Genomic DNA, 57,671 nt, shown 5'->3' with positions numbered 1-57,671 from the left:
TTCGCAAGCTTTGCAGCGCAAGCCGCTCCACGCACCGTTTTTGTGCAGATGTTCGAGTGGCCGTGGAAAGATATCGCGCGTGAGTGTGAATTGTATCTGGGCCCTGCTGGTTTTTCTGCCGTTCAAGTTTCGCCACCACATGAACACATCGTTTGGGAAAAACATCCGTGGTGGGAACGCTATCAAGTCGCAAGTTATAAAATCGAATCACGCAGCGGTAACGAAGCCGAATTCGCCGACATGGTAAAACGCTGCCGCAGAGCGGGCGTTGATATTTACGCTGATGCTGTCATCAATCACATGACAGGCATTCCTGGTGGCACTGCTGTTGGTGGTACAAGCTTCACTCACTATGACTATCCTGGCATTTATGACTTCAATGATTTCCATCACTGCGGTCGCAATGGCAATGATGACATCGTGAACTACAAAGACCTTTACGAATTACAAAACTGTGAATTGGTCGATCTTGCTGATCTTGCAACTGAAACTTCAAAAGTTCAAAACACCATCGCTGCTTACTTAAATCACCTTTTGGATTTGGGTGTTGCGGGTTTCCGCATCGATGCTGCGAAACACATTCCTGCTAAAGACTTAAAAGCGATCATGAGCCAGCTGAAACGCTCTGCTTACGTTTATCAGGAAGTGATCTATGATCCCGCAGGACCGATCTCTTACGCTGATTACACGCCGATTGGTGACGTGACAGCGTACGACTATGCTCACCGTTTGGGTGCTGCCATCAAAGATAAAAAAATGGACGGTCTTCTACACATCGGAGAAAACTTTCCGGCTTCGAATGACTCGATTGTCTTTGTGACGAATCACGATCTTGAACGCACAGGTGATCCGTACATCCTGAAGTACTCAAGCGAAGATCAAAAGCTGTATCGCCTGGCACAGATCTTCATGTTGGCGTGGCCGTTTGGTTACCCACAAGTTTATACGGGTTATGATTTTACGAATTATGACGACGGCCCCCCACTGAATGAACAACTGCGCACTTTGCCAGTATTAAGTTCACAGAATCAATGTACAGCTCCGTTTACATGTGAACATCGTTTGCCTGAAGTGGCAGCGATGGTTGATTTCAGAAATCAAACAGACGGTTCATTCGTTGTAAATAATTTCTGGAGCAACAATACGGATCAGCTTGCTTTCAGTCGTGGGCAAAAAGGTTTTGTTGCAATTAATTTTTCAGGCAATCAATTGCCAAAGGAATTCCAAACCGGTCTTCCTGCTGGCAAGTACTGCAATATCGTTGGCGCTTCATACAACCCGAACACTCATTCATGTCCTAATATGATTGAAGTGAATGCTCAGGGTAAGGCCAACGTTGTTATCCAAGCTTACTCAGCAATGGTTCTTTTAAACCGCACGACTGCATCACAGAAGAAAAAAGCACTATGAAAAAACAAACTTATACGATCGGTTTTGACTTAGGTGGAACGAAACTGGCAGCAGCGCTTTTAACAGATAAAGGCGAAATGCTGGACTTCGTAAAAGTTCCTGTCGACATGAAACGCGAAAACTCTGCAGCTAAAACGCAGAAGCGCGTGATTCAATTGATGGCCGACATCGCTTTGGATTTTAAAAAACGTTTTCCTAAAGAAACGTCTGCTTCTGTTTTTAAAGGTATTGGCCTTGCGAGCGCCGGTCCATTGAATGCGGCTGAAGGTAAATTGATCAATCCTGTGAACTATCCAGGCTGGAAGATCGTTCCAATTCGCGATCTAGTAGAAAAAGAAATCAACAAACAAGGCTTCAAAACCAAAGTGTTCTTCCAGCATGATGCGACGGCTGCAGCTTTAGCTGAAGGCTGGGTTGGTGGTGCTAAGGGTATGGCTTCCTTCGCGGTTGTTAGCATCGGCACTGGTATCGGTTCTGGCATCATCTTCAATCACTTCCCGTGCCAATCTCAAGGCATGGGTTCTGAATGTGGTCACTTGATTGCCGACTTCAATAAACTAAAAAACAATCCAGACAAACTTCACCACTGCACTGTCGAAGGCATCGCTTCAGGAACGGGACTTTTACGTCGCGCTCGTGAAATGGGTTTCACTGGCAATTCGGTTGAAGAGTTGGTTGAATCTAAAGATCCAAAGTACAACGTTTTGTATGCGGATATGGCGTGGGCATTGGCGACTCTTTGTTACGATCTGTCTTTGACGTTTAATTTAGAAAAGATCTTCATCAGCGGTGGCTTGATTAAAATCAAGCACTTGTATCTGAAAGAACTAAAAGCGAACTATTCAAAAATGATTCGCCAATTGAATCCAATGTTCGAATGTAAGATCGAAATTGCGAAGTCAAAAAATCACGCGGGTGTTTTAGGTGCCGGATATCTTCCGCATCTTTATTCGCAAAAGAAATCCTAGTCAGAAAAATATCTTTGATGACCATAAAAAAGGGAGCCTCACGCTCCCTTTTTTATCTCATTTTCAGAGACCACTTCAATTACTCAAACTGTCTTAGTGCTGTTTCAATTTTGCTTTCGCAAGGACTTTACCAAGTTCCACACCTGGTTGATTGAAGGCATCGATCTTTAGGTATTCGCCCATTCCTGCAACGACAAGCTGCCAGAACATGAACAAGTAACCCAAAGTTTCTTCGTCCAAGGCCTTCATTTTCAAAGTCATTGTGGCAACGCCATTTTGATTTAATGCCTCTTGCGTTGCTAGAGCTTCGGCGCGCAGCAACTCACCCATTGTGCGACCGTGAAGATCGGCTGTTTCTTTGAAATGTGTTTTATGGATTTTTTGTGATCCGCCTTCTGATTCTTCAGAGCGCATGAACATCACAAACTTATCTTTCGTACCTTCCATCACCTGCTGCAAGATCGAGTGCTGATCAGAAGCACCGATTGCAGCCATTGGTGTGCTTACACGTGGAGCTGCTCCACCGGCGCGAGTTTGGTTTTTACCTAGTGATTCAGCCCATAACTGTGCATACCAACCGCCGAAGTTTTTAAGGCGTGAATTGTACGACCACAACAAAGTGATCCATTCTTCACGTTGGTAGCTCATGATCACTTGGGCCATCGTTTGTGTCACAGTTGCTGTATCCAACAACGCGCGCTTCGCACCGACACGGATTTTTTCAAGATCCAGGCCTAAGAACGCTGCCGGGAACATACCGACTGGAGAAAGAACAGAAAATCGACCACCAACATCCAGCGGAATTTCACACTCTGGAACTTGATGTTTACGCGCCCATTGAGTCAACGAGCTTTCCTTTGTTTCAGAGATCACGATGCTGTGCTTAGAAAGATCTAATTTTTCTTCTTCGTAGATTTGCAAAAGAAGTTCAAGGGCACACAATGATTCGATCGTTGTCCCGCTTTTAGAGATGAAAGCCCAAGCAACATCTTTCAGACTGCCAAGCTCTTCAATCAAAGTTTCAAATTCCAAAGCGTCAACGTTATCAACGAAGAACATGTTTTTAGAATTGAACACTTCCGCGATAACACGAGTCCCTAGCGAACTACCACCAAGACCGACGACGACAAGTTTTTTGAATTTGGCTGCGAAGTCAGCACCGTGCTTGTGCGATTGTTGCCACAACTGAATGCGCTCAACCAATTGCGGAAAGCCAATCTCTTTTCTTTCCATGAAAAGCTTCAAAGATGATTGGCAGGCTTGCAAAAGTTCGTTTGGAATTTGGTGACTGGATTGAGTGATTTCTAACATCGTGATATCTCCATGTGTCTACACTCTCGCAAAAGCGAGAATCGCAAATCACGAGATAGCGACGTCTTCCTCAATACGGTGATACCCTTTCCACTCTTTCAAACGACCGCGCGGGCGTCCGCCGTCTTCAGGGTATTCGATTAAACAGTACGTAAGCTTCGTGATTTTTCCTAGGGACACAATATCCAAAGAAGTCAGCTCCGTCCATGTTCCTGTATTAAAATATTCTTTGTTCTCGTTCCATTGACGATACTGGTAAACGTGCGTGTGGCCAAAGACCACCGTGTGAACGCGCTCATCGTTAAGAATCTTACGCGCTGATTCACTTAAATCAGGGAAAATCGCGCTTTCCAGGATGACTTGGATGATTCGTTTGATCGGCCAATGACGACGCGGGTCCTTAACAAAAGCACTTCTAAGGAAGTAACCAAGTGCCATAAAGAACGCACGCACCATCGTCATGGTTTCATTAACCAGCGCCCAACGCACCATTTTGCCGAAAGGTCGAATCTTATCGACGTGTGGATATGTCTGTTTGATTTTCAATACGACTTCCAAGAAGAAGTGCGAACCGAAAGGCAGATTCAAAATGGGCTCAACCAGATTCTTTTTTAAGAAGAATTTTTTGGGATCCATACGATTCGCGGCTTCGTGCATGTGACCGTGCTCGATGTGCACGCCATCAAAGAAATACACGATGTTTTTAAAGCGCACGGGCGCGCCAATAACTTGATTCAAGTACGCGCGGCACGCAGGCCACAACATGCCTTGATCGTGATTGCCGACGATATAAGTAATATTATTACCAGGCTTTGCCGCGAATTCGGCCAGAGCTTTGAAAACGTTTTCGTGACCTTTCACGATGTCCTTCAAGATCTCCAGTGTCACAGCTTCCGTGATAACTGAAAGGAAGTGACCTTTGTAATCGCACTGCAAGAAGTTAAAGAAGTCACCATTGATGATCATCTCAACTTCATAGTCTCTGTAAATACCTGTGGAGTAATAGTGAATGAATTCCACCAGCTTTTCGCCGTAATAGAATTCTTCTAAGGAGTTCAAACCACCTTGAGGTAATAAACGACCTTTGCCCAAATGCAAATCGCTGACGACGACTTTGATTTTTTTAATTGGCGCGGGTTTGGCGACGACCGCTGAGCCGTCGCTGGACTCTACTGCGACAGTGGACTCCATACGTTTCTACTCTGCTTTCTTAAGTGGCGTGAGGTTCTCCTCTTTGACCTCTAAGTTCGTCAGAGCTAAACGTAAGGCACGTTCAGTACGTTTGAACTGGTCTTGGTTCGCCTCAAGGGTCTTGTTAAGTTCAAGACACTTCTTGCGATAATTATCCAGTTCTTGGGATAGCTGATCAATCTTTCTTTTTTGGTCGAGGATATACTCGTCCTTCGATCGAACCAACGCGGCTTTTTCAGCACGCAAAAGCTCTAATCGATTTTCAAGTTCTCTCTCGCGAACGCGAATCTTTTTAAAGTCAGATTTAAGTCGAGTTTCAAGCTCTTCAACTTTGATACGAGCTTTGGCAACTTCGTTCTCTTTGTATTGCAAATTGCCTTTTAAGATTAGAATTTCACTTTGTGCAGATTCTTGCACTTCAGCTTTTTCTTTCTCGATAGCAGAGATGCGGATACCTAATTCATCTGTACGTGTACGAATGATTTCACCTGCAGATGCAAGCTCTTCATTTTCTGCACGAAGATGTTCGACTTCTCTTTCAAGTTCAAGGATGCGTTGTTGGGCAAGCTTTAAGTTTTCGGCTTGCGCAAGGCTTGCATCAACGGACGTCAATACGTTTGCAGCACCAGTACGGCTGCTACCACGGAAGTTGCCGACGCTGACTTTGACGTCAACATCAGAAGACTTACGTGCGCCTCCGACTCGGGCATTGGCAAAACCATCAACAGCCACTGTTTTGTCAGCGTCTGATCCAGAAGTGCTTGCTGCTACGGAAGAAGTCAGATTTAAATCTTGTTGGATAGAAATAGTTTTATCTTCACCACCTGATGAAGGCGCAGAAGTAAATGCCACAGGACGAGTTGCTTCGTCATCTGCTGCTTCTTCTGGTTGTGGTGGCGAAAACAATTCGTCAGAAGATTGATACCCGCCATCTGAAGATGGACCTTGATACTTTTCTTCTTCTGCTGAATTCATCATGAAGCGTTCTGAAGGAGGAAGCTCACCAAAGCCTTCTGGCATTTCGAACTCTTCGATTTTGCCAGCGCCAGAGTCACTGCCTTCATAGCCATCATTGTCTGAGCCATCGTATTCAGAGTGCGCACCACCCGTGAATTCTGAAGCGACGATGTCCTTTTCAATTTGGACACCCAAATCTTTTTCAAGATTGTCCCAAAGACCGCCCGCTACATTCGTGCTATCAACACGGTTTTCATCCGTGTCCATTGGCAGACCTTCGAAGTCGTTTTTCTCGGCATCAACATGAGCATTGTGATAAGACGAATCCGCTTGGATGTCTTTTAAATCATCCATCAAGGATTCAATCAGGTTTTCTGCTGCTGAAGATGTCTTTTTCTTTTTGCTCATGGCTATACGAAATATCGGTATTTTTCTCTGGTCTCTTGAGGACAAAGCAGATCCAGGTCGAGATCAGGATGAAGGTCCTGCTATTCCTCTGAAAATCCCAAAATGAAACACTCCGTCGCGCCATAAGTACCTGATCTGTGGTGTAGATTTTATATTTTACACAATTATGTTGTGTGCAATATAAATTCGCGATAAGTTGGCTTTATGAACAAGAAGCTCAAATTAGAAAATCAGCTTTGTTTCCCGATCTACGCAGCTTCGCGTTTGATTACGCAAATGTATGCGCCACACTTTAAAGAGCTGGACCTGACTTATCCGCAGTACTTGGTCTTTTTAGTGTTGTGGGAAAAAGCTCCACAAAAAGTGACGGAGATCGCAAATCTGCTGTTGCTTGATACAGGCACGGTCACTCCCCTGATCAAACGCATGGAGCAAAAAGGTTGGGTCACGCGTAAGCGCAGTAAAACTGACGAACGCGCGGTCGAAGTTCATCTGACTGCGGAAGGTCGCAAGCTTGAAGAAAAATTTGCGAGCATTCCCGATCAGCTTTTGTGTGACGTGAATTGCAAAAAAGAAGAATTAAATAGTTTAAGAACTCAACTCAACAAATTCGTTGTGGAAATGAATAAAACCCTTAAAGGAGGTTTGCATGAGTAGCTTATATACTGCATCTGCTACAGCAGTTGGCGGCCGTAATGGTACAGTCAAAAGTTCTGATGGCGTATTGAATCTTGAAGTAAGAATCCCAAAAGAAATGGGTGGCCCCGGTGGCGCCTACACAAATCCTGAACAACTTTTTGCGGCTGGATATGCAGCATGCTTCGATAGCGCTTTAGCCTTCGTAGCTCGCAGTCAAAAAGTGACGTTAACAAGCACTTCAGTAAATGCCGAAGTCGGAATCGGTCCAAATAAAACGGGTGGATTTCTTCTTACCGCGCGCTTGAAAGTGAAAATTGAAGGACCCGATCGTGAAACAGCACAAAAACTTTTGGAAGCTGCTCACCAAGTATGTCCTTACTCGAATGCGACTCGTGGAAATATCGAAGTTTCATTGGAGCTCATCTAGTCCCCTCCCCTCCCCTTCCCTGAACGCAAAAGACGAACGGGCGGCCATTGGCTGCCCCTCCTCTGAAATCTGTCTAGCAACTTCCGTCACCGCTCTTTAATTCTATCTGAAATTTAATAAAACTCTATCCTGCCCCTGTTTAGCTGGCAAAGCTCTTGCTCTTAAAAACTGTTCTAAGTTTTGACACCTTATCCAAGGAGTTTGTTATGAAGGCAGTCTTCATAGCCCTGGGCGTACTTTTGGCCTCGACAGTCAGTTTTGCGAATAGCTATTCAGCGACTCGCAAAGTGGTCGTCTCCGTAGGCGATCTTAAAGAAAACAAATCGACTCTGTGGAAAAAAGAGATCTGTGCACAGGTGTACATGATCGCCAACGACATCGCTGAACAAGGTGTCGATATCACGTGTCGTTCATTCGACACGGACAATTTCTTGGATAAAGATCTACCGGCTTTGCAAAAAAATAATTCCTATCACCTAAGAATTATTCGTGATCGCAATGGTGAAATCGGCATGGACATCACCAACTGGAGCCGTCGTTTTCAATCGGATTTCACAAATCTTGGATGGGACTTCAAAAATGCAGCTCAAGGCAAAGTCACTAAAGAACAAGCCTTCGCTAAAACTGTCGCTAACGTGTTTTACTATATCGCTAATGAAGATGCTTTCCGCGCCGCTTTGCTAGTCAATGGTGTCGAAGAATCTGAACGCGTGAAATACGATCAAGATCACGGTTTGTTCCTTGATAAATCCACGGGCACGCCGTTAACCATCGATCAAGCTTATAGCTCATTCGAGGACGAAAGCCCGCGTAAGAAAAACTATCTGCGCGCAGGTATCGAGCTGGGCGTGGTTTTCTCTTCTGGTATCGCTTGGTATTATAAAAATCTGGTCTATAATGCTCAAGACTTCGACTATGGTTTCCGCGAAGGTATCCGTAAAAAATTAAGCGGCGAAGCTGTGTTATTCGACGATAACGATAAGTTTGCAAACTACGGTCACGTCTATGCCGGCGTATTGTATTACAACGTCGCTCGTACAAATGGCGCTGGTGCGCTTGAATCCTTCCTTGTGACATTCGCATCTTCTGCGGCTTGGGAAATGTTTGAGTATCACGAAGTTTTCTCCATCAATGACCAGATCATGACTCCGGTTGGTGGTTATGTGATGGGTGAAGCGACTTATCAGTTGTCATGTGCTTTGTTACAAAAGGATTCAAAAGTTGCGAAGGCATTAGGTTACACAGTAAATCCTGTGGGTGCTTTGAACTATTCAATGAATAAATGGAAAACGGGCGACAAGTTTTCATCACAACCCGATTGCGCGAAAGAACGCTGGTCAGATGTTTCTGTTTATTTGGGGGTCGAAAAAGGCAGCAAACCTTTCGTACCAAACGAAAAGAACACCTACATCGTTGGCTTAAATGCACAAGTGGTGACGATTCCAAATTACAATAAAACCGGCGAAGACCAAGGTTTGATCTTTGATACTTCACTTGTGAACCTGAAGGCTGAAAACAATGGCGGCGAAGGCATGGGTGACTTAAAAATCATCGCTCAAATCGTCAGCGCCGCTTATCACAAGAAATCGATAGATAAAGATGGTCGCGGCGATCTTCGTGGTTATGATTTGATCGTTGGTTTAGGGACAGCTTCAACATGGAATGATCGTGGCACCGATAAAAAAGGTGGCAATGAAGACTACTACGGCACAATCAACATCCTTGGCGCCTCTGCTCATGCGACGATCTTTTATGGCGGCTACAAAATCAAAGCTGAGTTCGGCTTCTATGGCGACTTCGCGATGGTGAAGTCTTATGCGCTAAGCCCGATCGAAGACACAAAAAACAATCCTGCACTGGCCACTCAAGCCAGCACGGTTCGCAAACGTGGTTATTATTGGGGTGTCGGCCATTCGACTTTGGCTTCGATCTCTGTAGAAAAAGGGCGTTGGACTGTGGGCTATGAAGGTCAGGTTTCTTCGGCGACGAATATCAACGGTCGCGATAGAAAATACGATGAAGTGCAAGATCCTTTGGACTTCTCTGATTCGTTTATGTCTCACCGAGTGTACGTGATGTTTAAGATCACTCGCAACTTAAGCATCCAGTTGGCGCATGAGTTGTCGATCCGCGAAGGATCTGTCAGTGGCTTTGAAACCCGCCGCGGCGTCGAACATCGCACGTTCGGGGTTTTGGTTTATAAGTTCTAATCTTTAGAAACGAATGATTCAGAAAATAAAAAAGGCATCGATTGAAGTCGACGCCTTTTTATTTTTTGTCTTCGCGTCAGCGAACTACAAAGTGATAACTTTTTTGTATTCAGCGAGGCGTTTTTCAAGATCGCCCAAAGTCACTTTTGCCAAAGCTTTCACAGAGAAATCTTGGATCGTGTGGCTAGCCATCATAGAACCCATGATGCACGCTTGTTTCAAGTTGTTCACAGTTGGAACTTCTTTTTGTGCTGCCAAGTAACCGAAGAAGCCACCAGCGAATGTATCGCCAGCACCTGTTGGATCGATCACTGAAGGAATCGGCATCGCTGGAAGGATAAAGTAACCTTCCGCTTTCGTGTACATCGCAAAGCCGTATTCGCCACGTTTGATAACAACTGCTGAAGGACCCATTGCTGTAATCATTGGAGCTGCCGCAATTGCATTACCAGCGCCCGTCAACATTTTCGCTTCACCTTCATTGATCAATACAAGGTCTACTTTTTTAACAACATCAAGAAGAACGTCTTTTTTGATATTGATCCAAAGATTCATTGTATCAAGACCTACAAACTTCGGAGCTTTCACTTGCGACAATACTTGCAATTGAAGTTCTGGAGCGATGTTTGCCAAGAATACGAAAGAAGAATCTTTGTAGTGTTCTGGCAATTGTGGATTGAAATGTTCAAAAACGTTCAACTCTGTATTCAAAGTTTTCGCTTCGTTCATATCGCCTTCGTATGAACCCGCCCAGTGGAATGTTTTACCTGGAACTTTAGAAAGACCTGTCAAATCAACGCCACGGCCATTCAACAATTCGTAATCTTTTTGTTCGTAGTCTTCACCAACAACACCAACAACGCGTACTTTTGAAAACAATGAAGCTGCCAAAGAGAAATAGTTCGCTGATCCACCAAGAGCGCGATCCACTTTTCCTGAAGGTGTTGAAATAGAATCGTAAGCTAAACTTCCTACTACTAGAATTTCTGACATGTAAATCTCCCTAAAAATTAAAACAGTTTAAGCTTCTTCGTCGCCTTCGTAGCTCATGGCAGTGAATGTCGCATTTAGTGCGGCATTTTCCAAGGCTTGCGCGGCAAGTAATTCTCTTTTTGATTTCGGCATACCTGCCAATTTCGAATTCGAGATGTCCATTTTCGCATCGTTTTCTTTATGCGTGCTGTTCAACTGACCACAAGCTGCGAAGATATCGCGGCCCATAGAACGTCTAAGCAGAACGTGAACACCCAAACGGTTCAATTCAGAGTGGAATGCCTCAATCGTTTCATCAGCAGGACGTTGATAGTCTGTGCCTGGATGTTCGTTGAATGGAATGATGTTGATCTTGCACGGAATGTTACGAGTCAACTTCGCCACTTGGCGTGCGTTTTCAATTGAATCCGTCACACCTTTCAAAAGAACGTACTCGAATGTCACTTTATCGCCAGTCTTGTCAGTATAGTCCTTACAAGCAGCAAGCAACTTTTCAGTGTTCCATTTTTTATTGATCGGCATAACTTGCGTACGGATCTCATCAGTTGGTGCATTCAAGCTTACTGCCAAACGAACTTTGGCATCAGCAATACGCCACATTTCTGGAACGATACCAGAAGTCGATACTGTGATTTTCTTACGAGATAAATTAATACCCCATGGCGAGTGCACAACGTCGATTGTTTTAAAGACCGCTTCAGGATTATCAAGCGGCTCGCCCATACCCATGAATACGATATTCGTGATGCGTTGACCTTCTTCGAGCAAATCATGAACGTGCATGAATTGACCAACGATGTCTTCAGTGCGCAAACGACGTTTCAATTTTTGTTTACCAGTGAAGCAGAACTTGCAACCGATGTTGCAACCAACCTCTGAAGAGATACACAAAGTTTGACGGCCTTCAGATGGAATCAACACAGATTCAACCGTCATGTTGTCACCAACGTCGAACAGGAATTTTTGTGTTCCATCGACAGACTTTAAGTGACTGACCACTTTTGGAAGTTCGAAAGAAAGAAGTTTTGGAAGCTCGGCACGGAAGTCTTTCGACAAATTGGTCATTTGTTCAACGTCAGTGATACGTTGTTCGTAAACCCATTTGAAAATCTGTTGCGCACGGAATTGCTCTTTGCCTTTTCCTTTAAGGAAAGCTTTTAGATCTTCAAGTGTCAGAGAATAAAAATTTGTCGGTTTGTTTTCTAGAGGCTTCGCGACGTTATCGTCAGCGTAATTCACAGGGGCTAGTGGCTGAACGCCAGTGCCTTCATTGAGTTCCATGTTTGCTCCTTGGCTTGCGACAGCCATGCTTATTACAGCTGGGATCTTTAAACGATCCCGTTAGTTAAGGATATGTGTGCAGGGTTTGTAGCATAGAGGGCCCAGATAGCCTAGTGATTCCGTTCATTTGGGCTCAAAATAGGAAAAGGCCCGGTCCGACCGAGCCTTTTCATGGAAAAATTGCCTGAAATCTGAAAGGAGCTTACATCAGCGCTTTCTCGCAGCGAACCAGACGGCCTTTATTAAAGGCAATATTGCGGAATGCTGAAAGGACGTTGTCCTTCACTAAGCTCAACGCCGGTAAAGTGGCTTTAAGGCCCTCTAAGCGGAACAGATAAAATCTTGTCGCGTGATCTTGGTAAACCAAGAAGGCACCGATCGCTGGTGGGAATGACAAGCCTGTTGAAGCAGCCCACCCAAATTGATGAGGTCCCTGACGAAATACGCCCGTTGCGCCACCATACATCGTCGTGTTCTTTTGAGTCATGAATGGACCTTCACGCTTTTCAAACACCAAGCCGTAAGTTCCTGCAGCAGAAACTTCAACGATACCTGTTAGAGTGTTTTTAAGTTTTTCGACATCCATGAAAATTTCGAATACGAATTTTGACTTATTGTTCGAATCAACTTGGCGAGTGAAACCCGCACCTAAACCCAACATGTAATAGAAACCACCCGAGTCTGGGATAAAGTTGCCAATGCTTTTCTTGCGCAGAAACTCCATCGCTTTACGTGGCAACGCTAAACCACCCGACACTGAAAACATCATCGATCCGCCCTTCACGTTACTACGTGAAACGACATGCGAGCTTTCGTAAAAGCGACCATTCAATTCATTCAATGCTTTATTAATTTTGCCCGGGCCCACACGGAAGAAGGACAACACTTTTGCGAACTTTCCAAGGAAGGCTTTCTTTTTACCAAGGAACGACGCGATCTCTGTATCGCTCAGTTGCAATAACTTATCGAGTTCCGCTTGCGTGCGCGGAGTTTCAAAATCAAAAAGCTGATCTTTAGGAATCTCTTCAGTGAACTTGGCTTGGGCTTTTTGAATGAAAGCTTCGCGATTAAATCCCTTTTCAGGTTCCGTGACTTCGGAAGGATCGAATTTCACTTGAACATCGTCAGTCATTTCCGCTTTTGGCGAAGACTCAGTAATTTGCTCTGGATTTTCGATAATCAAAAGATTCGTGTCATCATCCGCAGCGTGTGCCGCAAAGCCCGACAAGATCATCGTCAAGACCACCAAATTCATACGAACAAGTGAACGCAATTTCATAAGAAACTCCCTCAATGACTGAAAAGGAGCAACGAATGAACCAGTCTCAGTGTGAGACACATGCCTTTATTTACTTATGAGTACGAAGATATCACTTTAGAGAAAAGAATTACGAAGCCCAGCGATCAAGAGCCGAACACAGAGCGAAAAAGGTCATACACCTATTTTTTGAAAACGTCGTATTTAAGAGGCACCTGAGGCCCCAACCACATTGCGGCTTGAGTATGGTCATACAAGTCATCGCCCGTAAGTTCATGAACTAGCACAGACAAGTTTCCACGCTCTTTCATTAACCACAAGACAACGTCAGTGAATTTTTCTTTTGGAAAATTGATTTCAAACATCGGAATTGGATGAGGCCCAATCCCATGAGGTGACAACATACCCGTAAACACGTTGTCGCCACCAAAATCGCGCAATGCTTTTTCATGCATGGATTCAGCAAAAGCACGCGAAGACTCATCGAAGTAAATGTGCGCATCAAACTCGCGGGGAAAATCCGCAGGCATTAATTTCGAGTTCACTTGATAAGTCTTCGGATCATTCATAATTAGTGAGCCGTATTGATGTATTCGATCAATTCAGGAATTTCACAAGGCACGCAACCGACTTTACCGACAACCACACCCGCAGCGTAGTTCGCAAGCATACAGCTGTGAACCAATGACAATCCCGACACAAGACCCAAGGCCAAGGCTGCGATTACCGTATCACCAGCACCTGTCACATCGTAAACTTTACGCGCGTAAGTTGGAACTTCCGTGATGTGATCGTCAGAAAAAATTGTCATACCGTCTTTACTACGAGTCATAACAACTTCTTTAGCGCCCGTTACTTTTTGTAGAGCACGACCGACCTCAACAACTTTATTTGGGTTGCCTTTAAGATCATCGAAATCCATACCCGCTAAAGCTACAGATTCATCGTAGTTTGGCTTGATTAAATCGACACCTTTGTAGAACGTGCCTGGGTTGTTTCTGTTTGGATCGACAAGAAGCTTTTTATTGGCTTTTTTGCAGATCGCAGAAACTTTTTCGACCACGTTTTTAGAGATCACACCTTTTGCGTAATCTTCAATCACGATGCAATCCGCAGTCGTCACATTTTTTTCAACCGTTGCGATCAAACGGGCTTCTGCTTCTTCAGACAAATATCTTTTCAATTCATAATCGACACGCACAAGGTGATGTTGTTTTGCCATCACACGAGTTTTACGTGTTGTTGGGCGCGCTTTATCTACGATCATGTAATCCCAAGCGACACCGTTTTTAATGCACAAGTCTTTCAACAACTCGGCACCTGTGTCTTCACCCACAACGGAAACAAGCATCGGAACACCGCCAAGGCTTGCTACGTTTTGCGCCACGTTTGCGGCAAGGCCCAAACGCATATCTTCTTCTTCAACTTCCAAAACTGGAACTGGAGCTTCAGGGCTGATGCGACGGACTTGGCCCATCACATATTCATCCAAACCCACATCACCAATGATGAGGATTTTTTTGCCTTTCAAAGCAGGGATTTGATTAATCAAAAGCTGTTTTTCGCTAGGACCAACTTGGGCCTGGACCGGTGTTGTCATTTTTTCATCTCCAGGCCTTCTTTTTAGCGGAACCGCAGCCCCCTGTCACCCCCTAACATCGCGGGCTTGGCGAGGTGGGCGGCTCTATGATAGAACCTCGGCCTATGTTTAAATCCAAAGCGCCAAATAAAAATTCCGGCAAGCCGCAGGGCAAACCACGTGGACCGCAGAACGCAGGTCGTCCATTGTCGTCTCGCGCACAAGAGGATCGCTCGGCCCCGAACGCTTTGATTTACAAAGAAAACTACATTTCTAAGCGCGAAAAAGAAGAGATTCTGACTTACCTTTCGACGCTCTACCCGATTTGGGAAATGCGTTATTCTAAAAATAATCCGCCGCCAGAAAATCAAAAACAACGTCCGTTGTTACGCCCGGTTTACTGGTTGGGAAATTGGCAATTCGCATGCTTGAATTATTACCATCCACCCAAGGGTATCTATAACCGTTGTGTGACGGCAGAAGGCTTCCCACCGATCTTGGAATATTTGATTCAAAAAATCGAAACCTTAGTGAAAGAGCACTACAATCCCCGCGACATTCCTCGCGGCTGGCACTTGAACACGTGCTTGATTAATTACTATGGCGATCAAATTCTTCCCGATGGCAAGCGTTTGGACTGCGCGCGCGTGGGTGAGCACAAAGACTTCGAACCAGGTCCCGTGGCTTCCATTTCATTCGGCGAAAGAGCTTTGTTCCAGTTCGTGCAAAGTCACAGCACGGAAAGCAAATCCAACGTCGTTGTACAACAGTGGCTGGAAGATTCGTCCTTGCAAATTTTTGGTGGCGATAAATTTAAAAAGCATCTGTTCCACCGCGTGCAACGCGTGGACACGAAAGAAGATGCACATTTTAAATTGAATGAGATTTCAAATTTCGACACTCGTCGTATTAACTTTACGTTCCGCTATGTTCCCGACGAACACATCGTTCCGTTTCATCGTCTTCCCGACGAAGCAAAAGAAGATGTACAAGCGTACGTGCAAAAACTCGGCGAACGTTCCGAGTTTTTCAAAGAGGCTTTAACGAAGTAATTTTACAAAGCAACAGGCCACGAAACTTTCAACGTCGGCTTGTTGTTATTCTGAAGCAAAGTCACACGTAAATTCTGATTCAACCAACGCACGATCATTTGTTTTTCACTGACACTCAGATCTTTGTTCAAGAAGCGGAAATCAAACTCTGACAGCGGCAAACTTAGATTCATATCTTTGTTGTCTTGCTTGGCGTTTGTCAGCTTCACATCAAGACGAACAAACTTATGATCTTTCGCGGGCTCTTGCACCGTGAACTTCGTGACAACCGGACCGTTGAAAAAACCTTTCCATTCGTCATCCGTTAATTCCACATTCAGATCACGTTGTTTCAGACGGAAACTTGGCGAATGCGATAAGATGTAAGATTGAAACACGGTCGACATCGCTTTCCAGTCATAGGCGATTGGAAACGTGCAGTGATTGCCTTGCGGAAATGCGACAACTTTGATGTTCTTACTGGCCACTTTCATGGTCTTATTCATCACTGAATAAGCGTTCATATCGTAAGGCACAAGGGCGTCGCGTTCCGTCGCCATAACCATCACCGGCTCTTGCACATCTTGATAGTATTTCCAGAAATCATTCAAGCCCCAAAAGTCACTGCCATCTTTCATTCCCGGCGGCAGCTTCACAGTGGACACGTAAGACAAACCACCTTGATAGTTGCGCACAACTTCTGACACTGCTTTGGATAAAAATCGAAACGAATCGTGGCCATCAACAGCGGGAAGTTTTTTATCAAGACCGGTTAAACGTTTTCGGCTCCACATATCGACAAAGGCCGTTTTCAATCCTGGCGTTTCCGCTAAGTTGTGCATCGTATTCTGCAAGTTCACAACCGGACAGAATGCCAAAGAGCTTTGAATCAACGGATAACCCGCAGGCGAATTGTACTTGTTCAACAATGAAGAGAACAGCACACCATGGCCGCCCAAGCTAATTCCAAAAACATGCACACTATCGATCAAACGTGATAGCGGCTCGTTCGGGTCACGCAACATTTTTGCGATCAGGATATTTTGAATCCCTTCATCGTAACCACCGAAAGAAAACTGATTGTTGTCTGCGACAAAGTCAGCGCTCGACATGTTCTCTAGAACAAGAACGTTGAATGGGGATTGTTCAAACAACATCATCAACCATGCGCGTTCGGGTCTGAACGTTTCAACACTCGAAAAAATTCCCAAGCGCATGATCACAAGAGGACGACGTTTGAAGTCTCCTTTAAGTCCCAAAAGACCTTTTAAACGCACGTTGCCCGGAAGATTTATGACGACTCTTCGTAAAAAGGGATGAGCTTGCGGCTTGAAACTCATACTCATCATCTTGCGACCGTTTTCAAGATCGCCCGTAACGCCCGTTTCTAGCTCCGCACGGCAATCGCCGAGGTATTTTTGTACGAGTGCACCCTGGATTTGCGGCGAGGTTCTAACCCGTGGGTCCAGCATGCGTTCCTGCCAAACATCGGGATTACATCCGGCAGACATTGTCTTGCCTATGCCGGTGGGTGCCCAACCCAGTACACTTTCGAAGAGAAAGTTCATCAGTGAAGGATAACGCCCCGGGCTGTCTTTCAAAATCGCTGAGTCTTCCGAAGGAAACTGGATGCGGGAGCTTTGGAATTGCTCCATGAAAGCTTGTTGCGGATTCTGACTTGGCGAAGCGTAAACCGGAATTGTCAGAAAAATGAGTGTGATAGAAGCAAAGCAAGACCGAAGCATAGGTCTTGATTGTGGACGAAAAGAACCACCGAGTCATCACCCTTTTTCCTGAGTGACACTGAGTATTTACTTAATTAAAATTCGATCGTGTATTTTTAAGGAGACACATATCATGGAAAACAAAATCGAGCCACTTTACGATGGCCCGTTGTTTAGAAACGCCATTCAGACTCTCGATGAAGCAGCTAAAATTATTAACTGCGACCCTAACGTACTAGAACGTCTTAAACGCCCTCGTCGTAGCATCACGGTTTCAGTACCTGTGCGTATGGACGACTACTCTGTGAAAGTATTCACAGGTTACCGCGTTCAATACTCTCCAACATTGGGCCCTTACAAGGGTGGTATTCGTTATCACCAAAACGTAGACCTTCAAGAAGTTGTCGGCCTTGCCGCTTTGATGACTTTCAAAAACTCTGTTCTAGGTCTTCCATTGGGTGGCGCGAAAGGTGGTATCACTGTTGATCCAACTAAACTTTCTCGCACTGAAAAACAAAATCTAACTCGTCGTTATGCATCTGAAATTGGCCCATTTGTTGGACCAACTAAAGATATCCCAGCTCCAGACGTGGGTACTGATCCACAAACAATGGCTTGGTTCATGGACACTTACTCACAAGAGCAAGGTGGCTTTGCGCAACCGGGTGTTGTCACTGGTAAACCAGTTGAAATCGGCGGTTCCTTGGGTCGTAACCACGCTACAGGTTTGGGCGTTGTTTACGTAGCTGAAAAAGCGTTCGAAGTTTGCAACATGAGCATGAAGGGCGCGACTATCGCGATCCAAGGTTTCGGTAACGTAGGTTCATTCGCAGCGAAATTCGCACACGATCGTGGTGCGCGTATCGTAGCAGTGTCTGACGTTTCTGGTGGTATCTTCAACGGTGACGGTCTTGATATCCCTGAAGTTCTTGAATACGTGAAAGCTCACAAATTCTTGAAGGGTTATCCAAAAGCACAACCAATCAGCAATGAAGAATTGCTTGAAGTAAAATGTGATGCTTTGTTCCCGTGCGCTCTTGAAAACCAAATCGACACTCACAACGCTGAAAAAATCCAAGCGAAAATCATCGTTGAAGGTGCGAACGGTCCTATCACAAATGCAGGAACTAAAATTCTTGTTAAACGTGGTGTGTTCATCGCTCCAGACGTTATCGCCAACGGCGGTGGCGTAATCGTATCTTACTTTGAATGGGTTCAAGACACGATGGCGTTGTTCTGGGACGAAGAAGAAGTAAACGGTAAATTGAAAACGATCATCACAAAAGCTTTCGATAAAGGTTTTGCGATGTCGAAAGAGAAAAACGTCGATATGAGATCTGCTGCTATGGCGGTTTCTGTTCAACGTCTTGAAAAAGCAATGCTTCTAAGAGGCTTGTACCCAAGATAGTTTTCTTAAAAGAGGCGACGCAAGTCGCCTCTTTAGTTTTTGGACTTTGGAGTTTAGTCGCATGCGCCCTTGGCTTTTGTTACCACCGCAACTCGCTCATGATCTGATTCCCTTCACACTTCCTTTTATTTCAATGGCCTATGGAAAGAAAACTCCCGAGTGGAATAGCTTCACTTGGAAGGATATGACGTTTGCAAATCCATTGGGTATTGCGGGCGGTGTTGATAAGAATGCAGAACACTTGAACGACTGGTGGAGACTTGGTGCAGGCTTCGTCGAAATCGGTACGGTCACTCCCCTGCCACAAAATGCGAATCCTGGCAAAATCATGGATCGCGATAAAAGACTGCAAGCGATGTGGAACAAGATGGGTTTCCCAAGCCATGGTGCTGACGAAGTCTTTTATAATCTTGCCTCTTATGCACCGAAATTTCGTACTCCGATTTTCATCAATATTGGAAAGAACCGATCAACTCCAAACAATGAGGCCGTGAGCGACTATTTAAGTTTGGTCGATACATTCCGTCCTTTTGCGGATGCTTTTGTTGTGAACGTTTCAAGTCCCAACACCAAAGGACTTCGTGACCTTCAGAACAAAGACAACCTTCGCAACCTCTTGTGTCCAATCATCGACAAAGTTTCACATTTTGAACCCACTCCGGTGTTAGTAAAACTGAGTCCTGACATGGGCGAAGATGCCTTGGCAGAGGCCATCACTCATTGCAACGATATCGGAATTGATGGATTCGTTTTGACGAACACCACACTTTCTCGCCCTCAAGGTTGCCATTTTCCAGAGGAAGGCGGCCTTTCAGGGGCTCCATTAAAGGACCTCTCGCTACGCGCCTTGCAAATTGCTGTGCAAATTTTAGGCAAAAATCGCGAGGATAAGCTTCTGGTAAGCGCTGGAGGTGTTATGACCCCAGACGATGTCTTTGAAAGATTGCAAATGGGCGCTAATCTTGTTCAAATTTATTCTGCACTCGTGTTTCAAGGTCCTGGTTTTTTCCACGAGGTTGCAAGAAGGTACAATGAGCGAAGATAGCAGCACTGCAGTTAAACCTAGAAAATCTAAGATCCGTAAGGGTCATTGGATTCCTGTGGTTGCGGGCTTCTTGCGCAAAGACGGCAAAATTCTTGTCGGTCAACGTCCTGAAAACAACTCTCTTGCAGGTCAATGGGAATTTCCTGGTGGCAAAATCGAAAATGGCGAGACTCCAGAACAAGCCCTTGCTCGTGAACTCAATGAAGAGCTCGGTATTGAAGCTGAAGTCGGCGAATTGAAGCTGGCGTGCAGCCATTCGTATGGGGATGTAGGGATTCTCATTTTGTTCTATGAGATCCTGTATTGGAAGGGCGAGCCTCGTGCCAAACACCATATGATGCTTGAGTGGATTCACCCTGAAGAACTAAAGCACCGAAACATTCCGGAAGCGAACCGTAAAATCCTGGACAGGATTTACAAAGCCCTAGGGATTGAATGGCGAAAATAATTCTTGTTAGCAAAAAAATCACAGCGACTTCGTGGCAACTAGCGCAAGCTTTGCGCAGTCAACAACACGAAGTGGTGATGCTAACAAGTTATGGCGAAGAACCTTTGGGTGAGCTTCGCAATATCGAGTTCATGGCTTACTTCAAAAAGTGGAGTTTCCTTGAAGGGATTAAAATCATCCCGGGCCTGTTCGGACTGCAACCGCAAATTCTGCATCTTGTTTTAGAAGAAGATAAAATGTCGCCAGCACAAATCGTGCTTTCGACTTTTGCGAAATCACATCCTTCATGCGTGTTAACGACTTCTTTGCTAAACATTCGTTTTGGTTTGCGCAGAACAAATCCCGTCAGATACTTGGTTGAAGAAAGTGACATCATCACATGCCCAACTGTTGAAACTTTGGGGCAACTTCGTGGTTTGAATGTGAAAGCCAATCAACAAGGTCGCGGCATTTTGCCGCCCGCTTTGGATTTCAGCAAATCAGCGATGAGTGAAACGTATGCCGATGGCAGCGAAGCTCGTTTGATCGCGGATTTGGCTGATGAAGAATATTTCGTTGTTCCTTTCCGCGAATCGCGTTTTAGACCCGATTCAGCTTCATTTGTTCGTCTTCGTACACTGGCGCAGAAACACAAAGTCGCATTGTGGGGATCTTATTCTCACTGGCCGCTTCGTGATCGCAAACAGTTTGCGGCGTGGATGGAAAAATACGACTGCGGCAACCGTTGGGTTGTAACCGGATCGCTCGCTCCCCACCTGACAAAGATTTTATTGGAACGTGCGACGGCTTTTGTTTTAGCTGGGCAACGTTTTACTCCTGTCGAAATGACCGAGTACTATTTGCGCGCCATTCAATCGCAAGCAATCATGGTCTTGGATTCAAAACAGACCAGCGTGCACGCCGATCTTTGGAAGAATACGGTGAATTGCTGGGTTCTAAACCACGAACACATTCAAAGAGACTTGGTGAAATTGCTATCGCGTCCTCACCTGCGCTTGCCAGAAGTCCTGTCTGAACAGCGTGCTCAAAACAGTCATCTGATCGATTCTTCTTTAAATGAACTCAATCGTCTGTACAACAAGGCTTTATCTCATCTAAGATAAAGGCATGTGGTCTTCGAAGCAGAAACTTCCTGAAAATTTAAATATCTGCCTAACGTCAGCACGCTTTCCTATTTTAAGTCGTGCGACTGATCACGGATTTTTATGGCCGATTGCTCGTGGTCTTGCGCGCGAAGGTCATAAGGTCACAGTCATCTCGACAACTTCATTCTTAAAAAAGCCAGAAGTCACTCGCGATGGCGTGCGCGTATTTTATCTTCATGAAGGTGCAAAAAATCTTTCGCACATGAACTTCCAATTGGCGGCACGCCAGAAGTTCGCACAACTTCACCGCGAAGAACCTTTTCACTTAGTTCACAGTATCGACACTTCAGGCTACCGTATTGGCACTCGCAAAAAAGATTTCAATATTGCGATGGCCTATGACGTAGAAGCGACACAAATGTCACAGTTGTTCGCGATCCTTGCGATGAAACGCGAAACGTTGGGCAGTATGCTGACGACGGCGATCGCAACAGCCTATAAGTTTTTGACGACTTATTATGGTGGCGATCGTCAGTTGTTATCAACAGCGGACGGTATCTTCGTCACGAATCCGCAGCAAAGAATCATTCTTGAAAGATATTATCTTTATCCCGACTTTCACACGTATACGGTTCCTTATGGGATTGAATTAGGTGACTTGTCTCCGAAAGAAAAGTCGCTGGAGCTACGTAAAAAGTTAGGTCTTCCTGAAAATTCGCATGTCGCAGTTACAATCAGCGACATGACTGAAGTTCAAGAGATGATTCCGCTCCTAAAAGCTTTTGAAAAAGTCGCGATTAAAAAACCGAACAGCTATTTGATCATCGTGGGTAACGGTCCAAAATTTAGAAACATCGAATACGAAGTTCTAAATTTAGCCTTGGGCAATCGCGTGATTTTGACAGGCGCGGTGCCTGCCCCGGAAGTGGAAGATTATATCGTTTTGGGTGATGTTTTCGTGAACATGAGTTCGCGTACGACGGGTTTTGAGCCATCGACTTTAGAAGCCATGGCGCAAAAAAAGGTCGTTATGGGTTCGGAAGTTTCCCCAATTGCCAATATTATCGAAGACGGTCGCGATGGCTTTTTGCTTCGCCCCGCCGACGTCGATTCGATGAGTAACCTGCTGGTTGAGATCTTTTCGGGCACTATGCCTGCGGACGAAATCGGCGAAAGGGCCCGTCAGCGGGTTGTAGACCTGTTTGATACCCCAAAACTGGTCCAATCGGTGCTTGATGCCTACCGTAATATCCTCATTAATAGCGGAATGTATAAGAAGCATTGAGTTAAACTATTGAAAAGTGGTAGTCAGCCCTGATCCCTTCTGTATAATCGGGAGTGTTATCAATACTTTATCGATCAGCGGCAGATGAAATTGCCTAAGTGAGTTCTGAAGGAACCTGGAAGATGACGAAAGCGGATTTGATTAATTTGATCTCTGAAAAAGCAGGCATCACTCGCGTAAAAGCAGAGACTGTCGTTAACACTATTTTCGACTCTATGGTTGAGGCGTTAATGCGTGACGACCGCATTGAAATCCGTGGTTTCGGTTCATTTGTGAACCGTCAATACGGCGCTTACAAAGGCCGCAACCCGCGTACTGGCGAAATCATCAATGTCGAAGAAAAGAAACTTCCATTCTTTAAAGTGGGTAAAGAACTTAAAGAAGACATCAATACAGGCAAAGGCGGCTAGTCCGTTTTCCCTCGTAAAATTGCATAAAAAAAGGGACCACATGGTCCCTTTTTTATTTTGTCTTCTGTCGTCTTCAGATTATTTGCATTGAAGATCTGAACTTTGAATTTCGTAATTCCAACCAGAATCATCTTCAGAATAAAGTGCTGAAGCCTCGTTACCTGCGATAGTCAGTTTCAAATAAAGCTCACCACGATCACCCGAACCTGCGATAGCTGTCAGGCTGCCATCGATATTTTGTTTCAGTGTGATAGGGTCTTCTGACACGAAATATTTTGAATACTCAGAAGTTTTAACTTTTACGAATGGATTTGCAGAGTCGTCTAAGTTCACAGTCAAAGTAACTTTGTCTGTTCCGCCCTGTTCAGTTTCATAAGAGCCAACACATTTCAAAGTTTGCGCGAAGCCCGCCGAAGTCGTAAGTAAAGTCGCTAACAAAGTGATTACCGCTTTATTCATACATGATCCTTTTTATTAAGTTCCATGACGTTATAGCGAATGATCTTTTAGAGCGCTTGGGTAAAGTACTTCGAGTATAAAAATGGAAAGACTATCTAAACTTTAGACGCTTTGGAAAATAGTGGAACACTTCGAATGAGGCTTGAAAAGCCCCTGCTTTGGTTATGGGCTATTTTTGAGGTTTTGTCTTACAGAAAGCGGCGGAAGAGTCCTTCTTACACATGAACTCTTTGATGGCTTGGATCTCTTGATCCTTCTCTGCCAATGTCGATTTTAAAGAGGCGATTTCGCGTTTTTGTGTTTCGAGCTCTTTATGATCATCGATCCATCTTGCGTAAAGCTCTTTGATGGCATTAATGATCGGGCCGACCAAGAACGAATAGTTCACGGCTTTGATGCCTTGTTTATCTGTCTTAACAACTTCAGGATAAACTTTTTCCACCTCTTGCGCGATCAAACCAATTTGCAAATCAGGATCACGTTTTGGATCTTTCCAATTATAACTTACACCGCGCATAGAGTTGATGTGCTCCAGTGAGTTTTCCAAAGTCTTCACATCTTTTTTCAAACGAATATCTGACGGAGTGACGTTGGTACCACGGATGTATCCATTCACATCCAATAAATAAGATGGATTGCTCATGCCGATGCCAACGCTGCCGCCACCGCCTTGAAGCACAAGAGTTTTCGTTGTTCCGCCCCAACTACCCGCTTGCAAATATCCGAAGCCAGACGTCGACCACCCCATGCCCATGACTTCATTTGCTGTGCCGGAACGCGCTTGCACTAACGAGTCCGTTCCAGTTTGCGTGTTGACGATGGCACCACCTACAACTTCAAGCTTCGCTGTCGGATTTGAGGTCCCGATGCCCACGTTACTTCCGCTGTAACTGCCGCCAGGATTTAATAATAGTGGGGCTCCAACATTTTCGGCAACGTTCGTTGAATCAATCACAGTACCACTTAAACGAATTTTATTGGTGCCGTTGGAAAATACCGCTGTCATAACACCAGCAGTGCTTGCGACATCGAGCGGATGTGCTGGGCCCGTGTTTCCGATTCCGACATAGCCGTTGTGATCAATCGTCATTCGTGTTTGCAATGACGTCGTTGTATTTGCCGTTGTATTAAAGTCAATACGAGTGCCTTTTGCGGAAGCCGTATGTGTTTCTGCTGCCGTAAAATACATTCCAGCTTGCGGCGGCCAGATGTTTGAAGAGGCCGCAGAGTTTTCCGAAACGTATGCTACACCGCTGACAACCGACCCTGACGTGGGATACGTCGTCGAACGAGCCACCAAAAACGGGGTCAAACCATCAAGCAATATATCAGAATCACCACCAATATGAAGAGTTGCAAGCGGTGAGGCTTGCAACAAACCTAAACGGCCCGCATTTGTTAGACGCATTTTTTCCGCATTCGACACAGTTCCTGCTTTTGTCGTTTGGAAAATCATATCGGTACCAGCCGTTGTCGAAGAAAAATCCTCGACAGTTGCTGCCCAAATACTTGCACCCGTTTTGTAGTTACCATTCGTTGCACTACTACCGTTGAATGCCACGGACCCTAACGACTCGCCTGATTTCATCACCGCTGAAACGCCAGAAGTACCGCGCATATTAATCAAATTGATCGAAGGATTTCCTGCAGCGCCCACTGCCGGTGAACCCGCATAATTCACAACGCTGACAGTTGGATAGCGTGCTGTTGTCGTAGAGGTATTTTCTGACACGACCGCCGCAATCGCATCGGCGTTCGCTTTGTAAACCGAGAAGTCATACCAGTTCAAACCTTGTGAACCCACTCCCACGCTACCGTTTTTATCAATCGTCATGCGAGTGGTGTTGTTTGATTTGAAAGTGACGTTGTAGTTATCATTCGAACCCAATGACGGAGCCGAACCAAAACTATTCCCACCGTTTTTAAAATAAGTCGTATCGTAACCGCCCGATGGCAAGTCTGCGGATGCAATCGTTCTGAATGTTGGTGCCCCCGCAGAACCATTCGGTGCCGCTAAAAATGTATTCGCTGTTTTAGATGCATACGTGATCGCGGCATCACTAATCGCGATGCCTGTACAAACAAAACCACCGACTGGTGAAACGAATGTCAAAGTTTGCGCCGAAGTACAAATCGGGAACTGCGTGAAATCTGGCTTACCACTTAAAGAAGTTGCAAGACCTGTGACATCAGCGATCGCAATCGCACTATTCACCCAGTTTGTGCCGTCGTATTTTAAATAATTTCCTGAAGCCAACGAACTGATCGACAAGGCTGTACCACTTAATTTTGCAACGGAAGGATTTGGATAAGTACCAGATAAATCTCCACCTGCGGAACCCGTAGGAGCTGAACCTGTGGAAGAAATCGTAATTGTACCGTTGCCATTCGTGATATTTACGCCCGAACCCGCAGTTAACGTCGCTTTCGTCAAAGTGTTGCCTGACGAATTACCAATCAACAACTGACCGTCCGTATAAGTCGTTTGGCCCGTACCACCTTTTGCCACTGGTAAAGTGCCTGTCGTATCAGTCGAAAGATTTACGGTGCCATTCGCAGCGGAAGTCAAACGACCTTGAGCATCCACAGTAATAGAAGCATGCGTATACGAACCTGCTGCCACCGCTGTGTTCGCCAAATTCAAAGTCACTGTTCCTGTTGTGCCACCACCAGATAAACCGGTACCGGCTGTCACACCTGTGATTGTGCCGCCAGAACCCGTCGCAGAAGCAATCACAACCCATGCGCCCGAGTTATATTGATAAATAACTTTTGAATCTGTTGCGAAATAAATCGCACCAGCACTTGGCGACGCAGGTTTAGAAGCGTCCGTGCCTGTTTGAATCGATGGTGTACCACCTGCATTCAAAATCGCATCAGTAATACCATAGCCGCTTAAGTTAATTGGTTTACCTGTCGTGATTTTAGACCAATCAAGTGATGGAATATTTGAAGCTGCCAGAGTTCCCGTTAGATCGGCTGCAGCCAGTGGCGAATTCACAAACGCTGTACCATTGAATTTTAAATAATCTTTATTCGCGGGAGTCGTGATCGTTAACGTCGATCCTTGAAGTTTTGCGACCGTTGCAGCTGCAGAACCAGGACCACTGGCAGTCACATCACCCGTTAGTGCAGTGATATAATTTCCAGCTGCTTGCTTCCCATTAAATGTATTCCAATCCGTCGAAGATAAATAACCACTTGTCGAAGTAGTCGCTTGCGAAATCGAAAGTGACGGAGTCGTCGTACCATTCGTGACAGACAATGGTGCAGAGGCAGAAACAGAAGTAACTGTCCCACCACCATTGTTATCGCTGCCAGCAACCCATTTTGTACCGTTATATTTTAACACCTGGCCATTTGTTGGCGCTGAAGAAAAATCAAGGTCATAGCCTTTGATTTTATCAACGGAAGCAGCACCGATTGTGCCGCTAACATCACCTGCTAACGAAACGTTGATAGCCTGACACAAAAACTTACCCGACACCGAACTCCAATACGGAGTTTCATAGGATGTACAATTTGCCGAACCAACGGCCGTATTGAAAGCCGACGTCGTTTGATAACCAGTCAATGTCGAAGATAAATTCGTGACATCTGCAATAGCAATCGCAGAAGGACTCCATTTCGTACCATCGAACTTAAAAACTTGGCCCGTTGTCGGAGTCGTATTCGCAACACTCACTCCTTGCACTGCAACCACAGAAGGGCCGGGATAAGTTCCGCTTAAGTCACCACTTGCACCGGCACCAGACTGAATAGCATTCACTAAACGTGGATCATTGCCTGCTGCGACTGTGTTAGCACCAGTACCGACATTCAAAGTTAATGTTGGTGACGTCGTATTATTGACAATCGTGATATAGGAATTTCCCGAAGCGACATTCGTAACCGTACCACCGCTTGCACCACTCACACCACCGCAAGTTAATGCCGATCCATTCCACGTTAAGAAAGTGCTTGCTGGACATGTCGGTAAACCTGTCTTCTGCAAGAAGTCAGCAGCGGGATTACCACCCAACTTCGCTGCATTATAAGCATGACCCGCATAAGGAACCGAACGCACCGTCGAATCAGGAGAGATCGTCTGCCAACCTACTCCGTCATGAAATTTCACACGTAATTTTCTGCCATCATCAAATTGCGGAGTGAAAGTTACACCACCATCACAAGTTAACGGTGATGAATTGTCGAAAGCGTCTAATAAAATGAAGGTTCCAGAAGCGGGATAACTTTTTGTGCCGGCACCAATCGGAACATCGAACACACCGCCCGAGTTCACCATGTTCACACCGTTCACTTGTTCACGATAAACAACGCAAAGACCGTCAGGACTAGTGACCTCAAATTGAAAGCTCACGTTGCTGTACTCTAAGGGAGTTCCATCTGACTTCAAGATACGACCTTGATAGGTCAAAGACGAAGGCGCAGCACTGGCGACGAAGCACGCAAATAGTGTTATCAGAACGATGTAAGGACGTACCAGATTCTGCATACAATACTTATCGGATACCTTAACAACATTTTTTAACCAATATTTGGACCAGTTTGAGACAGCTTAAACCTATTGCAGCTAAACAATGACATTTCGCGAATCATTCCCTATCTCATATAAATCTCCCGTCATTTCTCAGGACTAACAGACTAGTTCCTGCCCCCGAACACATTACTGGTTTATCAATTGCGCAACTCAATCTTGGTGAGAAAATCGCCTCAAAGTTCTAAATCCCCAAAAGGAGTCTTTATGAAAAAGAAATGGATTATGTCATTCGTCGCAGTCATCTGCGCAGGTTCATCAGCTCATGCAGCGTGCGGAGATTTATCATCTCGTACATTCAATGGTGATGAAGCCGTCACGCTGACCTACATCTTTAAGAATTCAACCGTTGCTACAAAATCCACTTCCGGAAATACAACGACGTGGTCGCTTTCAAAACTACAATGCGGGCAAACGAATCGTGGCGTCACTGCTGACTTGATGCCTGCTTACAGTTGCTCGTCACCAAGTGGTGTGGGACCGATTACGGCAAAAGCATTATGGGATGCAATGTCTGAAATGGGTGTGATGCCAGACGGAGCCACAGGTCACGTCTATGAATATGCAAAATCAATTAAATGCAAAGTGAATAAAGATGGCTCTGGCGGTGAAGCTATCAATCCACGCTGCACATTTACGGCAGCATGGGGTGATGAATGTGGTGGCTAACTATTTTTGCTGAGCTTTTTCTAAACGTTCTAGGCGTTTTAAGATCTCTGCGTTAACAGCATCAGATTGCGCCGCCTTTTTCTTAAGCGCAGTGTTTTCTTCCTGTAGGGAGGAAACACTGCCTTTGTTTTTTACAACTCGCTATCCCTGTGGAAACAATCGCAACTCAGAAATACTTTTCACGTCATAAAGACACATAAAAAGTCTTTCTACTCCAAGAGCAATTCCACCTGATGGCGGCATACCTGCATCAAGACTTGCGAAGAATTCTTCGTCCAACGGCACAGCTTCTTTGTGCATTTCAGCTTTTTTCTGCAGATCTTCTTGCGAACGCAGACGTTGCACCGACGGATCGTTCAATTCGTGGAAGGCATTCGCAAGCTCCAGACCTTTCCAATAAAATTCGAAACGATCTCCCCACCCGTCTTCTGTCAAACGCGCAAGTGCTGCTTGATACGGCGGATACTTTTCAACAAAGATCAAATCTTCTGGTGGCAGTTGCGATTCAATTTTATCCATGAAGATCAAAAAGAAATAATCATCAATGCTTTCAGCACTGCGCACATCGACGTTCAACTTTTCTGCTAAAGCTTTCAGTTCAGCAGCAGATGTTTGTGGCGTCAGATTGAAGCCACAGTAAATCTTAAACAATTCCGCAACCGTGTAGCTAATCACTTGGCGCGGACCCGGTACTCGCAAAGATTTCGAAAGATATGTTACTAAATCAATCGCATCTTTTTTAATCGCAGCCAAGGTATCGTAAGCGCGATACCATTCCAGCATCAAAAATTCCGGCTGATGACGTTCCGTCACTTCACCATTTCTAAAACACGGAGTGATTTCATAAATTTTATCAGCACCCAAAGCCAAAGCTTTTTTCAAATGCAATTCAGGACTTGTCGGCAAATAAAGTTTTTCGCGACGAGAACCCACTTTCAATTCCGTTGCAAAAACATCTAGTGCTGGTTCAGTGCCGGGACACACAACAAGGCCTGGAGTGCGCAATGAAACGAAGTTATTGAATTTAAAAAAACCACGGACGTGATCAAGATAGTTATTCCATTTTATGAATAATTCTTTGTCGTAAAATCTGCGCGGTAACGATGTCGTTTGTGGGGCTAGTAGAATCAATTCTTTTTCAGAAAGGACGGCAACGATGTCGCCGAAATCAAGGAACTCTGAAAATTCAGGAGCGTTATCAAATTTAACTTTATGAGTCAGTGAATCGCGTTGCAAAGTCAGTTCAAGAGCACCGTCTTCGCGAACAAGGTTGTAAATGCGTCCGGCCACAATCGCGCCCGCAGGCATGGCAGGATATTTCTTCCAGATTTTTGCTAAATACTCAATACGATCCAAGGTTCCCCCGAAGGGGTCACCTTAGTTGCAAAGACCGCGTGCGCGCAAGGAATCAAGTTGAGAAAAGATCGACTCCATCGTGTTTGAGCCATACAGGACTTCTTCACCAGAAACGATACGGTGCTTCACCCATTGGCCGTTAAAGATGCCTTCGCTTGTCATAGAGCAAGCTGGATGTTGAGACGCTTCCGCCGCTGATCCAGTTTGTACGAAAAGGACGATTAAGAAAGTTGTTAGTGCTGCAAGTACGACTCTCATGTTTCACTCCCGTCCTGGTGATGGTTCGGTTTGGCACCAGGAACATCCTGCGCTTTTACTAAAGCAATCACCTTGCCAAGAATAAACGGACTCAATTTGTCCCTGTTACACTTGAGGTACTAACTCATGGAACTTTCCACAAAAATGGCTGTCGAAAGTTGTCTTTTCCTCTCTGATCCGATAGAGAAATAGCGAATTTCTTTGAAGAAAGGTCGAACTGTGAATTTGAATATCGGTTTGCACAAAACTCTCTCGCAACTTCAGGGGTCGGTTGACTGGGCCCAATTGCGTCACGTGACAGAAAAAACTACTTACCGCACGGTTCGTGATGAAAAACCAGATCGTAACAGCATCTCGTTCGATCACGGTTTGATGGCCGAGGTTTTGGTCAATGGTCATTTCGGTTATGCCGGCACAAGCGACCTTTCGGAAGAGGGCATTAAACGAGCTTTTGCCAAAGCAACCCTGATGGCGCGCCAAGCTTCGGCGTTCAAAGTTCATGACTTTTCTATTTTGCAGCGTCCCAAAGCTATGGGCCATTATCATTCACCCGTCACGCGTGCGATGGATTCCATTTCTGCGAAGGAAATCTCGGATATTTTCGTCGATGCTACTCGCGCGATGAAAGTTTCAGACAAAATCGTCAGCCGTTCAGCAACAGCGATGATCGTCGAATCAGAATTCTTCACGGTCAGCACTTCGGGATCTGACGTTCACCAAAAATTCTCTATCGTCAGCACAGATTTTTCAGCGACAGCTTCAGATGGTACTGAAACACAAACTCGTTCTGACCAAGGCGGTCTTGCGCGTTGTTTGCAAATCGGTGCTGAAGTTTTTGATCGTGCTTCTATTTTGGAACGTTCAAAAAGAATTGCTACTGAAGCGGTAGAATTAGTTCACGCAGAAAATTGTCCTGACACAGTGATGGACTTGTTAATCGCTCCGGATCAAATGACTTTGCAAGTGCATGAATCTATCGGCCATCCGCTTGAGTACGATCGCATCTTGGGTGACGAGCGCAACTATGCTGGCTGGAGCTTCGTGAAACCACAAGACTTCGGCCACTTGCAATACGGTTCAAAATTGATGAACGTGACTTTCGATCCAACGATCCCTGATGCTTTGGCTTCATATTCATTCGACGATTCTGGCAATCCAGCGACGAAAGAATTCTTGATCAAAGACGGTTTGCTAGTACGTGGCTTAGGCGGTCTTGAATCGCAAGCTCGTTTAACTTTACCAGGAGTTGCGAACACACGTTCGTCTTCTTGGAATCGTGCACCGATTGATCGTATGGCGAATATCAACTTGGAAGCTGGTAACAGCAAACTTGCTGACATGATCGCATCGACAGAGCGTGGTGTGTTCATGCATGCGAATAAATCTTGGTCGATCGATGACTACCGCAACAAATTCCAATTCGGTTGCGAGTACGGACAGCTTATCGAAAACGGCAAATTAACGAAGACGGTGAAAAATCCAAACTATCGCGGCACGACTGTGAAATTCTGGAACAGCTTAAAAGCTGTCAGCGAAAATCGCGAAACTTACGGTTCTCCGTATTGTGGTAAGGGCGAACCGAACCAAGTGATTCGTGTGGGCCATACGACTCCTTATTGCTTGTTCTCTAACGTTGAAGTTTTCGGCGCTTAATTGCAGGAAGGACGCAAAATGAATTTCACAGAATCGACAAAAAAATCCTTCAACGAAGTAGCGGATTATCTTCTTGGTCAATTGACTGCTGATGAAGCAGCTACTTTGAATTTGCATGCAGAAGAAACAACCTTCGTAAGATTTAATAACAACAAAGTTCGCCAAAACACTTTCGTTGAACAACGCACTTTGGGTTTAAGTCTACAAAGCAAAGGCAAATCCGCAAATTTAAGTTTTTCAATCACGGGTGTGACTGCTGAAGATAAAAAACGCGCCGATCATTGGTTGGCAGAAGCTCGCAAAGAGTGTGATTTACTTCCGGAAGATCCATACATTGTGCCAATCCAAAACAATGGCAGCAGTGATAAGACAGTGAAAGGTTATTTGTTGAATGACGAAGACCTTTTCGTTTCGATCACGCGTGCTGCACAAGGCAGTGACCTTGCTGGTCTTTACTGCGGTGGTGCTTTGATTTCTGCAAACAGAAACTCGAAAGGCCAAAGCCACTGGTTCGCGAATGAGTCATTCTTTATGGATTACTCTTTGTATATGGGCGAAAAAGCCGTGAAAGGTTCTTACGCCGGCAGAAGTTGGGATCAACAAGCTTTCGAAGCCAAACTTGCGCAGTCGAAAAACTTATTGGGCTTGATGGACCGCCCGAAAAAAGTTCTGGCTCCGGGTGCGTATCGTACTTACTTGGCTCCTGGTGCAGTTGCTGAACTTTCGACAATGTTCTATTGGGGCTCACTCAGCTTCAATGGCTACAAACAAGGCAATAGCTCTTTGACAAAATTGGCGAATAAAGAAAAACACCTATCGCCATTGTTGTCGCTTCGTGAAAACTACACGATGGGATTAACTCATCAATACAACTCTTTGGGTGAAGTTGCGCCAGAGACTTTGGAACTTATTACCAAAGGTGAGCTGAAGAACTATCTGATCTCGAGTCGTTCTGCAAAAGAGTACGATGTGAAAGGCAACAATGCGGCCGAGGGTGAGTACCCACGCGCATTGGAAATCTTGCCTGGCACTTTGAAAGAACAAGACATTTTGAAAGAACTAGGTACGGGACTCTATTTATCGAATCTGCATTACTTGAATTGGTCCGATAGAATGAATGCTCGAATCACGGGAATGACTCGTTATGCGTGTTTCTGGGTGGAAAACGGCGAAATCGTTGCACCCATCGCGGATTTGCGTTTTGACGAAAGCCTTTATGATTGCCTAGGAGCAAACTTGTTAGCCGTGACTGAGTTCCAAGAGGTGGACCCCGAAGTTTCCACTTACGAGAACCGCTCTTTCGGTGGCAAAAAGATTCCTGGCATGCTAATCAAAGACTTCAAATTTACTCTATAAGGGAAAACCATGGTTACTTATCTTGTGCACGTCACAGTTCAACACGAATTTTATGACAACTACGTTGAATGGCTTAAAACCGAGCACATCCCTGAATTCCTTCAGGTTCCTGGCTTTTTGAACGCAGAACTTTGCTTGCGCAAAGGCGGCTCTATGGTCGCTTCAAGCAAAGAAGTCCGCATCGTCTTTCACGTCAAAGATGAGGAGCTTTTGAAAGCTTACATGTCTGAGCACGCGATGAAACTTCGCGAGAAAGCTATGGATAAATTCCCAGGTCAGTTCTCTACCCACCGTGAGGTCTGGTTGGAGACAATTAATTTTACGTCAAAATAAGTCTTAGCCCCTTTAAATTCACCCTTGTTGGGTGTATGGTGGGCCTAGCAGACTAAAGGAGACTTTTATGGCATCTACAGCGTTCCAAAAAATCTTGAACAATCTTTCTTCAAACAAAAACGTTCAAAGCCTTCTTGAGAGCTTCCAAACGTTGAGCGACGAAATTAAAAAACGCGAAGCTGAACTTAAAGGCGCTTTCGATCAAAAGAAAGACGAGAAGTTGGAACAAGCTTGGCAGAAATACCAAGAGATCGTAAAAGTTCTTAGCGTCTCTGAAGAGAAACTTGAAAAAGAAGTAAACAGCACTTTGAGCAAAATCAAAAAGTCTGCTGACTCTTTAGAAAAGAACATCGTTGTTGCTAAGAAAAGAGCATTGGCGAAAAAAGCTGAACTAGAGAAAAAAATCTTCAGCAAGCAAGCGAAGAAAAAAACAACGAAGAAAGCCGCTAAAAAAGCGCCTGCAAAAACGACGAAAAAAGCAGTAACTAAAAAAGCTGCTACGACTCGCAAAAAGACTTCTAAAAAAGCGTAAGTCTTTTACAGCAAAAATTTGAGCAAACTGTCTAAGAAGCCTCTGCAACCCAGAGGCTTCTTTTTTTGTCTTGCTTACCAAAGAAGAATATCAGCGCATAGCACATCTATGCTTGAAGGCCTCCAGCCAAACCTTGCAAAGACTTACTAGTGGCGCATCTGCCGCGAATTCACTATTTATATAGATAACGATTTCTCCTCTGAAGATGTCGAATTATTCGACGAAAAAAACGACATTTAAAAGATCCAAAAAAGTGTAAAAGTCTTAGTTGGTGATACAACTCACCTTGATTCGTATCCGGTTTTTTTATTGTGACTTTCGAACTTGGTTGCAAACATTAAAGCATGCAAGCAAGGAGTGGCCGATGAACTACGGAAGAGTCTTACTGCCCCTGAGTTTTGTTCTGTTCGCTGGATGCCAAAAAACCGCTACGACGGAAAGCGCTGATGCTGTTCAAGCCGCTGCTGTAGAGTGTGTGAATGGCACTTCTTCAGATAGCGATCAAGCTTTGAAGATCATTGGTACTGAAGCCGCTGCCAGCGGTAGCGCAGTTAAATATTCATTGAGTGACTCTGGTACTTGCGTGAACGGTCAAAAGGTCGCATGGAAAGCGATCGGTGCTTCAAAAGCGACGACAACATCTTCTGGCTTAACTTCCGTGTTCAAATTGTCTGGTAGCTATGTGATTACGGCACAAGAAAAGTCGACGACTTCGGCAACGACTCAAGTTGTGTCTTATAAAACGGCTGTCGTTTCAGATCAGATGATGATCTCGGGACCCCAAGCCGGTTTTGCATTAAATGACATCGCCTTTAATCTTATTGTTCCAAGCAATATCACTCCGACATCAATTGTATGGAACTTCGGTGATGCGAACGGTAACGCTAGCACAAACATCGTTAATAACGTCCAAGCCGCAAGCCATACCTATTATTATGCGGGCGTTTATAACGTCAGCGTCGCGGTTACGGATGCAAACGGTGCGGTGACGAACCTAAGTCAACGCCTTACAATCATCACATTCCAAGACAACATGAGTTGCATCACCGACCTTGCGATTTCTGGTGCGACAGAGGCGAAAGTCAAAGTCGATACCTCAATGTCAGTTTATATCCCCGAGTGCTTAACCAATAAAATTGGCGCGGTTAAATGGAATTTCGGAGATAACTCGACAGCTTCAAATCAGTCTGTGACTCACGCTTATCAAGCGGTGGGTAAATATCCTGTGACTGCGACTTTATATTTGGTCGGCAGTAACGATCCTTGGATCACTTTGGATCATTCAATCAACGTCATTGAAAACCTTGATGTGCCGGTACAACCTGAAGTTCCGGTGGATCCACAAGCTTGTTCGGTTCAAGGACAAACTCGTGAAAGCCAAGGTGAAATCTATTCTGACTCACAGTCTTGCGGCGTGAACGGTACTAAAACTGTTTCTTACCGCGACCGTGTGGTCGAAGAATGTAAACTTGTTGTTGAAAGTTTGAAATGGGTTGAAGTTTCTCGTACGAAAGAAGTTACAAACGAAGGCCCTTGCGAAGGACAGTCATGTACATTGCCTGACGGTTCATTGCTTGCTAACGGTGCTTCTAAAGTCCTTTATACTTCAGCAAGCCCAGCAGGTTCGTGCTCGACAGTCAGTGAATCACGTACTTGTAATAACGGTGTTCTTTCAGGTTCAGCATCTGCAAACCAATTGATCTGTCATGATGGTTGCGGTGCCTTCGGTTCCCACGGCACAGTGAAAACTGGTGTTGAGACTGGCGAAGTGCAAGTAGCAAAAACTTGTGCTTACGGTGAAACAGGTATCTTTGATATCTATACACAAATTTCTGACCAAGTTTGTACTGATGGCCAAGTGATTTCTAGCAACGCTCGCCAAGGTACCATTAAAACTGCGGGTCAATGTCCAGTTTACTCTTGGGTTGGTACGGATACATTCACTGCATGTTCTGCGGACTGCGGTGGTAAGCAATCGCGTATCTTCGTATGTAAAGACGACAAAGGTAATCAAGCAGACAGTGCTCGTTGTACGGGTGCAGCTCCTGTTGAAGAACGCGTTTGTGACGGAAATCCAGATGCTGTTCGCAGACAAGAACAGTCGACTCGTGAAGAGGAAGCAAATAGCTCTAATACATGTCCTAAAAACCAAATTGGTGTGATCGTAAAAACACGCGATGTGGTGACTACAAATACTTACGCTTGTATCGATCACTCGGTTCAACTTGAAAGTTCAGTAGAAACTCCAACTGCGTGGGTTGAAGAGGCTTACTGCCGTGACTACGTGGCTATGCGCTGTTCACAAGACTCTTTAAGCAATACAGAAGCTAAAGGTCGTTACGACTGGATGGTGAAATGTCAGGACAAACTTCCAATCATCAAAGAGTTCTTAACGAACTTTGCCGATGTTGCAATCAGAGTGGGTGGTACGAATGTAACTGTGGGCGGTTCAAGTCGTGAATTGTATCCAACATTCATGAACTACGCTTACAAACCAGAAAAACCATGGATTGCTCCGAAAAATAAAAATGCGGATTGTGTGATGCCAGCGACGGTCTACGTAGCAACTGTGTGCGTATCGTCTTGCGCGACTCCTGATCAGCAGATCCTTGTGGAGGCAAAAGCTGCGAAATCCATGAAGTACACAACTTTCCTTGATGCTCTGACGAACAACGAGAAGAAAGTTATGACAATGCAAAACGGCGGTTCCATCAGCAGTACGGCATTGGCAAATACAAAAGTTGACGAATGGGTGACAGAGTTGATCGACACTGAACACGACATCTTGGTATTCAAAATGAAATCAGGTCGTCAATTGAAAGTCACTCCGAACCATCCAATCTTGACTGCTGACGGTTCAATGAAGGCTGCTGAAGACTTCAAAGCCGGAGAAGCACTTGTCGAGTTGGGCGGTAAATTAGACCCAATCGTATCCATCGAGAATACGAAGTACTTCGGTAAAGTTTATAACGTGTTTGTGAATTCAAACGACGTGTACCACAACATCGTGATTACAAACGGTTACTTAAACGGTACGGCTTACTTCCAAATGGATAGAAACGCCAAAGACTTAAACCGTGCCTTGTTCAAAGATAAATTGACTCGTGGAGTATTTAAATAATGAGCAAGAAAATAATTATTCCAAGTGTGCTAGTTGCGATAGGTGTCGGGGCCGCGATCTCCTTGGTCCCGGCACCACCTAAACACCCGGAAATAAAATTAAGCTCGGTCGCTATGCCAGCGATCAACGACACGAATGCAGAGACGCAAATGGAATCGCGAACTCCAAGTTCACAACCTGTAGCGACGGCGCCCGCTGTCGCTGCTCTGCCCTCACCTTCATTAGAGAAATCTAAAAAGTTTTGGGCTGATTATAAATTTCATGCAGAGCTTGATAAATTTGCGATGATTTCCAATAAGGCGTTGCTTCTTGAACATGACAAAGTGGCGAAGAAAAAACTGATTAACGATGTGGCGTTCATTCGCTCGCTAAAATCCGTTTTGCTAACTGCTGCTTTAGACAATACGATGTCGCACAATCAAAACATCGCAGTGGATTTTTTATTTGAAGCACTGAAAGGTAGTCAGCATGACGAAGTCGTGAAGGTCCTGCAAGCTGTTGCCGCAGATCCTGCCGTCGATAATGAACAAACCGATATGGCATCACGAAAAGCTTTGGCTGGCGTAAAAGCCGAGGTCCTTTTTACCTGGTCCGCTGTCGACCCAGATGCTGATGCGAATATTGCCGCGGCTTTACCTGGACCCGTCAGTCAAAAGATCTGGGCCAACGTAAAGAAGCAGCAAGAGAATAATCTGGCTGAGTCCGCTTCTTTGGCGACTGAGCAATAATTTTTTGCTACGATCGATCCCATGGTTTTCGTGGGATCGGCTCTTAAAACTCTGCTTTTGTCTTTGGCAAAATTATGCGGAGTCATCGTCATGGCTGTTGTAGTTTTTGCTCTCGTTTCGACGACGGCGTTGTCATATTTCACGGTGCAAACTCTGACAAATATTTCTGCCAATCCCAATGCCGATCACAACATCAAAGAAGTCAGTCGTCTGGGGCAAAAATATATTTTAGAGATCGAACAGTTCGAACAAATCTCTGCTGACATTCAAAAACGCAAATCTCCCCCTCTGTGCTCAACCCTGTGCAATGCCAGCGCGTTAGATCATGAACGGTTTTTGAATGAACGTGGTGAATACTTGCAAAGCTTCTACAAAACGCAAAAAGCGTCGGCCCTGCAAGATCCTTCGTTTCGCATGAAGATGGAAGAGTTGGGCTTTTTCAACAAAGCTTTCCCGAAATCTATGCGCATGATCATGACAGATATTTGGAATGCACCCACAGGAACGAGCAATTTCAAACTCGCGTTGCGCTTAGAAGGCGTCGTGCTTTCTGAAATGACCGGCATTAAAACTCACTGGGCGCAAATTCAGTCAGAATCTCGCAAACTCGACGTCCTCCGTGGGCTTATGAGTTCTTGCAATACCGTTCCCAAAAAACAGCTTTTAGAAGACTGCCGTCGCGAATTCCCGAACTAGAACAGCTCGTCTATGCTCCGCCTGCGCCGGAGTAGGGCGTCATTTTCCCCTCTCAAGGCCTTGCATTTGCTGAAATCGTGTTCACATTTACCTAGAGTCGATATCGCCTCGCATTACCCTCTGATAGGATAGCTTGCAAAGCTTTAATCCCCTTAGTGTGTGTGCTAGAACTGAAGGCATAAATTTCGGACTTCCGAGGTACAAATGAAATTAGCAGATCTTTCTTCAAAGAATGAGTTTACTCCACGTCACATCGGCCCTAACGACAACGACATCCAAGCGATGTTGAAGACTTTAGGCTTCGCTTCTCTTGATGAGATGGCGGATAAAATCATTCCTTCACAAATCCGTACGGATCATAACTTCGCCCAAGTTGGTGGCGGCGTTTCTGAATACGATCTTTTGAAACAATTGAAAGCAATGGTTTCAAAAAACAAAGTTTTCAAATCGTACATCGGCATGGGTTTCCATGACAGCATCACACCAACGATCATTCAAAGAAACATCTTTGAAAATCCAGTGTGGTACACAGCCTACACTCCTTACCAAGCAGAGATCGCTCAAGGTCGCTTGGAAGCGTTGTTGAATTTCCAAACAATGATCGCAGACCTTACTGGCATGGAGATTTCAAATTCTTCATTGCTTGATGAAGGGACCGCTGCTGCGGAAGCCATGTTCATGGCGCATGCACTTTGCAAAAACAAAGCAAACGCATTCGTTGTTTCACCAAAAATGCATCCTCACGTGATCGAAGTTCTTGGCACTCGTGCAGAGCCATTGGGTTTCGAAATGATCGTGCAAGATCCTGCAACGTATGACTTCAACAAACCTGTCTTCGGCGTGTTCTTCCAATACCCTGATACAGAAGGTACAGTTGAAGATTACTCTGTGACAGCGAAGAAATTCCACGATCACGGTGCACTAGTAACAGCTTCAGTTGATATCTTGGCGATGACACTTTTGACTCCTCCAGGTGAATGGGGTGCTGACATGGTTGTGGGTAACTCACAACGTTTCGGTGTACCACTCGGCTTCGGTGGTCCTCACGCGGCTTTCCTTGCAACGAAAGATGCTTATAAGCGCATGATGCCAGGTCGTATCGTGGGCGTGAGTGTGGATTCTCAAGGCAAACAAGCTTTGCGCTTGGCTTTGCAAACTCGCGAACAACATATCCGTCGTGAAAAAGCGACTTCAAATATTTGCACAGCCCAAGTGTTGCTTGCGAACATGGCTTCAATGTACGCCGTTTACCACGGCCCTGAAGGCTTGAAACGCATCGCTCAACGTGTGAACCGTTTGGCCGGTATCTTGGCTGATGGTTTGACGAAACTTGGCTACAACGTTTCTAAAGAAGCTTTCTTCGACACAGTGACTGTGACGACTGATAAAGCAGCTTCAATCATCGCTGATGCGGAAGCATTGGGTATGAACTTCCGTTTGGTTTCTGCAAACAAAGTTTCTATCGCTTTGAATGAAACTGTTTCTGCTGAAGACGTTGAAACAATCTGGATGGCGTTCCATGGTGGCAAGAAAACAGATCTTTCTGTTGCTGCTATCGATGACACTTTGAAATTGGATTTGCCAGCGAACGTGACTCGTAAGTCGGCGTTCATGACGAATTCAGTATTTAGCTCTCACCATTCAGAGACTGAACTTCTTCGTTACATCCACCACTTGCAAAACAAAGACATCACATTGACTCATTCAATGATTCCACTTGGATCTTGCACAATGAAGTTGAATGCAACGACGGAACTTGTTCCTGTGTCTTGGCCAGAAATCAGCAAACTTCATCCGTTTGCACCTGTTGCGCAAGCAGCTGGTTTGATTGACATGATCAAAGATCTTGAACAAAAACTTTGCGACATCACTGGTTTCGCGGCTGTCAGCTTGCAACCAAATGCGGGTTCTCAAGGTGAATATGCAGGTCTTCTTGTGATTCGTAAGTACCACCACTCTCGTGGTCAAGGTCACAGAAACATCTGCTTGATCCCTTCTTCAGCGCATGGAACAAATCCAGCGTCTGCGGCTTTGGCGGGTATGCAAGTTGTTGTTGTGAACTGCGACAACTTGGGTAACGTTGAAATCGCTGACTTGAAAGCGAAAGCGGAACAATACAAAGATAATCTTTCATGCTTGATGATCACTTACCCTTCTACACACGGCGTGTACGAAGAAGGTATCAAAGAGATCTGTGAAATCGTTCACGCTAACGGTGGTCAAGTGTACATGGACGGCGCGAACATGAATGCCCTGGTTGGTATGTGCCGCCCAGGAACATTCGGTGCCGACGTGTCTCACATGAACTTGCATAAAACATTCGCGATCCCTCACGGTGGCGGCGGTCCTGGTGTTGGCCCAATCGGTGTTGGTGCGCACTTGAAAGAGTTCTTACCTAAGCACTCGTTGGTGAAAGAAGCAGGTCCTGCAAATGGTATCTCTTCTGTAACGTCTGCTCCTTGGGGTTCTGCAAGTATTCTTCCGATCTCTTGGGCTTACATCACAATGATGGGTGCATCGGGTCTTCGCAAAGCGACTCTGGTTAGTTTGTTAAGTGCAAACTACATCGCGAAGAAATTGGAAAAAGCATATCCAGTTCTTTACAAAGGTAAGAGCGGTTATGTTGCGCACGAATGTATCATCGACGTTCGCGATATTAAGAAAACATCTGGCATCGACGTCACAGACGTTGCAAAACGCCTGATCGACTACGGCTTCCATGCTCCAACAATGAGCTTCCCGGTTGCTGGTACTTTGATGATCGAGCCGACTGAATCTGAACCAAAACAAGAGTTGGATCGTTTCATCGATTCAATGCTTTCTATCCGTAAAGAGATCGAAGCTGTTGAAAACGGTAAAATGGATAAAGAGAACAACGCTCTTAGAAATTCTCCGCACACAGCTCAGATGTTGATGAAACCTGAATGGAATCATCCTTACTCTCGCGAAGAAGCGGTTTACCCAGTTGAGTGGTTGCGTGCTAACAAGTTCTGGCCAGTTGTAGGCCGCGTAGACAACGCCTACGGTGACAGAAACTTGGTATGCTCTTGCCCTTCAATTGAAGAGTACAGATAGTCTTCTACCGATATTAATAAATAAAAAAGCGGAGCATCGGCTCCGCTTTTTGCATTTTTAGGGCTGCATTTTTTAAAAGCTAAACTTATAGTGATCTTCATGAAGAAAGTTTTATTAATCCGCCTAGATAAAATCGGTGATTTGATTTCTACAATGCCTGTGGATCAAGCCGATCTACTGAAGGGCGATGAGGTTCGCTGGGTGATCGCTAAAGGTATGGGCTTTGTGCCTGACAATGCCGATCCTAAACGCACTTACTTAGAACTTTCTAAAGACGACTGGAAAACATCCATTCGCGCACTCGTAAACTACATCCGTGAATTTAAACCTGATGTCGCTGTCAGCTTTCAAGCGCCATGGTGGGTTAGTTATGCATTATGGATGGAAGGCGTGCCGGTTCGCGCGGGAGTTCGCTCGCAATGGCATAGCTTTCTGTTCTTAAACAAAGGCCTTCGCCAAAAACGTTCGCGTGCAACTCAGCATGAAGCGGATTATAACTTCGATCTTTTGCGTTTTGCTTTGGGTGATTCGTCCGCCCGTCCTGCGACTCCGATTTTAAAATTGGTGGCACCGGTCAATCCACAATTGCTTGCGCAATACGGTTTGCAAACTGGTCACTATGTCGTTGTTCACCCTGGTATGGCGGGTTCTGCTTTGAACTGGCCGACTCGCAATTATATCGAGCTTATCGAAAAGTTAACGCCACAAACGCAAGTTGTGCTGACAGGTACACCAACCGATGAGCCGTTCTTAAAAGATATCAAAGCTCACTTTGCTGCAAATCCCAAAGTCTTGTCGTTGCAAAACAAATTGAAAGCTTCAGAGCTATTTACAGTTCTTAAAAACTCCAAAGCCGTGGTCGTTCCAAGTACGGGGGTCGCCCATATGGCGGCGTCTTTGGGTGCGACGGTTCTGGGACTTTATTCGCCGATTCGCGTGCAGCATCCTCGTAGATGGGCCGCGCGTGGGGAAAAAGTTCATACTTTCGTCTCTAAAAACGAAAATCCTCCATATGATAAGGCGATGGAGGAAATTACTGTCGATGAGCTTCTTAAAACGATCGCGATGTTGTAGACTCCATTTTACATGAACAGAAGCTTTTCGATTCCACAACCTTTAGAAGAATCTATTGCTGCGGCACTTGCGCAGTACAAACTGACTTTGAATGATTCCAAGGTTTTGGCGAAACACGTTTTGGCTTTATCTGATTTCTTTATTTCTAAACCCGATGGCCAAACACCGTGGAATGAAACTTTCGCACAGGTCGCTTATTTGGTTTATTATCTTCCGTTGAACTCAGCACGCTTGCGTGCCGTGATCACAGAGGGTGCTAAACGTGGCTTCTTTGACGGTCTTGAAGAAGTCATCGACTTCGGCGCGGGTCTTGCGACAGCTTCTTTAACTTTGGCCGAAAATCAGAATTTCAATTACTCATTGATTGAACGATCCTCAGAACCACAAAAGCTGATTGAAAATTTCTTCCCGAACTTCAAAGCCAAACAATGGAGTCGCGCTTACGGCAAAGAACACTCTGCCAATCCTAAAAAGACTTTGGCGTTATTTTCTTATTCATTGACGGAACTTACTGATTTGCCTGAATGGGCTTATCAATGTGAAGCTATCATGATCGCAGAACCGTCGACACAACAAGATGGCCGTAAGCTTTTGCAGCTTCGCCAGAAGTTGATCGATAAAGGTTATTACGCGTGGGCGCCGTGCACTCATCAATCAGCTTGTCCATTATTGACTCAATCAAAGCACGACTGGTGTCATGACCGCATTCACTTTGAAGCTCCCGTTTGGTTCCAGAAAATGGAAGAGCAGTTGCCGATGAAGAATCGCACATTAACCACAAGCTATCTTTTAATGCGTAAAACGAAGCCTGCGGAAATTAAAGCCGCGCGTATTGTTGGCGATCCATTGAAAGAAAAAGGCAAAGACCGTCAGATGGTGTGCGAAGGCCCAGAGCGCGAATTCCTGGCGTGGATGCACAAGACTGGCCTGCAACAAGAAATCCCGCGTGGTGTTCTTGTGAAACTTCCAGCGGATCTTAAAAAAGTGGCGAATGAACTGCGCGTTCAATCGCCCGTCGAAATCTACGAATAACTATTGGCACTTTAAATTGCGAGCGTAGCCGCTTGCATACGACCATACCATGTCGTACTCACCGTCCATCACACGCATTTGGAACAATCCAGAAACCAAAGCTTTTGTAATTGCATCACGTTTCGCTTCAAGTTGTTCTAATTGCGTATTTTTGATGATGAAGTTCACAGCTTCCTGCTCAAGGACTTCCGTATCTTTGATTTCTGAATTCTTAGAAAACTTGCTTTCTACCAACTGCATTGAAAGATCACTGCCAGCTTGCACAACCGTGATTTTCATATGACCGTCATCCGTTTCACATTTCGAAAGAGCATGTGCGGAAGAAACAAAAGAAAGCGTTAACAACGCCAAAAGAATTTTCATAGAAGACCTCCAAAAAACTCAATCTACGCAGCTCCGTCAGCAAAGCACAGTGACAACTTGGAAATCTCTATTGCTCAGAAAAAAGGCCGGGTTTTATCCCAGCCTTTTTAATTTTCACTCTAAAAATGAATTACTTTTTCAAAGGAAGAACTTGGTTCACCAAGCTTGCATCCCATGACGGAGTCAAAGAGTAATTCTTGATACGTGTACCCGACACATTATAAGTCGAAGAAACACCTTTACCCGCAGTACCAGCAACAGCCGCTGAAAGAACCGCTTGGAACGTGAACGGACTTGCCGTCAATGAACGACCCATATCTGCGTAAGCTGTTGTAAATGCCGCACGATCATTACGATCCAAGGCCGCTTTCATGTCGCGAAGATTTACGATCACTTCACCTGTCGCATCCAACGTTGCATCTTGAGCTTGGCGAACGCACGCACCAATATGATAGTTGTAGACAGTGCCGCACATTTTGATTGGATCCGCTTGTGCCGTGTCAGCTTGGCGGTTGAACTTGTTCGCGCGAACATAGTTCGTCAAGAATGCTTGCGCATCTCTTTCCAATTTTGCTGAAGCAGCACGGTCTTGCGCCAAAGCCATCAAGAAATCAGTTGCTGATTTATCGAAGTTCAATTGGAACGCCACTGTGCCGTAGCCCAAGTTTTTCTCAGTCTTAGGAATTTCAACATACAATTCATTGTACATACCCGTGATACCAACAAGTTGGTTCACAACAGCTTGCAACTCATTGCTTGATGTATGCGTATCAGTGTACGAGAAAACAAACTGACCCATGTAACCAGAGTCTTGCAGAGCCAATGTGCCTGCGTCTTTCACGTTGTAACGAGAAGCCGAGAACGCCACTGTCGAGTTCTCAATCCAGTTAAACATACGGCTGTCGCGAGCTTTCAAGTATACTGAATAGTTCGCATCACCCAATGTGCTGTCCGGGAAGTATTGAGTTAACTGAGTCGAGTTAATACGACCTTTACCCCAGCTTGCCGTCACGTATGGCACACCCATGCTGATCGTACGAAGCGCACCGCGAGCGATGTTTTCTTGCTTCGTTACTTTCATCACAGAAGCTTGACCTTGAGAGTTCACGATTTTTTGCGCATCCAAAGCAATACCGTTGAACACGAAGTTTTCAAGCGCTTTCGCACCAGCAGCGTCAGCTACATTAAACAAGTAAGAGAATTGCGAATCCGCATTTTTGAATTGGTTTACAGTGTAAGCCACAGTCAAAGATGAACCAATTGCAGCACCGAAGTTATTCATTTTAACTGCTGTGCGATTCACATAGTAAATGCTTGGCGCAACTTTTTGGATTTCTGTTTTCCATTGACCAACGGCTACATAGTTCACACCAACATTCAATGCCACATAAGCAGCACCTGCTGTGAACATCACGCCACCCATTTGACCAAACGCCAAAGAGTCGCCCACTTTCAATTTTTGCAAGTCAGCTAATGTTGAAGGAACCGAAGGGATTTTTACGTTTTCTGCTTCAATACCAGTCGCAACGATCGTGCGATAAGTTTTTTCAGTACCAGCGATTGGCGCCATACCCAAAGTCAAAGCTGTACCTGGTTTCCATGCCGAGTATTGCGCAACAACTGCACCACCCACAGCACCAGTGATTTGAATTTTCTTTTCAACCAAGAAGCCTTTATTAGGACCCGCAACACCCACTTTTTTATCAACCGGATTCAAGCTCGCAGATGCAACTGGCATAGCGAATTGTGAATCCAAGCTTGTGATCTTAGTTGGTGATTGAATATCCAAAGAAAGAATTGGCGAGAAGCTGAACTTCCACACGTTTTTTTTATTCTCAACAACTTGCGAAGTCGTTTCTTGTTTTTCTTCATCATGAGTTTCAGAACGCTCTTCTTGACGAGTGCCTGTGCGCTCTTCATTGTGCGTTTCCGTACGAGTTTCTTCACGCGTACCTTCACGAGTTTCATCGTGAGTTTCAGAGTGCTGCTCAGTAATAGTCTGCTCTTCCGTAGTTACTCTTTCGCCAGTTTCAGTCGTTGTCGTTCGCACAGCACTTCCATGCTCGGTCATATTCGCGACAGTGATACGGTCGTTATCGTCAACAACACCATTTTCATTTGTATCGACCCACTTGTAGCTACGAGTGATATAACGATCTTCCACAGAAGAATAAGTCGTTGTCGTGATAGTGCGAGAACGATACGTAACGCCATTAGAATCCGTATAAGTTGAAGGATTCGAAATCGTTGTACTCGTTGTTGTTCCGCTTAGAACCGAAGTGTTTGCTAAATCAACGTGCTGACCCCAAAAATATTCGCCAGTCCCAGATTGTTGTAAAGCGGCGTAAACTTCCTCTTTTGTTGTTGGTTTGCTTTGATTCAACCAATAGCTTTGCGTGGTTGTCTCCCCGGTATATGGATGAATAAGCTGTTCCGTAAAAATATTCGAGTCCGCTGGAGCGCCTAAAACAGAATTAGCGAAGTCAGCTGCAGAAGTACTTCCGAAGCCTTGCAACATCATACTATTCCAATAAGACTTGCTCGAACTTGTCGTAATAGAATACGGAGTCACAACTTCAGTTTGAATGACTGTGCTTGTTGTCCAAGTCGTAGTTACCGGAACTGTATAAGTATATGGAACCATCACAGTCGAAGTTGTAGTCACTGGAACTGTGTATGTGTACGGCACATCAACAATCGTTGTTGTCGTCACAGGAACTTTCACAGTGTTGGTATTGAAAATAACTGATTGAGTAATTTTCGGAGACACGCCATCTGGATTTACATAGATGAAACCCAGGCCATTATAGATTGGCGAGTTCTGCATGAACGCTGTCATGTCCGTGCTGAAATTTGTTTTGTATGTCGGTTTATAAAGTTTCGCAGCCTCTTCCAAAGTCATCGGTGGCTGTGGAGTTTTTTCTTGTGCGTGCGCAACAGTCGCTGCCACCAAAAGTGACAGAATTACCTTAAAGTTCATTACTCAACCTCATTTTGATTAGAGGCCGGTTATAGAGGAGAGCCCTCTTAGAGAGTAGATAAGATTTTTTGATCGAAGTATTTGGGAAAAAAATTCTCGGATAGCGCTCAAAAACCCCTTAAGAATCCATGGATTTTCATGGAAATATACTCTGGGAAAAAACACAAAAGGCCATCCCGGAGGACAGCCTTTTGAGAGTCGAGTTATTTGTCTATACTCCGACTTCGTCGGAGTAGTTTGTTAGTTTGGACTTCTAGTCTTTGTAGCTAAAGCCCGCAACCGGGAACATCGATACAGAGATTTGATAAGTCTTGCCTTGAGAGGCGCCGCCAGCATCTAGGAATTGTGCTAGTTCTTTGCGGAAGCCTTTGATTTTCTCTTTAGCTTCAGCCAAGCGAGCTTCATCCACAGTGATAGTGATCGTAGATTGCTCACGCTCTTCGCTAGGCATCTTTTCAAGAAGACGCTCAAGCTTGCGCTTCATCTTCTTTTCACGGCTCACTTCTGCGAACTTGTGAAGTTCATCGTTTTGCAAGTTCAGGCGCTCACCGAACATGCGGATAGTTCTTAAAGTCACCGTTCTTTTGCCATTCAAGATCTTGGACAAAAATGACGAGTCCACTTCAAGGTGTCGAGCGAACGCACGTAGTGAATAACGTGGGTAGTTCTGGCTGCGACGAGCGAGTTCATCTTCAAGAAACTGTCTAAAGTCTGAATTAATTTTTACATCCTGCATGGCAGAACAAATACTGGGTAGCCCCCCAAATAATCAACGTCTTGTTCATAGCCTTACAGACATTTAATACAGCTATTCGGGGTGCGTCAAAAAGGACGCAAACATTACAGAACTTTATCAAATATCAATAACTTACGGTGACGACTTCCTTCTTGGATATGTGTTACGTCCGCAATTTTAAACCGCGTTTGAAACTCATTCCAGGCACTCAATTCTTGCTCCAAAAACTCTTCCTGTTTTTGTGGTGCAAGAATAAATCGCGAAGCATTCATCGTGTTTTGCGCGAATAATCCTCGGAGAATTTGAAGGATCGTGTGGGCACCAACGCCCGCAATAATGGCCGTACCGTTCAGAGGAGAATTGATGTTTTCTCCACTCTGCGCCCAGAAAAAAACCTTCTGTGTGTACTCGGCCTTTTGATGCTTGGTTAAAAAGCTTTGTTCAAGGCGCGCGATAATGTGCGGCACTTGATCGACGAAATGAACTTCTGGGAATTGGCAGCTGTGATAGGCTTTCAAGCCCATATAGCCATGATCGCAGCAGAAATCCCACACGGGCTCTCCTGGAATCAGGTAGTCAAAAATCAGATTCATTCTCTCGGACAATTTCGGCATGCGGCAACACTGTACAGTTGACGGAATATCTATGGCAAAGCGAATATGCAGCCATGAAAAAGACACCTCTCGCAGATACACACGAAAAAATGGGCGCACGCATGGTTGATTTCGCTGGTTGGTTTATGCCGATCCAGTACACGGGCTTGCGCGAAGAACACGATAACGTTCGTCAAAATGTCGGCTTGTTCGACGTTTCACACATGGGTGAAGTCCGTGTGAAAGGCCCGAAAGCTCTTGAAACTCTAGAGTGGCTCACAACAAATGACGTGGCGAAATTGAATGATGGCGAGGCTCAATACTCTTTGCTGCCGAATGATCAAGGTGGTTTGGTTGACGACATCATCGTGTATTGCTTGTCTAAAAATTCTGATTACTTGGTGTGCGTGAATGCCTCTAACAAAGACAAAGACTTTGCGTGGATGACGAAACACAACAAGGGCGCGGATCTTACTGACGAGAGCGATAAATGGGGTCAGATCGCGATTCAAGGCCCGAAAGCTTTGGAACTTTGCGATCGTGTTTTTGGATTTAAAGTGAGCGAGATGAAGCCGTTCACTGTGAAATCTGGTGAATTCCAAAATCATAAAATCATGGTCGCAACGACTGGCTATACTGGCGAAAAAGGCTGCGAAGTTTTCGTTGAAGCCGCGGGTACCGTCGCTCTTTGGAATACATTGATGGAAAAAGGTGCGGATCTTGGCGTGAAACCAATTGGTTTGGGCGCGCGTGATACTTTGCGCACAGAGATGAAATACTCTCTGTACGGTCACGAGATCGATGACACGACGAATCCATATGAAGCTGGCTTGGGTTGGGTTGTAAAACCTGCGAAGAAAGACTTCATGAATAAAGCCCAAATTGTAGGCAAAAAAGAAGCGGGTCTTCAGCGCAGTTTGATTGGCTTCAAGATGCTTGAGAAGGGCATCCCTCGCCAAGGTTACTCCCTGTTTTCTTTTGACAATAAAGAAATCGGCAAGGTAACTAGTGGTACGCATTCTCCGACTCTAGATGAACCTATCGGCATCGCATTTATCGACGTGGCTTTTGCTAAAGAAGGCACGGAATTCCTTCTGGATATTCGCGGTCGTAAGGTCAAAGCAGTTGTCGTGAAAACGCCTTTTGTAACGAAATAAAGATTAAAGAATTCAATTTAAAGGAGCCTGACAATGTCATTCCATATTCCTGAAGACTATTACTACACAAAAGAACACGAATGGGCTCAAGTTGACGAAAACATCGTAACTGTGGGTATCACAGAGTTCGCACAAGATTCTTTGGGCGAGATCGTTTACGTTGAACTTCCAGAAGAAGGTCAAAAAATCACTCAAGGCCAAACTTTCGGCGTTATTGAGTCTGTAAAAGCGGTTTCTGACCTTTACGCGCCTGTTTCAGGCACTGTAATCGAAGTAAACGCAGCTTTGAGCGACGATCCATCAGTTTTGAATGACGACCCAGTGAACGAAGGTTGGTTGGTTCGTATCGAAATGGATACTGAAAAGGAACTCGCAAACCTTATGAGAGCTCCAGATTACAAAAAATTGATCGCAGAGAAATAATTTTCGTTGATTTAGCGGCAACAGTTCGCTAAATCTTTGTTTCCGCTAAAACGGTGTTGCCCCGCTGGTGAAATTGGCAGACACGCTAGACTTAGGATCTAGTGCGCAAGCGTGGGGGTTCAAGTCCCTCGCGGGGCACCAAATCTTCTCTAAATAATTAAAAATATTGAAGAATCCGCAGACCATCCCCCACAAAAGAGTGGGGTGTGTGGGTGCGTTTTTTGGCGTTTCAGCCACAGTCCTCTTAACCATAACTTTTTTCATTCCGATAGGATGGTTATGGGATACGAAGTCTATAAATCAGGCAAAGACGGTTTTAGGGTTATTGAGGTTACTTATAAGAACGGCACACGCTCTAAGCGCACCGTTAAGAAGGAAGCCTGGGCAGGGCTTGGTTTCAATCAGGACATGAGCCGACAGCAAGCCAAGGAGCATGCTTCTCAATTAAACTCTGAAAGCCTATTCAAGCGCGAGATGAATAAGAAGATCGTCAATATTGGGGATCGTTTGGCTAAAAGAAATTTAATCGAAAGCGTCTTCTTACCCGAACCGCTTGTACAAGCATTTGAAGATCATCTTTTAGAACTTGGATATGACCCCAGCGATAAGCTTAAGGGAAAGATCTACTCTCGTTGGAATACAGTTCAAAAACTAATATCAGATCTTTCAATCTCACCTGAGAAGTATGCGAAGAACTCAATTCAGATTTATCGCTGGATGCAAAAGAATGAATACTCCCCAGATACGGCGAAGAAACTTATCCGCGTTCTTAATCTCTGGGGTGAGTTCGTGCTAGATCGCGAAGAAAAAGTATATGCATCCGTTAAGCCGCCTCATGGTGAATTAAAGCAAGATATTCGCGATACATATATGGATTCAGATTCATATCAAGGTGAAAGCGATCCACTTACTCCCGAAATGTTAAAAAAGATAAAGAAAGACTTAACCGTAGAAGGCAACTACGAGTGGCTCTTCATTTCAATATGGTTTGGCTTGAGACCTAGTGAAGTTGACAGTCTCGTTAATTCCAAAAATTTTGAAGTTAAATACGATCACGAAAATGAAGTTGATGTTCTTTGGGTATATCAGTCGAAACTCGGAAATATCGATCGAGAGAAACGATGGAAGCTCATCCCTATATTGTTCTCAGAACAGGAGACAGCACTTCAGTTTATTGAGGGTAAGAATTTTAAAAGGCCTTTACTAAAAACTCTTCAAAAGCACACATCCGGATACATTACCCTTTATGGTGGTCGCAAAGGCTTCCAAGATCTCATGTGTACAGTTAAAAATAGAACGATATATGAAGTCAGCCAATGGCTAGGTCATCAGTCTATCAATATGACCCTCGCAAGATACAAAAATCGCAAGCGTGTTACTTTAGATAAAAAGGTTGGTTAATTTTCTCTTAGGATCAGCAAAAAAAATGCGCCCAAATATTTGAGCGCGTTTTTAACGACAAATGCTTATGCGATAAGTTTGCTTTTTGCAAACTTAGGCGGAACTAAGGCATTTTCCTTCATCCACTTTAAAGTGCGACTAACAAAACTTCGATCTTGGAATTTGGTTCTCTTCTTCTCATGCCAATTGTAAAAGGCTTCTATTAGCTGATCATCACTTAACTTAATACCCATTTCGTTGGCCTGTGCCAGTAATGAATAAAGAGTTGTTATCACCTCGGCTTTTGTTCCCGAGATATTCTTAAACTCCCGCAAAATCCGATTTGCGAATGCCATTTGCTCGGGTCGCTCTGAAAGCCACTTGTGGAAAGACTTCGCATATCGACCCGCATTTTCCCCAACAACAAGTCTGGCTAACTCTTTATCGCCAACTACTTCCGGTCTAATAGAAAAAATACCATGGCTATCGCCAAGAACCTTAATTCCAGACTTTTTCCCATATATGAAGCTGGAGTCATGCGGACCAGCTGCATCTTTTTTGTAGGAAGTTTTCAGGTCGATTCCAAGAACGGAATCGAGGAGATAAAATATCTTTTGAAACTTTACTAAGCCGAGTCTGTTGTCGTCTCGAAGATTTTCGACGATATAAGACGATATTGCCAATCTTCTACGGACTACATCTTTAAAGTCCATAGGTATAATAGCTGCATCCGTGTTTTCACTCTCTGCAGGCTTTTGTTGAACAATATTTTCAACAAATAGAGAGGACACGAGCTCATCAATTTTTTTCTCTGCAGCTCCTATGATTAGGGACGAGTCATCATCTGAGCTTTCAGAAAAATTCAAATCGTTCTTCTTAAAGATATTTTTAATTCTATCCCAATCTACGCTAGACTTTGCCTTTTCAATTTGGGACTGATTTTCACAGATAACCTTAGCAATACGAGAAATCTCAATTACCCGCTCTTTATTTAAATCATTTGGAACGGGAATTGGTACGCCAGCATTCATTATATATTCGATATTATTAGCACACCACTTAGAATTGTAAACACCAAGAACATAATATAAGGCATTTAATTTGTTCTGTTGGAACACTGCCTGAAAACTTTGAGGCAAAACAACGTCGTCGATACCGCAGAAGTGACCTTCAGCTTCTCCTTCGGCAACGGTCTTGAGCATTAACGGCTTCTCGGATCCGTTGAAAAGTAACATCCTTGGAATGCCACTGTCACCAGAAGGTGTTGTAAAGATAATCTTAACCTTTGGATCGTGGCCTTCTCGCCAACAGGTAATTGGCCCACCACTGATGGTAGATCCATTTTTAGTGATTCTTGGAATCACCAATTTATTTTCGAAGAAAATATAATCCAGTTGATTTGCTCTGAGCCCCCAGCGATTACCAGCATCGATTTTGGAATCGACTGAGATTATCTGCCGAATTTTATCGGAGGACAAAGATACTTTTTTCACAATACAACAAGCCACCAGCATACTAAGATACAAAAGCGTTTGTTTTTTGCTCTTTTCAGATTCCTTGGGTTTAATCAGGCCTAATTCTAAAGCCTCGCTCTTTAGTGCTATTTGAAATTTTGAAAACTTGCCGCCCTCAAAAATATCAAATCCAAGATCTCTTACTTCATCATTTGTGCCATCTACAATTTTAAAGTATTTCTGATCTACGCAACCTTTAACTGTCGCAACAAGTCTCGTTAGGGATTGAATTCTTGTTTTTAAGACAGTAGAATCTTTAGAAATAAAGAAATCATTAAGTCCGGTAACAATTCCTGGACTCTTTTCATTTACCAATCGTAAATTTGCCTTATTTGCGAAGAACGGAATGACGTTGGAAAGCACGACAGAAGAGCTAAAGCTAAAATGATTTTCCAAGGTCGGAATGATTTTTTCTGGCTCTACCTTAAGTTTGCCGGTCATTGCCTGATAGCGCTCATCCAGAGTGCGATCAGTCTTATTTTCATTTAGAGAACGAAAATTGTAGTAATCGATTTCGTACTGAGCATTGTCTAGCACCTTCTGATCTTGAAGCTTTGACATCACAATAATTGATGTAGAAACCTTCACATCGTCAAAAATATTTTTGCCTAAATGATGAATCGAATGAATGCGGTAATTCTTGTATAAATATGCCCGAAGATTTCTATAGGAAGATTTATTCAAATAGGTATCGCTCGTAATTAGTCCAACTACACCATTATCGTTAATATATCTATCGATTGCTCCAAAGAACCATACATAGTCATCGCGAAGCCTATCAGTTGAATGACGGGTCTCAATTAAATGATCCAATAACGTAAAACGCCCTTGCAAACTCTCTAAGCTGCGCGAGCTAGATCCGTTATATGGAGGGTTTGTCACAATTAATGTATATTCCTTATTCTTTTTGTGCTTTTTATTGAGTTCAGTTTCTTGCGTGAGTTGACCTCTTCTGTCTGGATTTTCCTCGATAAGGAGACGTTTTCTCCAATACTCACTCTCAGAGATTTCTAAAGCATCTGTGTTATAGACCTCTAAATTTTTCAACAACGGCCGATCTTCCGACTTTAGCTTTTTTAGAAACTCTAGGAATAAGTTAATTTCGGTGAGGCGCACTGCAAGTGGCGAGATATCAAAAGCGACCAACTTCTCTTGAAGACTTAGTCCCGCGTTATCTAAAAGCTTTCCTACTCCTGTAGTCAGGAACGTCCCCGATCCACATGCGGGATCTAGAAGCTTAACATCATTCCGAGATATATTCTCTTTTTCTAATACATCGAGAACTTTGTCCCAAATAAAATTTACTACCGTTTTTGGAGTATAGTACTGTCCATACTCTCTTCTAGATTCTGCATCAAATCTCTGAGCAAAGGCTTCAAAGAAGCATCCTAGAAAGTCCTCTTCAGTAAATACTTTTCCAGCCTCGGAAACAAACCCCAAGCTCTGAAAAGTCATAAATAAATCCTTAAAGGAACTTGTTCCAAGAACTTCGGAATCCAGTATCCAATCAAAGAGACTGTCTTTCGTTAAAATCTTAGAATATAAACTATGCGAGTTTTTTCTGAGCTTTTTAATTCCTGATACAAATATTTGAGATACAATCTCCGGCTTTTTGCTCTTTACCGATTCATCAAAGAATCGAAGGTCTGCTTCATACAAAGGGAAGGAGTCACTAGAGTAAACCTCGTCTACATATCTTATTAAGAATAGCTTGCTAACAAGATTGTAGACAGTTGCGACGTTAAATAAATCTTTTTCATTTTTAGATCCAAGCTTATCTTGTAACTGCTCATCACTCAGCTCAGGAAATCTAATGGACAAAAACAGTCTAAATGAGTTTGCAACGGATGACTTATCATCTAAGAGAGCTTCGTCAAATCTACTTTGGACAGTCGATAGAATTCCCATGTCCGATAGTAAAATATCCACAATCGACGATGCTGCTCTCTGAATATCTTTCCTGTCCTTGATTTTTACGCAGCCAATATATGAGTCTGATGTCTCTCTCAATAGCGAGTCGAGGGAGCAATTCTTATGCAACCAAGAAGTCAAATTTTTAAAATTGCTTTTTGCCTCTGAGGAAGAACTCAAGTCAACGTCTACACAATGACCCATCAGAATTTTAACGGTCTTTTTAATTTCTGATTTGGAACTAATATTAGTGGACTGTATTGTAGTCTTTATTTCGCGAGTTACCTTCAGAAGAATAAAGCGATTGAAGCAATGTATCCCAAAGCAGCTCAACGTAGTATTCCAAGAAGAAACATATGGAAATATCTTGTCGACGAAGTACTTTTCCAGAACCTTTTCCGCGCTAAGACCTGCAAAGTCCTGCGGCAGCTTTGATTCGAAAAATGCTACGGCTCCCTCAAATTTAGTTGCATCGTTTTCATTAAGAAAAATTGTTATGTCAGGGCGCTTGTTAAAGTGATCGCCTGTATTGAAGACGGGATAAACATTTAGCGATTCCTTGAAGTACGGAAAGATCTCTGCAGTGTAGTGATCCTCGTCAAAAGAAAGTCCTTTTTTTGAAATTGAAGATTTATTAAAAGAATCTAAGAACTTCTGGAGCTGCTGATTATTCATATTGAGATAATTTTAAGCAGGCTAACCAGCGAATTTGAGCATATTTGCAATCTCCAATAAAACCTAGACATTGGGAAAGGTATTTTATCTATCCGCCTCTAGACCTAGTTCTAGTTTATACTCATCAACTAACTGATATTGCTAAGTAGTTCTTTAATTTAGAAGTTCTGCATTTGGGGGGACGGGTTGGGGGCCAGAACAAGATCGCTGAGGCCTCAAGGAGGCCAGCTCTCGTATTCAGCGACGCTTGCTTCAATTAATGCATCTAACTGCTTAAGATCCTCAACCCATCGACTTTTTAGAAACATACCGGTAACTCCATATTTAACCCATCCGATAGTATCTCGAAACTCAATCACTCCGTAAAAGTTCTGCGAGGTATTCCTTCTGAACTTTAATCGAAGCAAGCCATCGTTCTGCTCAACTTGATAGCCTTTGTGGACTAGAACTTTTTCGACTGCTCTAATAGTATTCAACATTTTCACACCTTTTTAATTGGCATTTCATTTTGTGCTTAAAAAATTGTATTCAGTGATTACAGTTTCAAATAATTCGGCAGCATGCTCTTTAGTTACTATCAATCTTGTTTGAAGATAAGGCTTACTTTGGTATTCGGATTGAACTCCAACACCAAAGCCAACCAAAACTGGATATTCACTAAAATTTAGAACTCCAATGAATCTGCAAGTTTCACGTCTCCAGAAAACTAAGCGATCACCCTTAATTTCAATTTCAAAACCAGCATTCTCTAAAACCTCTCGGGCCTTCTGTTTTAAGTCATTCATATAAACTTCCTTTCCTTCCGTAGGATACGGGAGAGATAAATCGTGTTTTGTTCTGAGACGTTATTCGGACTCATTACCATGAGTCGCTTCCGCCTTCGCGCTGGCGGCACAGGCCGCGCGCTTGGCAGAAGCCTTGTCGAAGTAGTCATCCGGTAGCCAGCATACAAAATCACCTGCCTGTGACTCTTTTAAATTCAGGTAGGCCCTGGAGGCGTACATTGGCGTACCACTGAACATTCCGCTGATTGGGTTATTTAAGCCGAGAGCATCCCATAGGTGGTCAAATGCTTGTTCTGGAGATAGACCCCATTTTCGGACCTTATTGGCAATAAATGAAAATGATCTCGAAAGATCGTCAAACTTTCGATTTGATCGCTCGTATTCATATCGATCAACCCTTTGATATCGGCTATTAAGTGGATCTAGCGTTTTCCATAGCTCATCAGTTTCGCCATATTCGTCGACCATTCTATTTTGTGAGAGAAAGTGACTCAGAACGTTCGAACGAAACTCATCTTCATTCATTTTCAGCTTCATTAGTTGATCGGCATAGTTGCAAAAATCAGCTCTTAGTTCAAACTCAACCCGCGAAACTATATCCCCAGCATATAACGCCAAAAATTCGTGATCTTTTTTCTTGGCGACAAATTTTCCAACGAGATGCTGAGCTCTTTTTACCCGATCATAAATGCGAATTTTGTAGTGCCTATGGGAAACATAGATAGTTTCCGGAGGGTTACCAAAGATTGCAGTTTTAAGACTCTTGCTGTGAACAAATCTTTTTGGATCAACCTTCTCCACCGGAAGTATTGTTCCTACTGAAATGCCAATGAAGTCGATGGCAAGGTCACATCTCCTAATTCGTGGTGCGCAGTTCGCAAGTCGAAGCCATTCATAACACTCCTGAACTTTGGAAAAGCTTGTTGCATCGCCAAAAAAAGATCCTTCAAACTGAATTTGGATAGTTGCTGCATTTGTGAAGTGGATAATTGCTATATTTGAACGTGACGACACCTGAAATATATCGAAGGCATTCGGTCGTTTCTCTATAGTTCCCGAAAACACTTTCTGAATCATCTCCGTTAGAACATTAATGTACTCTTCCTTAAGACTGATGCTCATAAAATCAATGCGAAGAGGTTGCTGTTGCGTTTGCATAACTACCCCCTCAAATCCCAATAAACTTGAATTTTGCGAATCCCAAAGC

General features: G+C 44.4%; 48 protein-coding genes and 1 tRNA gene (2 of these 49 cut by a window edge). 27 read left to right on the top strand and 22 right to left on the bottom strand.

Annotated elements, in window-relative coordinates:
- Window positions 1-1,410 carry the 3' portion of an alpha-amylase family protein gene (locus DOE51_RS03620; protein ID WP_246845327.1) on the top strand. Its footprint begins 42 nt before the window's first position, so the window shows 1,410 of its 1,452 coding nt (coding positions 43-1,452); its start codon lies beyond the left edge, outside the window; its stop codon occupies window positions 1,408-1,410.
- Window positions 1,407-2,378, top strand: a complete 972-nt coding sequence (locus tag DOE51_RS03615; RefSeq protein WP_142695223.1) for an ROK family protein — start codon at window positions 1,407-1,409, stop codon at window positions 2,376-2,378. The genes DOE51_RS03620 and DOE51_RS03615 overlap by 4 nt, the downstream gene beginning before the upstream one ends.
- 93 nt (window positions 2,379-2,471) lie before the next feature.
- On the opposite strand, the gene DOE51_RS03610 is transcribed toward DOE51_RS03615, so the two are convergent.
- From DOE51_RS03610 to DOE51_RS03600, 3 genes are read right to left on the bottom strand one after another with little or no spacing between them, the layout of a single operon-like run.
- Window positions 2,472-3,689 carry a glucose-6-phosphate isomerase gene (locus tag DOE51_RS03610; RefSeq protein WP_142695222.1) on the bottom strand — a complete coding sequence of 406 codons (1,218 nt, stop codon included), beginning with the start codon at window positions 3,687-3,689 and terminating at the stop codon, window positions 2,472-2,474.
- 48 nt (window positions 3,690-3,737) lie between these two features.
- Window positions 3,738-4,880 (bottom strand): metallophosphoesterase, encoded by a 1,143-nt coding sequence (locus DOE51_RS03605; RefSeq protein ID WP_142695221.1) that lies wholly within the window; start codon window positions 4,878-4,880, stop codon window positions 3,738-3,740.
- A gap of 6 nt (window positions 4,881-4,886) precedes the next feature.
- Window positions 4,887-6,245: a hypothetical protein gene (locus tag DOE51_RS03600; protein ID WP_142695220.1), complete on the bottom strand. Its 1,359-nt coding sequence runs from the start codon at window positions 6,243-6,245 to the stop codon at window positions 4,887-4,889.
- A 204-nt stretch (window positions 6,246-6,449) separates the two neighbouring features.
- Here DOE51_RS03600 and DOE51_RS03595 point away from each other — a divergent pair, with 204 nt between their 5' ends.
- The 3 genes from DOE51_RS03595 (at window position 6,450) to DOE51_RS03585 (ending at window position 9,521) form a co-directional block, all read left to right on the top strand.
- Window positions 6,450-6,902, top strand: coding sequence for a MarR family winged helix-turn-helix transcriptional regulator (locus DOE51_RS03595; RefSeq protein WP_142695219.1), 453 nt, complete (start codon window positions 6,450-6,452; stop codon window positions 6,900-6,902).
- Entirely contained in the window at window positions 6,895-7,311 is a 417-nt protein-coding gene (locus tag DOE51_RS03590) for an organic hydroperoxide resistance protein (RefSeq protein WP_142695218.1), read from the top strand. The genes DOE51_RS03595 and DOE51_RS03590 overlap by 8 nt, the downstream gene beginning before the upstream one ends.
- Before the next feature lie 206 nt (window positions 7,312-7,517).
- Window positions 7,518-9,521, top strand: a complete 2,004-nt coding sequence (locus DOE51_RS03585) for a DUF3943 domain-containing protein (RefSeq protein WP_142695217.1) — start codon at window positions 7,518-7,520, stop codon at window positions 9,519-9,521.
- Between the two features lie 84 nt (window positions 9,522-9,605).
- Here DOE51_RS03585 and DOE51_RS03580 read toward each other — a convergent pair whose 3' ends face one another.
- The 5 genes from DOE51_RS03580 to rfaE1 all read right to left on the bottom strand — a co-directional run bounded on the left by DOE51_RS03580 (window position 9,606) and on the right by rfaE1 (window position 14,653).
- Window positions 9,606-10,514: a PfkB family carbohydrate kinase gene (locus tag DOE51_RS03580; RefSeq protein ID WP_142695216.1), complete on the bottom strand. Its 909-nt coding sequence runs from the start codon at window positions 10,512-10,514 to the stop codon at window positions 9,606-9,608.
- Window positions 10,515-10,541: 27 nt separating this feature from the next.
- Window positions 10,542-11,795, bottom strand: a complete 1,254-nt coding sequence (rlmN, locus tag DOE51_RS03575) for a 23S rRNA (adenine(2503)-C(2))-methyltransferase RlmN (RefSeq protein WP_142695215.1) — start codon at window positions 11,793-11,795, stop codon at window positions 10,542-10,544.
- A gap of 202 nt (window positions 11,796-11,997) precedes the next feature.
- Window positions 11,998-13,074 carry a hypothetical protein gene (locus DOE51_RS03570; RefSeq protein WP_142695214.1) on the bottom strand — a complete coding sequence of 359 codons (1,077 nt, stop codon included), beginning with the start codon at window positions 13,072-13,074 and terminating at the stop codon, window positions 11,998-12,000.
- 161 nt (window positions 13,075-13,235) lie between these two features.
- Window positions 13,236-13,598, bottom strand: a complete 363-nt coding sequence (locus DOE51_RS03565; RefSeq protein WP_246845325.1) for a DOPA 4,5-dioxygenase family protein — start codon at window positions 13,596-13,598, stop codon at window positions 13,236-13,238.
- Between the two features lie 26 nt (window positions 13,599-13,624).
- Window positions 13,625-14,653, bottom strand: coding sequence for a D-glycero-beta-D-manno-heptose-7-phosphate kinase (gene rfaE1 / locus DOE51_RS03560; protein WP_142695212.1), 1,029 nt, complete (start codon window positions 14,651-14,653; stop codon window positions 13,625-13,627).
- Window positions 14,654-14,757: 104 nt separating this feature from the next.
- On the opposite strand from rfaE1, the gene DOE51_RS03555 reads away from it, so the two are divergent.
- Window positions 14,758-15,684, top strand: a complete 927-nt coding sequence (locus DOE51_RS03555) for an alpha-ketoglutarate-dependent dioxygenase AlkB (RefSeq protein WP_142695211.1) — start codon at window positions 14,758-14,760, stop codon at window positions 15,682-15,684.
- 2 nt (window positions 15,685-15,686) lie between these two features.
- Here the strand turns inward: DOE51_RS03555 and DOE51_RS03550 are convergent, their stop codons facing one another.
- The gene (locus DOE51_RS03550; RefSeq protein ID WP_246845323.1) at window positions 15,687-17,408 is read right to left on the bottom strand and encodes a hypothetical protein; all 1,722 of its coding nucleotides are present in this window, start codon (window positions 17,406-17,408) and stop codon (window positions 15,687-15,689) included.
- A gap of 112 nt (window positions 17,409-17,520) precedes the next feature.
- Here DOE51_RS03550 and DOE51_RS03545 point away from each other — a divergent pair, with 112 nt between their 5' ends.
- The 6 genes from DOE51_RS03545 (at window position 17,521) to DOE51_RS03520 (ending at window position 23,068) form a co-directional block, all read left to right on the top strand.
- Entirely contained in the window at window positions 17,521-18,795 is a 1,275-nt protein-coding gene (locus tag DOE51_RS03545; protein WP_142695210.1) for a Glu/Leu/Phe/Val dehydrogenase, read from the top strand.
- A 61-nt stretch (window positions 18,796-18,856) separates the two neighbouring features.
- A complete protein-coding gene (locus DOE51_RS03540) occupies window positions 18,857-19,840 on the top strand; it encodes a quinone-dependent dihydroorotate dehydrogenase (RefSeq protein WP_142695209.1) in 984 nt (327 codons plus the stop codon).
- Entirely contained in the window at window positions 19,827-20,288 is a 462-nt protein-coding gene (mutT, locus tag DOE51_RS03535) for an 8-oxo-dGTP diphosphatase MutT (RefSeq protein WP_142695208.1), read from the top strand. The genes DOE51_RS03540 and mutT overlap by 14 nt, the downstream gene beginning before the upstream one ends.
- Window positions 20,276-21,391, top strand: coding sequence for a hypothetical protein (locus tag DOE51_RS03530; RefSeq protein ID WP_142695207.1), 1,116 nt, complete (start codon window positions 20,276-20,278; stop codon window positions 21,389-21,391). The genes mutT and DOE51_RS03530 overlap by 13 nt, the downstream gene beginning before the upstream one ends.
- Window positions 21,392-21,395: 4 nt before the next feature.
- Window positions 21,396-22,658, top strand: a complete 1,263-nt coding sequence (locus tag DOE51_RS03525; RefSeq protein WP_142695206.1) for a glycosyltransferase family 4 protein — start codon at window positions 21,396-21,398, stop codon at window positions 22,656-22,658.
- A 122-nt stretch (window positions 22,659-22,780) separates the two neighbouring features.
- On the top strand, window positions 22,781-23,068 hold the full coding sequence (locus tag DOE51_RS03520; protein ID WP_142698160.1) for an HU family DNA-binding protein: 288 nt from the start codon (window positions 22,781-22,783) through the stop codon (window positions 23,066-23,068).
- A 78-nt stretch (window positions 23,069-23,146) separates the two neighbouring features.
- Here the strand turns inward: DOE51_RS03520 and DOE51_RS03515 are convergent, their stop codons facing one another.
- Complete coding sequence (locus DOE51_RS03515) at window positions 23,147-23,527, bottom strand: hypothetical protein (RefSeq protein WP_142695205.1); 381 nt, start codon at window positions 23,525-23,527, stop codon at window positions 23,147-23,149.
- 169 nt (window positions 23,528-23,696) lie between these two features.
- Window positions 23,697-28,022 (bottom strand): tail fiber domain-containing protein, encoded by a 4,326-nt coding sequence (locus DOE51_RS03510; RefSeq protein WP_142695204.1) that lies wholly within the window; start codon window positions 28,020-28,022, stop codon window positions 23,697-23,699.
- Window positions 28,023-28,271: 249 nt separating this feature from the next.
- Here DOE51_RS03510 and DOE51_RS03505 point away from each other — a divergent pair, with 249 nt between their 5' ends.
- Complete coding sequence (locus DOE51_RS03505; protein ID WP_142695203.1) at window positions 28,272-28,733, top strand: hypothetical protein; 462 nt, start codon at window positions 28,272-28,274, stop codon at window positions 28,731-28,733.
- Window positions 28,734-28,874: 141 nt separating this feature from the next.
- On the opposite strand, the gene DOE51_RS03500 is transcribed toward DOE51_RS03505, so the two are convergent.
- Both DOE51_RS03500 and DOE51_RS03495 read right to left on the bottom strand, forming a co-directional pair.
- Window positions 28,875-30,089, bottom strand: coding sequence for an EF-P lysine aminoacylase GenX (locus DOE51_RS03500; RefSeq protein ID WP_246845320.1), 1,215 nt, complete (start codon window positions 30,087-30,089; stop codon window positions 28,875-28,877).
- 21 nt (window positions 30,090-30,110) lie between these two features.
- On the bottom strand, window positions 30,111-30,347 hold the full coding sequence (locus DOE51_RS03495; protein WP_142695202.1) for a hypothetical protein: 237 nt from the start codon (window positions 30,345-30,347) through the stop codon (window positions 30,111-30,113).
- A 231-nt stretch (window positions 30,348-30,578) separates the two neighbouring features.
- Here DOE51_RS03495 and DOE51_RS03490 point away from each other — a divergent pair, with 231 nt between their 5' ends.
- The 10 genes from DOE51_RS03490 (at window position 30,579) to DOE51_RS03445 (ending at window position 43,947) form a co-directional block, all read left to right on the top strand.
- Complete coding sequence (locus DOE51_RS03490; protein WP_142698158.1) at window positions 30,579-32,000, top strand: TldD/PmbA family protein; 1,422 nt, start codon at window positions 30,579-30,581, stop codon at window positions 31,998-32,000.
- A gap of 18 nt (window positions 32,001-32,018) precedes the next feature.
- On the top strand, window positions 32,019-33,356 hold the full coding sequence (locus DOE51_RS03485) for a TldD/PmbA family protein (protein ID WP_142695201.1): 1,338 nt from the start codon (window positions 32,019-32,021) through the stop codon (window positions 33,354-33,356).
- A gap of 9 nt (window positions 33,357-33,365) precedes the next feature.
- On the top strand, window positions 33,366-33,689 hold the full coding sequence (locus tag DOE51_RS03480) for a DUF4286 family protein (protein WP_142695200.1): 324 nt from the start codon (window positions 33,366-33,368) through the stop codon (window positions 33,687-33,689).
- Between the two features lie 67 nt (window positions 33,690-33,756).
- On the top strand, window positions 33,757-34,221 hold the full coding sequence (locus tag DOE51_RS03475; protein WP_142695199.1) for an actin-binding protein: 465 nt from the start codon (window positions 33,757-33,759) through the stop codon (window positions 34,219-34,221).
- A gap of 364 nt (window positions 34,222-34,585) precedes the next feature.
- On the top strand, window positions 34,586-37,342 hold the full coding sequence (locus tag DOE51_RS03470; RefSeq protein WP_142695198.1) for a PKD domain-containing protein: 2,757 nt from the start codon (window positions 34,586-34,588) through the stop codon (window positions 37,340-37,342).
- A complete protein-coding gene (locus tag DOE51_RS03465; protein ID WP_142695197.1) occupies window positions 37,342-38,070 on the top strand; it encodes a hypothetical protein in 729 nt (242 codons plus the stop codon). The genes DOE51_RS03470 and DOE51_RS03465 overlap by 1 nt, the downstream gene beginning before the upstream one ends.
- 90 nt (window positions 38,071-38,160) lie before the next feature.
- Window positions 38,161-38,766 carry a hypothetical protein gene (locus DOE51_RS03460; protein WP_142695196.1) on the top strand — a complete coding sequence of 202 codons (606 nt, stop codon included), beginning with the start codon at window positions 38,161-38,163 and terminating at the stop codon, window positions 38,764-38,766.
- Between the two features lie 204 nt (window positions 38,767-38,970).
- Window positions 38,971-41,841, top strand: coding sequence for an aminomethyl-transferring glycine dehydrogenase (gcvP, locus tag DOE51_RS03455; RefSeq protein WP_142695195.1), 2,871 nt, complete (start codon window positions 38,971-38,973; stop codon window positions 41,839-41,841).
- A gap of 99 nt (window positions 41,842-41,940) precedes the next feature.
- A complete protein-coding gene (locus tag DOE51_RS03450) occupies window positions 41,941-42,915 on the top strand; it encodes a glycosyltransferase family 9 protein (RefSeq protein WP_142695194.1) in 975 nt (324 codons plus the stop codon).
- Between the two features lie 12 nt (window positions 42,916-42,927).
- Window positions 42,928-43,947 (top strand): small ribosomal subunit Rsm22 family protein, encoded by a 1,020-nt coding sequence (locus tag DOE51_RS03445; protein WP_142695193.1) that lies wholly within the window; start codon window positions 42,928-42,930, stop codon window positions 43,945-43,947.
- Here the strand turns inward: DOE51_RS03445 and DOE51_RS03440 are convergent, their stop codons facing one another.
- The 4 genes from DOE51_RS03440 to DOE51_RS03425 all read right to left on the bottom strand — a co-directional run bounded on the left by DOE51_RS03440 (window position 43,948) and on the right by DOE51_RS03425 (window position 48,619).
- The gene (locus DOE51_RS03440) at window positions 43,948-44,310 is read right to left on the bottom strand and encodes a hypothetical protein (RefSeq protein WP_142695192.1); all 363 of its coding nucleotides are present in this window, start codon (window positions 44,308-44,310) and stop codon (window positions 43,948-43,950) included. It abuts the gene before it with no gap.
- Window positions 44,311-44,440: 130 nt separating this feature from the next.
- A complete protein-coding gene (locus DOE51_RS03435; RefSeq protein ID WP_142695191.1) occupies window positions 44,441-47,290 on the bottom strand; it encodes a hypothetical protein in 2,850 nt (949 codons plus the stop codon).
- Window positions 47,291-47,543: 253 nt separating this feature from the next.
- Window positions 47,544-48,026, bottom strand: a complete 483-nt coding sequence (locus DOE51_RS03430; protein WP_142695190.1) for a DUF4423 domain-containing protein — start codon at window positions 48,024-48,026, stop codon at window positions 47,544-47,546.
- A 104-nt stretch (window positions 48,027-48,130) separates the two neighbouring features.
- The gene (locus DOE51_RS03425; protein ID WP_142695189.1) at window positions 48,131-48,619 is read right to left on the bottom strand and encodes an SAM-dependent methyltransferase; all 489 of its coding nucleotides are present in this window, start codon (window positions 48,617-48,619) and stop codon (window positions 48,131-48,133) included.
- Window positions 48,620-48,693: 74 nt separating this feature from the next.
- Between DOE51_RS03425 and gcvT the strand changes: the two genes are divergently transcribed.
- The 4 genes from gcvT to DOE51_RS03405 all read left to right on the top strand — a co-directional run bounded on the left by gcvT (window position 48,694) and on the right by DOE51_RS03405 (window position 51,600).
- Complete coding sequence (gcvT, locus tag DOE51_RS03420; RefSeq protein ID WP_142695188.1) at window positions 48,694-49,776, top strand: glycine cleavage system aminomethyltransferase GcvT; 1,083 nt, start codon at window positions 48,694-48,696, stop codon at window positions 49,774-49,776.
- 33 nt (window positions 49,777-49,809) lie between these two features.
- On the top strand, window positions 49,810-50,199 hold the full coding sequence (gcvH, locus tag DOE51_RS03415; RefSeq protein WP_142695187.1) for a glycine cleavage system protein GcvH: 390 nt from the start codon (window positions 49,810-49,812) through the stop codon (window positions 50,197-50,199).
- A 58-nt stretch (window positions 50,200-50,257) separates the two neighbouring features.
- A tRNA-Leu gene (locus DOE51_RS03410) sits at window positions 50,258-50,340 on the top strand.
- Between the two features lie 138 nt (window positions 50,341-50,478).
- Window positions 50,479-51,600, top strand: coding sequence for a hypothetical protein (locus DOE51_RS03405; protein ID WP_142695186.1), 1,122 nt, complete (start codon window positions 50,479-50,481; stop codon window positions 51,598-51,600).
- 65 nt (window positions 51,601-51,665) lie between these two features.
- On the opposite strand, the gene DOE51_RS03400 is transcribed toward DOE51_RS03405, so the two are convergent.
- The 5 genes from DOE51_RS03400 to DOE51_RS03380 all read right to left on the bottom strand — a co-directional run.
- The gene (locus DOE51_RS03400; RefSeq protein WP_142695185.1) at window positions 51,666-55,679 is read right to left on the bottom strand and encodes a class I SAM-dependent DNA methyltransferase; all 4,014 of its coding nucleotides are present in this window, start codon (window positions 55,677-55,679) and stop codon (window positions 51,666-51,668) included.
- A 215-nt stretch (window positions 55,680-55,894) separates the two neighbouring features.
- A complete protein-coding gene (locus DOE51_RS03395; RefSeq protein WP_142695184.1) occupies window positions 55,895-56,158 on the bottom strand; it encodes a hypothetical protein in 264 nt (87 codons plus the stop codon).
- Window positions 56,159-56,182: 24 nt separating this feature from the next.
- Complete coding sequence (locus tag DOE51_RS03390; protein ID WP_142695183.1) at window positions 56,183-56,464, bottom strand: hypothetical protein; 282 nt, start codon at window positions 56,462-56,464, stop codon at window positions 56,183-56,185.
- A 60-nt stretch (window positions 56,465-56,524) separates the two neighbouring features.
- The gene (locus DOE51_RS03385; protein WP_142695182.1) at window positions 56,525-57,622 is read right to left on the bottom strand and encodes a hypothetical protein; all 1,098 of its coding nucleotides are present in this window, start codon (window positions 57,620-57,622) and stop codon (window positions 56,525-56,527) included.
- Window positions 57,623-57,624: 2 nt separating this feature from the next.
- Window positions 57,625-57,671 carry the 3' portion of an ATP-binding protein gene (locus DOE51_RS03380; RefSeq protein WP_168196385.1) on the bottom strand. The gene runs 1,051 nt beyond the window's last position, so 47 of the gene's 1,098 nt are visible here — the last part of the coding sequence; its start codon lies beyond the right edge, outside the window; its stop codon occupies window positions 57,625-57,627.

This window comes from Bdellovibrio sp. NC01 (genome assembly GCF_006874625.1).
In the GTDB taxonomy this organism is placed as follows: Bacteria; Bdellovibrionota; Bdellovibrionia; order Bdellovibrionales; family Bdellovibrionaceae; genus Bdellovibrio.
The sequence above is the reverse complement of the archived record's forward strand: the minus strand, read 5'-3'. Positions and strand labels throughout refer to the sequence as shown.

What these genes read in the sequence shown, in the direction of transcription:
- DOE51_RS03395 (WP_142695184.1), bottom strand. Translation starts at nt 56,158, where the DNA reads ATGTTGAATACTATTAGAGCAGTCGAAAAAGTTCTAGTCCACAAAGGC.
- DOE51_RS03530 (WP_142695207.1), top strand. Translation starts at nt 20,276, where the DNA reads ATGGCGAAAATAATTCTTGTTAGCAAAAAAATCACAGCGACTTCGTGG.
- DOE51_RS03550 (WP_246845323.1), bottom strand. Translation starts at nt 17,408, where the DNA reads ATGCTTCGGTCTTGCTTTGCTTCTATCACACTCATTTTTCTGACAATT.
- DOE51_RS03425 (WP_142695189.1), bottom strand. Translation starts at nt 48,619, where the DNA reads ATGAATCTGATTTTTGACTACCTGATTCCAGGAGAGCCCGTGTGGGAT.
- DOE51_RS03405 (WP_142695186.1), top strand. Translation starts at nt 50,479, where the DNA reads ATGGGATACGAAGTCTATAAATCAGGCAAAGACGGTTTTAGGGTTATT.
- DOE51_RS03555 (WP_142695211.1), top strand. Translation starts at nt 14,758, where the DNA reads ATGTTTAAATCCAAAGCGCCAAATAAAAATTCCGGCAAGCCGCAGGGC.
- DOE51_RS03585 (WP_142695217.1), top strand. Translation starts at nt 7,518, where the DNA reads ATGAAGGCAGTCTTCATAGCCCTGGGCGTACTTTTGGCCTCGACAGTC.
- DOE51_RS03590 (WP_142695218.1), top strand. Translation starts at nt 6,895, where the DNA reads ATGAGTAGCTTATATACTGCATCTGCTACAGCAGTTGGCGGCCGTAAT.
- DOE51_RS03450 (WP_142695194.1), top strand. Translation starts at nt 41,941, where the DNA reads ATGAAGAAAGTTTTATTAATCCGCCTAGATAAAATCGGTGATTTGATT.
- DOE51_RS03605 (WP_142695221.1), bottom strand. Translation starts at nt 4,880, where the DNA reads ATGGAGTCCACTGTCGCAGTAGAGTCCAGCGACGGCTCAGCGGTCGTC.
- DOE51_RS03485 (WP_142695201.1), top strand. Translation starts at nt 32,019, where the DNA reads ATGAATTTCACAGAATCGACAAAAAAATCCTTCAACGAAGTAGCGGAT.
- mutT (WP_142695208.1), top strand. Translation starts at nt 19,827, where the DNA reads ATGAGCGAAGATAGCAGCACTGCAGTTAAACCTAGAAAATCTAAGATC.
- DOE51_RS03465 (WP_142695197.1), top strand. Translation starts at nt 37,342, where the DNA reads ATGAGCAAGAAAATAATTATTCCAAGTGTGCTAGTTGCGATAGGTGTC.
- rfaE1 (WP_142695212.1), bottom strand. Translation starts at nt 14,653, where the DNA reads ATGACAACACCGGTCCAGGCCCAAGTTGGTCCTAGCGAAAAACAGCTT.
- DOE51_RS03520 (WP_142698160.1), top strand. Translation starts at nt 22,781, where the DNA reads ATGACGAAAGCGGATTTGATTAATTTGATCTCTGAAAAAGCAGGCATC.
- DOE51_RS03440 (WP_142695192.1), bottom strand. Translation starts at nt 44,310, where the DNA reads ATGAAAATTCTTTTGGCGTTGTTAACGCTTTCTTTTGTTTCTTCCGCA.
- DOE51_RS03580 (WP_142695216.1), bottom strand. Translation starts at nt 10,514, where the DNA reads ATGTCAGAAATTCTAGTAGTAGGAAGTTTAGCTTACGATTCTATTTCA.
- DOE51_RS03525 (WP_142695206.1), top strand. Translation starts at nt 21,396, where the DNA reads ATGTGGTCTTCGAAGCAGAAACTTCCTGAAAATTTAAATATCTGCCTA.
- DOE51_RS03570 (WP_142695214.1), bottom strand. Translation starts at nt 13,074, where the DNA reads ATGAAATTGCGTTCACTTGTTCGTATGAATTTGGTGGTCTTGACGATG.
- DOE51_RS03615 (WP_142695223.1), top strand. Translation starts at nt 1,407, where the DNA reads ATGAAAAAACAAACTTATACGATCGGTTTTGACTTAGGTGGAACGAAA.
- DOE51_RS03475 (WP_142695199.1), top strand. Translation starts at nt 33,757, where the DNA reads ATGGCATCTACAGCGTTCCAAAAAATCTTGAACAATCTTTCTTCAAAC.
- DOE51_RS03495 (WP_142695202.1), bottom strand. Translation starts at nt 30,347, where the DNA reads ATGAGAGTCGTACTTGCAGCACTAACAACTTTCTTAATCGTCCTTTTC.
- rlmN (WP_142695215.1), bottom strand. Translation starts at nt 11,795, where the DNA reads ATGGAACTCAATGAAGGCACTGGCGTTCAGCCACTAGCCCCTGTGAAT.
- DOE51_RS03390 (WP_142695183.1), bottom strand. Translation starts at nt 56,464, where the DNA reads ATGAATGACTTAAAACAGAAGGCCCGAGAGGTTTTAGAGAATGCTGGT.
- gcvP (WP_142695195.1), top strand. Translation starts at nt 38,971, where the DNA reads ATGAAATTAGCAGATCTTTCTTCAAAGAATGAGTTTACTCCACGTCAC.
- gcvH (WP_142695187.1), top strand. Translation starts at nt 49,810, where the DNA reads ATGTCATTCCATATTCCTGAAGACTATTACTACACAAAAGAACACGAA.
- DOE51_RS03385 (WP_142695182.1), bottom strand. Translation starts at nt 57,622, where the DNA reads ATGCAAACGCAACAGCAACCTCTTCGCATTGATTTTATGAGCATCAGT.
- DOE51_RS03595 (WP_142695219.1), top strand. Translation starts at nt 6,450, where the DNA reads ATGAACAAGAAGCTCAAATTAGAAAATCAGCTTTGTTTCCCGATCTAC.
- gcvT (WP_142695188.1), top strand. Translation starts at nt 48,694, where the DNA reads ATGAAAAAGACACCTCTCGCAGATACACACGAAAAAATGGGCGCACGC.
- DOE51_RS03460 (WP_142695196.1), top strand. Translation starts at nt 38,161, where the DNA reads ATGGCTGTTGTAGTTTTTGCTCTCGTTTCGACGACGGCGTTGTCATAT.
- DOE51_RS03540 (WP_142695209.1), top strand. Translation starts at nt 18,857, where the DNA reads ATGCGCCCTTGGCTTTTGTTACCACCGCAACTCGCTCATGATCTGATT.
- DOE51_RS03545 (WP_142695210.1), top strand. Translation starts at nt 17,521, where the DNA reads ATGGAAAACAAAATCGAGCCACTTTACGATGGCCCGTTGTTTAGAAAC.
- DOE51_RS03470 (WP_142695198.1), top strand. Translation starts at nt 34,586, where the DNA reads ATGAACTACGGAAGAGTCTTACTGCCCCTGAGTTTTGTTCTGTTCGCT.
- DOE51_RS03400 (WP_142695185.1), bottom strand. Translation starts at nt 55,679, where the DNA reads ATGAATAATCAGCAGCTCCAGAAGTTCTTAGATTCTTTTAATAAATCT.
- DOE51_RS03600 (WP_142695220.1), bottom strand. Translation starts at nt 6,245, where the DNA reads ATGAGCAAAAAGAAAAAGACATCTTCAGCAGCAGAAAACCTGATTGAA.
- DOE51_RS03435 (WP_142695191.1), bottom strand. Translation starts at nt 47,290, where the DNA reads ATGAACTTTAAGGTAATTCTGTCACTTTTGGTGGCAGCGACTGTTGCG.
- DOE51_RS03515 (WP_142695205.1), bottom strand. Translation starts at nt 23,527, where the DNA reads ATGAATAAAGCGGTAATCACTTTGTTAGCGACTTTACTTACGACTTCG.
- DOE51_RS03480 (WP_142695200.1), top strand. Translation starts at nt 33,366, where the DNA reads ATGGTTACTTATCTTGTGCACGTCACAGTTCAACACGAATTTTATGAC.
- DOE51_RS03505 (WP_142695203.1), top strand. Translation starts at nt 28,272, where the DNA reads ATGAAAAAGAAATGGATTATGTCATTCGTCGCAGTCATCTGCGCAGGT.
- DOE51_RS03510 (WP_142695204.1), bottom strand. Translation starts at nt 28,022, where the DNA reads ATGCAGAATCTGGTACGTCCTTACATCGTTCTGATAACACTATTTGCG.
- DOE51_RS03430 (WP_142695190.1), bottom strand. Translation starts at nt 48,026, where the DNA reads ATGCAGGATGTAAAAATTAATTCAGACTTTAGACAGTTTCTTGAAGAT.
- DOE51_RS03445 (WP_142695193.1), top strand. Translation starts at nt 42,928, where the DNA reads ATGAACAGAAGCTTTTCGATTCCACAACCTTTAGAAGAATCTATTGCT.
- DOE51_RS03610 (WP_142695222.1), bottom strand. Translation starts at nt 3,689, where the DNA reads ATGTTAGAAATCACTCAATCCAGTCACCAAATTCCAAACGAACTTTTG.